The 57671-nt window shown below is 41.8% G+C and carries 60 protein-coding genes and 6 pseudogenes (2 of these 66 cut by a window edge); 4 read left to right on the forward strand and 62 right to left on the reverse strand.

Features of this window, described 5'->3' with window-relative positions; translation table 11 throughout:
- Positions 1 to 437, forward strand: partial view of an MATE family efflux transporter gene (locus DWX73_RS00250; RefSeq protein ID WP_118346128.1) — the end only. 988 nt of this gene lie to the left of the window's left edge; the window shows 437 of its 1425 coding nt (coding positions 989-1425); its start codon lies off the left edge, out of view; the stop codon is at positions 435 to 437.
- A gap of 114 nt (positions 438 to 551) precedes the next feature.
- Here the strand turns inward: DWX73_RS00250 and DWX73_RS00255 are convergent, their stop codons facing one another.
- From DWX73_RS00255 to gpr, 57 genes and pseudogenes are all read right to left on the reverse strand, one after another.
- A complete protein-coding gene (locus tag DWX73_RS00255) occupies positions 552 to 1010 on the reverse strand; it encodes a GNAT family N-acetyltransferase (protein WP_118346129.1) in 459 nt (152 codons plus the stop codon).
- Positions 1011 to 1060: 50 nt separating this feature from the next.
- A complete protein-coding gene (locus DWX73_RS00260; protein ID WP_118346131.1) occupies positions 1061 to 1585 on the reverse strand; it encodes a GNAT family N-acetyltransferase in 525 nt (174 codons plus the stop codon).
- A gap of 13 nt (positions 1586 to 1598) precedes the next feature.
- Positions 1599 to 2387, reverse strand: a complete 789-nt coding sequence (locus DWX73_RS00265) for a class I SAM-dependent methyltransferase (protein ID WP_118346132.1) — start codon at positions 2385 to 2387, stop codon at positions 1599 to 1601.
- Between the two features lie 27 nt (positions 2388 to 2414).
- Positions 2415 to 2915 (reverse strand): GNAT family N-acetyltransferase, encoded by a 501-nt coding sequence (locus DWX73_RS00270; RefSeq protein WP_118346134.1) that lies wholly within the window; start codon positions 2913 to 2915, stop codon positions 2415 to 2417.
- A 90-nt stretch (positions 2916 to 3005) separates the two neighbouring features.
- Entirely contained in the window at positions 3006 to 3917 is a 912-nt protein-coding gene (locus DWX73_RS00275; protein WP_118346136.1) for a hypothetical protein, read from the reverse strand.
- Positions 3918 to 3979: 62 nt separating this feature from the next.
- Positions 3980 to 4498, reverse strand: a complete 519-nt coding sequence (locus DWX73_RS00280) for a GNAT family N-acetyltransferase (protein ID WP_158556801.1) — start codon at positions 4496 to 4498, stop codon at positions 3980 to 3982.
- A gap of 147 nt (positions 4499 to 4645) precedes the next feature.
- Positions 4646 to 4984 carry a MazG nucleotide pyrophosphohydrolase domain-containing protein gene (locus tag DWX73_RS00285; RefSeq protein ID WP_118346215.1) on the reverse strand — a complete coding sequence of 113 codons (339 nt, stop codon included), beginning with the start codon at positions 4982 to 4984 and terminating at the stop codon, positions 4646 to 4648.
- A gap of 85 nt (positions 4985 to 5069) precedes the next feature.
- Positions 5070 to 5546 (reverse strand): GNAT family N-acetyltransferase, encoded by a 477-nt coding sequence (locus tag DWX73_RS00290; RefSeq protein WP_118346140.1) that lies wholly within the window; start codon positions 5544 to 5546, stop codon positions 5070 to 5072.
- A gap of 36 nt (positions 5547 to 5582) precedes the next feature.
- Positions 5583 to 6035: a GNAT family N-acetyltransferase gene (locus tag DWX73_RS00295; RefSeq protein WP_118346142.1), complete on the reverse strand. Its 453-nt coding sequence runs from the start codon at positions 6033 to 6035 to the stop codon at positions 5583 to 5585.
- A gap of 95 nt (positions 6036 to 6130) precedes the next feature.
- Complete coding sequence (locus DWX73_RS00300) at positions 6131 to 6592, reverse strand: GNAT family N-acetyltransferase (RefSeq protein WP_118346144.1); 462 nt, start codon at positions 6590 to 6592, stop codon at positions 6131 to 6133.
- A gap of 104 nt (positions 6593 to 6696) precedes the next feature.
- Positions 6697 to 7170 (reverse strand): hypothetical protein, encoded by a 474-nt coding sequence (locus tag DWX73_RS00305; protein ID WP_118346146.1) that lies wholly within the window; start codon positions 7168 to 7170, stop codon positions 6697 to 6699.
- 29 nt (positions 7171 to 7199) lie between these two features.
- Positions 7200 to 8297: a hypothetical protein gene (locus DWX73_RS00310; RefSeq protein WP_118346148.1), complete on the reverse strand. Its 1098-nt coding sequence runs from the start codon at positions 8295 to 8297 to the stop codon at positions 7200 to 7202.
- Between the two features lie 67 nt (positions 8298 to 8364).
- Positions 8365 to 8934, reverse strand: a complete 570-nt coding sequence (locus tag DWX73_RS00315) for a type II toxin-antitoxin system death-on-curing family toxin (protein ID WP_242996494.1) — start codon at positions 8932 to 8934, stop codon at positions 8365 to 8367.
- 170 nt (positions 8935 to 9104) lie between these two features.
- On the reverse strand, positions 9105 to 9656 hold the full coding sequence (locus DWX73_RS00320; protein WP_242996496.1) for a nucleotidyltransferase domain-containing protein: 552 nt from the start codon (positions 9654 to 9656) through the stop codon (positions 9105 to 9107).
- A 189-nt stretch (positions 9657 to 9845) separates the two neighbouring features.
- Entirely contained in the window at positions 9846 to 10124 is a 279-nt protein-coding gene (locus DWX73_RS00325; RefSeq protein WP_118346150.1) for a DUF4160 domain-containing protein, read from the reverse strand.
- 3 nt (positions 10125 to 10127) lie between these two features.
- Entirely contained in the window at positions 10128 to 10349 is a 222-nt protein-coding gene (locus tag DWX73_RS00330; RefSeq protein ID WP_118346152.1) for a DUF7723 family protein, read from the reverse strand.
- Positions 10342 to 10611: a DUF7724 family protein gene (locus DWX73_RS00335; RefSeq protein WP_118346217.1), complete on the reverse strand. Its 270-nt coding sequence runs from the start codon at positions 10609 to 10611 to the stop codon at positions 10342 to 10344. The genes DWX73_RS00330 and DWX73_RS00335 overlap by 8 nt, the downstream gene beginning before the upstream one ends.
- Positions 10612 to 10956: 345 nt before the next feature.
- Positions 10957 to 12383 (reverse strand): annotated as a pseudogene (locus DWX73_RS00340) (ISLre2 family transposase).
- Positions 12384 to 12613: 230 nt separating this feature from the next.
- Positions 12614 to 13672 (reverse strand): SpoIVB peptidase, encoded by a 1059-nt coding sequence (spoIVB, locus tag DWX73_RS00345; RefSeq protein WP_118346218.1) that lies wholly within the window; start codon positions 13670 to 13672, stop codon positions 12614 to 12616.
- 141 nt (positions 13673 to 13813) lie between these two features.
- A pseudogene (gene recN, locus DWX73_RS00350) lies at positions 13814 to 15486 on the reverse strand (DNA repair protein RecN).
- A 13-nt stretch (positions 15487 to 15499) separates the two neighbouring features.
- The gene (argR, locus tag DWX73_RS00355; RefSeq protein ID WP_118346154.1) at positions 15500 to 15955 is read right to left on the reverse strand and encodes an arginine repressor; all 456 of its coding nucleotides are present in this window, start codon (positions 15953 to 15955) and stop codon (positions 15500 to 15502) included.
- Between the two features lie 4 nt (positions 15956 to 15959).
- On the reverse strand, positions 15960 to 16793 hold the full coding sequence (locus DWX73_RS00360) for an NAD(+)/NADH kinase (RefSeq protein ID WP_118346156.1): 834 nt from the start codon (positions 16791 to 16793) through the stop codon (positions 15960 to 15962).
- A 14-nt stretch (positions 16794 to 16807) separates the two neighbouring features.
- Positions 16808 to 17617, reverse strand: coding sequence for a TlyA family RNA methyltransferase (locus tag DWX73_RS00365; RefSeq protein WP_118346157.1), 810 nt, complete (start codon positions 17615 to 17617; stop codon positions 16808 to 16810).
- On the reverse strand, positions 17614 to 19491 hold the full coding sequence (gene dxs / locus DWX73_RS00370; RefSeq protein ID WP_118346159.1) for a 1-deoxy-D-xylulose-5-phosphate synthase: 1878 nt from the start codon (positions 19489 to 19491) through the stop codon (positions 17614 to 17616). The genes DWX73_RS00365 and dxs overlap by 4 nt, the downstream gene beginning before the upstream one ends.
- Positions 19492 to 19503: 12 nt before the next feature.
- Positions 19504 to 20394 carry a polyprenyl synthetase family protein gene (locus DWX73_RS00375; RefSeq protein ID WP_118346161.1) on the reverse strand — a complete coding sequence of 297 codons (891 nt, stop codon included), beginning with the start codon at positions 20392 to 20394 and terminating at the stop codon, positions 19504 to 19506.
- Positions 20384 to 20614 carry an exodeoxyribonuclease VII small subunit gene (gene xseB, locus DWX73_RS00380; RefSeq protein ID WP_118346163.1) on the reverse strand — a complete coding sequence of 77 codons (231 nt, stop codon included), beginning with the start codon at positions 20612 to 20614 and terminating at the stop codon, positions 20384 to 20386. Before xseB ends, DWX73_RS00375 begins: the two co-directional genes overlap by 11 nt.
- Entirely contained in the window at positions 20604 to 21815 is a 1212-nt protein-coding gene (gene xseA / locus DWX73_RS00385) for an exodeoxyribonuclease VII large subunit (protein ID WP_118346165.1), read from the reverse strand. The genes xseB and xseA overlap by 11 nt, the downstream gene beginning before the upstream one ends.
- A 17-nt stretch (positions 21816 to 21832) precedes the next feature.
- Complete coding sequence (gene nusB, locus DWX73_RS00390) at positions 21833 to 22237, reverse strand: transcription antitermination factor NusB (protein WP_118346167.1); 405 nt, start codon at positions 22235 to 22237, stop codon at positions 21833 to 21835.
- Between the two features lie 96 nt (positions 22238 to 22333).
- Positions 22334 to 22717 carry an Asp23/Gls24 family envelope stress response protein gene (locus tag DWX73_RS00395; RefSeq protein ID WP_118346169.1) on the reverse strand — a complete coding sequence of 128 codons (384 nt, stop codon included), beginning with the start codon at positions 22715 to 22717 and terminating at the stop codon, positions 22334 to 22336.
- Positions 22718 to 22839: 122 nt separating this feature from the next.
- Positions 22840 to 24430, reverse strand: a pseudogene (locus DWX73_RS15350) (peptide chain release factor 3).
- 160 nt (positions 24431 to 24590) lie between these two features.
- Positions 24591 to 25244, reverse strand: a complete 654-nt coding sequence (locus tag DWX73_RS00405; protein ID WP_118346170.1) for a SpoIIIAH-like family protein — start codon at positions 25242 to 25244, stop codon at positions 24591 to 24593.
- 12 nt (positions 25245 to 25256) lie between these two features.
- Positions 25257 to 25736, reverse strand: a complete 480-nt coding sequence (locus tag DWX73_RS00410; RefSeq protein WP_118346172.1) for a stage III sporulation protein AG — start codon at positions 25734 to 25736, stop codon at positions 25257 to 25259.
- Positions 25733 to 26035, reverse strand: a complete 303-nt coding sequence (locus DWX73_RS00415; protein WP_118346173.1) for a stage III sporulation protein AF — start codon at positions 26033 to 26035, stop codon at positions 25733 to 25735. The genes DWX73_RS00410 and DWX73_RS00415 overlap by 4 nt, the downstream gene beginning before the upstream one ends.
- Before the next feature lies 1 nt (position 26036).
- A complete protein-coding gene (locus DWX73_RS00420) occupies positions 26037 to 27236 on the reverse strand; it encodes a stage III sporulation protein AE (protein ID WP_118346175.1) in 1200 nt (399 codons plus the stop codon).
- Positions 27237 to 27246: 10 nt separating this feature from the next.
- Positions 27247 to 27632 (reverse strand): annotated as a pseudogene (locus DWX73_RS00425) (SpoIIIAC/SpoIIIAD family protein).
- A 12-nt stretch (positions 27633 to 27644) separates the two neighbouring features.
- Positions 27645 to 27839 carry a stage III sporulation protein AC gene (gene spoIIIAC / locus DWX73_RS00430; RefSeq protein ID WP_118346176.1) on the reverse strand — a complete coding sequence of 65 codons (195 nt, stop codon included), beginning with the start codon at positions 27837 to 27839 and terminating at the stop codon, positions 27645 to 27647.
- 21 nt (positions 27840 to 27860) lie between these two features.
- A complete protein-coding gene (locus DWX73_RS00435) occupies positions 27861 to 28382 on the reverse strand; it encodes a stage III sporulation protein AB (RefSeq protein ID WP_118346178.1) in 522 nt (173 codons plus the stop codon).
- On the reverse strand, positions 28373 to 29332 hold the full coding sequence (gene spoIIIAA / locus DWX73_RS00440; RefSeq protein ID WP_118346180.1) for a stage III sporulation protein AA: 960 nt from the start codon (positions 29330 to 29332) through the stop codon (positions 28373 to 28375). Before spoIIIAA ends, DWX73_RS00435 begins: the two co-directional genes overlap by 10 nt.
- Before the next feature lie 98 nt (positions 29333 to 29430).
- Positions 29431 to 31518, reverse strand: a complete 2088-nt coding sequence (locus tag DWX73_RS00445; RefSeq protein ID WP_118346181.1) for a polyribonucleotide nucleotidyltransferase — start codon at positions 31516 to 31518, stop codon at positions 29431 to 29433.
- 250 nt (positions 31519 to 31768) lie between these two features.
- A complete protein-coding gene (gene rpsO / locus DWX73_RS00450) occupies positions 31769 to 32035 on the reverse strand; it encodes a 30S ribosomal protein S15 (protein WP_118346183.1) in 267 nt (88 codons plus the stop codon).
- A gap of 147 nt (positions 32036 to 32182) precedes the next feature.
- Positions 32183 to 33130: a bifunctional riboflavin kinase/FAD synthetase gene (locus DWX73_RS00455; RefSeq protein ID WP_118346184.1), complete on the reverse strand. Its 948-nt coding sequence runs from the start codon at positions 33128 to 33130 to the stop codon at positions 32183 to 32185.
- A 14-nt stretch (positions 33131 to 33144) separates the two neighbouring features.
- Positions 33145 to 34056, reverse strand: coding sequence for a tRNA pseudouridine(55) synthase TruB (gene truB / locus DWX73_RS00460; protein WP_118346185.1), 912 nt, complete (start codon positions 34054 to 34056; stop codon positions 33145 to 33147).
- Complete coding sequence (locus DWX73_RS00465) at positions 34056 to 35048, reverse strand: bifunctional oligoribonuclease/PAP phosphatase NrnA (protein ID WP_330413343.1); 993 nt, start codon at positions 35046 to 35048, stop codon at positions 34056 to 34058. The genes truB and DWX73_RS00465 overlap by 1 nt, the downstream gene beginning before the upstream one ends.
- Position 35049: 1 nt before the next feature.
- Positions 35050 to 35451: a 30S ribosome-binding factor RbfA gene (rbfA, locus tag DWX73_RS00470; protein ID WP_118346187.1), complete on the reverse strand. Its 402-nt coding sequence runs from the start codon at positions 35449 to 35451 to the stop codon at positions 35050 to 35052.
- A gap of 18 nt (positions 35452 to 35469) precedes the next feature.
- Entirely contained in the window at positions 35470 to 38076 is a 2607-nt protein-coding gene (gene infB / locus DWX73_RS00475) for a translation initiation factor IF-2 (RefSeq protein ID WP_118346188.1), read from the reverse strand.
- Between the two features lie 13 nt (positions 38077 to 38089).
- Positions 38090 to 38413 (reverse strand): L7Ae/L30e/S12e/Gadd45 family ribosomal protein, encoded by a 324-nt coding sequence (locus DWX73_RS00480; RefSeq protein WP_118346189.1) that lies wholly within the window; start codon positions 38411 to 38413, stop codon positions 38090 to 38092.
- Positions 38400 to 38684 carry an RNase P modulator RnpM gene (gene rnpM, locus DWX73_RS00485; protein ID WP_330413350.1) on the reverse strand — a complete coding sequence of 95 codons (285 nt, stop codon included), beginning with the start codon at positions 38682 to 38684 and terminating at the stop codon, positions 38400 to 38402. Before rnpM ends, DWX73_RS00480 begins: the two co-directional genes overlap by 14 nt.
- Entirely contained in the window at positions 38665 to 39786 is a 1122-nt protein-coding gene (gene nusA, locus DWX73_RS00490) for a transcription termination factor NusA (protein WP_118346190.1), read from the reverse strand. The genes rnpM and nusA overlap by 20 nt, the downstream gene beginning before the upstream one ends.
- Positions 39787 to 39828: 42 nt before the next feature.
- Complete coding sequence (gene rimP, locus DWX73_RS00495) at positions 39829 to 40296, reverse strand: ribosome maturation factor RimP (protein WP_118346191.1); 468 nt, start codon at positions 40294 to 40296, stop codon at positions 39829 to 39831.
- Between the two features lie 182 nt (positions 40297 to 40478).
- Positions 40479 to 41666 (reverse strand): CoA-transferase, encoded by a 1188-nt coding sequence (locus tag DWX73_RS00500; protein ID WP_278321057.1) that lies wholly within the window; start codon positions 41664 to 41666, stop codon positions 40479 to 40481.
- Positions 41599 to 41988 carry a CoA-transferase gene (locus DWX73_RS14240; protein WP_278321058.1) on the reverse strand — a complete coding sequence of 130 codons (390 nt, stop codon included), beginning with the start codon at positions 41986 to 41988 and terminating at the stop codon, positions 41599 to 41601. Before DWX73_RS14240 ends, DWX73_RS00500 begins: the two co-directional genes overlap by 68 nt.
- 25 nt (positions 41989 to 42013) lie before the next feature.
- Positions 42014 to 42517 (reverse strand): LytR/AlgR family response regulator transcription factor, encoded by a 504-nt coding sequence (locus DWX73_RS00505; protein WP_118346192.1) that lies wholly within the window; start codon positions 42515 to 42517, stop codon positions 42014 to 42016.
- Positions 42518 to 42671: 154 nt separating this feature from the next.
- Positions 42672 to 44912, reverse strand: a complete 2241-nt coding sequence (locus tag DWX73_RS00510; protein WP_118346193.1) for a DNA gyrase/topoisomerase IV subunit A — start codon at positions 44910 to 44912, stop codon at positions 42672 to 42674.
- A 40-nt stretch (positions 44913 to 44952) separates the two neighbouring features.
- Positions 44953 to 46874: pseudogene (locus DWX73_RS00515) on the reverse strand (DNA gyrase/topoisomerase IV subunit B).
- 194 nt (positions 46875 to 47068) lie between these two features.
- Positions 47069 to 48169, reverse strand: coding sequence for a stage II sporulation protein P (spoIIP, locus tag DWX73_RS00520; protein ID WP_242996508.1), 1101 nt, complete (start codon positions 48167 to 48169; stop codon positions 47069 to 47071).
- A 173-nt stretch (positions 48170 to 48342) separates the two neighbouring features.
- On the reverse strand, positions 48343 to 49362 hold the full coding sequence (locus DWX73_RS00525; RefSeq protein ID WP_118346221.1) for an aldo/keto reductase: 1020 nt from the start codon (positions 49360 to 49362) through the stop codon (positions 48343 to 48345).
- A 110-nt stretch (positions 49363 to 49472) separates the two neighbouring features.
- Entirely contained in the window at positions 49473 to 50459 is a 987-nt protein-coding gene (gene gpr, locus DWX73_RS00530; protein WP_118346222.1) for a GPR endopeptidase, read from the reverse strand.
- 194 nt (positions 50460 to 50653) lie between these two features.
- Between gpr and rpsT the strand changes: the two genes are divergently transcribed.
- Both rpsT and DWX73_RS00540 read left to right on the forward strand, forming a co-directional pair.
- Entirely contained in the window at positions 50654 to 50917 is a 264-nt protein-coding gene (gene rpsT, locus DWX73_RS00535; protein ID WP_118346194.1) for a 30S ribosomal protein S20, read from the forward strand.
- Between the two features lie 70 nt (positions 50918 to 50987).
- A complete protein-coding gene (locus tag DWX73_RS00540) occupies positions 50988 to 51488 on the forward strand; it encodes a DNA-deoxyinosine glycosylase (RefSeq protein WP_118346195.1) in 501 nt (166 codons plus the stop codon).
- A gap of 79 nt (positions 51489 to 51567) precedes the next feature.
- Here DWX73_RS00540 and DWX73_RS00545 read toward each other — a convergent pair whose 3' ends face one another.
- The 5 genes and pseudogenes from DWX73_RS00545 to DWX73_RS00565 form a co-directional block, all read right to left on the reverse strand.
- A complete protein-coding gene (locus DWX73_RS00545) occupies positions 51568 to 51990 on the reverse strand; it encodes a bacteriohemerythrin (RefSeq protein WP_118346196.1) in 423 nt (140 codons plus the stop codon).
- Between the two features lie 46 nt (positions 51991 to 52036).
- Positions 52037 to 53053 carry a M42 family metallopeptidase gene (locus DWX73_RS00550; RefSeq protein ID WP_118346197.1) on the reverse strand — a complete coding sequence of 339 codons (1017 nt, stop codon included), beginning with the start codon at positions 53051 to 53053 and terminating at the stop codon, positions 52037 to 52039.
- A gap of 174 nt (positions 53054 to 53227) precedes the next feature.
- Positions 53228 to 54244: a ketol-acid reductoisomerase gene (ilvC, locus tag DWX73_RS00555; RefSeq protein ID WP_118346198.1), complete on the reverse strand. Its 1017-nt coding sequence runs from the start codon at positions 54242 to 54244 to the stop codon at positions 53228 to 53230.
- A 52-nt stretch (positions 54245 to 54296) separates the two neighbouring features.
- Positions 54297 to 54796 (reverse strand): annotated as a pseudogene (ilvN, locus tag DWX73_RS00560) (acetolactate synthase small subunit).
- Positions 54797 to 54897: 101 nt separating this feature from the next.
- On the reverse strand, positions 54898 to 56712 hold the full coding sequence (locus DWX73_RS00565) for an ABC-F family ATP-binding cassette domain-containing protein (RefSeq protein WP_118346199.1): 1815 nt from the start codon (positions 56710 to 56712) through the stop codon (positions 54898 to 54900).
- A gap of 170 nt (positions 56713 to 56882) precedes the next feature.
- Between DWX73_RS00565 and DWX73_RS00570 the strand changes: the two genes are divergently transcribed.
- Positions 56883 to 57671: the 5' end (the start) of an ABC-ATPase domain-containing protein gene (locus DWX73_RS00570; RefSeq protein WP_118346200.1), read on the forward strand. It continues 942 nt past the right edge of the window; only the first 789 of its 1731 coding nucleotides appear in the window; it begins with the start codon at positions 56883 to 56885; the stop codon falls past the right edge of the window.

The following is a 57671-nucleotide window of genomic DNA, read 5'->3' on the forward strand; positions in this document are numbered from 1 at the left end:
TTACTTTTATCATTGTACTGACATGCCTTCTCTTAAACAGACCTCTGCTCGGACTATTCGGACTTGGCGCAGAAGCTATGTTCTACGGAAAATATATGCTCTTAATCTACCTTGCCGCCGGAACAATCCGGACATGTAATTATATTATGAATTCCTGCTTCCGCGCCGGAGGAGAGTCTGTCTTTGGTACAGTACTTGAAATCAGTTGTCTTTTCCTCATCAGTGTTCCAGCAACATGGATCGCCGGAATGGTACTGCACCTCCCATTTCTCGTGGTCTTCTCCTTCGTTTACACAGATGAGATCATCCGGCTCATTTTTGAACTGTGGTACACGCGAACCGGAAAATGGATCAAACCTGTGACCGAGGAAGGCCGGCGTACCGTTGAGGCATTCCGCCAGGAACTCCACGCGAAACAGCATAAGGCGATTTCATAATACAGGAGAAATCACACCTAAGAAACTGAAAGCATTAAAAAAATACCAGCATAATAGCTGCCATACATTTTGACCTGATGTCATCATGCACGGACAGCTGTCATGCTGGTACTTTTATAATCCCATCACATACACCTGACACGGATTCCACTCATCCCACAGCGTCGGAAATACTTCAAATTCCCGGAATCCAAGCGACAGATAAAATCTATTTGTAGCGTCATATTCTTCATATCTTCCCATCTGCACAGTCTTTACCTGAATAAATGAATAGCCGTGTTCTTTTGCTACCTCTCTGGCCTGTTTAAAAAGAGCGCTTCCAACTCCCTTTCGGTGATAATCTTTCAAAACGCCCATCACATACAGCTCGACAGTATCCTTCCCCGTCTCTTTCAGATACAAAAATCCAACCGGCTTTTCTCCGTCAAATGCTGCCCAGAATAAATTTTCTGCGCTCGACTTAATATATTCCTCTCGCGCCCGCTCGATTCCAAACCACTCCGGAAGCGCTTCCAGAATTGCTCTCGTAATTTCTTTTTTCCTGTTTTTATCTTCCATCTGCAATACCTGCATATTGTCTACTCTCCTTTTTCATTTGGAATAATCTTATCATATTTAAAAAACTATTTACAGCCGCTCTTCCCTATGATTCGTTCATACGTTTCTTCACCCGTCTTCTGAAATCCTAGAGACTGGAACATCTTCTGACTTTGCGTATTGAATGAATAAATATTTGCCTTTACTTTATCTATTCCCTTTTCCTTTGCCAGGGCGACCATATTTTCAATACATTTGCGACCGATATGTCTGTTCTGATATTCCTTACAGACAACAATCGACAGTTCTGCATTCTCCTGAAGCGTCACATCCCCCACAAGGACTCCCTCATACTGAATGTAATAACAGTCTCCGTGTGTATCCAGATAATTGTACATCGCTCTTAACCGTTCAAGCGAATACACATGATCAATATTATCTACCTGTCTGCAAAGTTCCAGATTCTGATACCACGCAAGCGCCGTCTCCTCGTTCGGATAATACGGTATCAGAAATAATTTATCATCCACCTTGCGGACTTTCTTTTCTTCCTCTTTGACTGCTTGAGGAAAACATTCGTCCTGATATTCATTTATCCTTTCAATTTCCATTTAGGTTTCTCCTTTATTCTTTTCTGAAGATGTCCAGTGTATGGTGTGAATACCCAATCATATCCTGCCTCTCGCAAGTTGCAAGATGATATTTTAAATAAAGTTCATACATCCGGTCATCCATCTGATCTACGGTTTCTCTCATATGATTTGCGTATCCGTCTGCTGCGATAAAATGCAGCGATGTCACATGGAATTTTGAGCGGAGCTTATCAATATCTTCTTTTCGATACAGCTCAAATATATCCCATGGCTTTGAAAACGCAGCAAATGTTTCCGTGTTGATGTTACATTTCTCGATAATATTGTAAATCTCCCCACGGATAAATCCATAGGATAAAATGCTCGCATCCCCCATACAGTATGCAGCAAAAATAATCCCGCCTTTCTTTGTTACCCTGATCGCTTCTGATAATGCTTTTAACTGATCTTCTGTTGTAAATAAGTGGTACATCGGACCAAGCAGAAGCGTAATATCGTACGTATCACTTGCAAAAGCAGACAAATCCATCGCGTTGCCCTGTGTGATCGTGACCGGTTCCTCTTCGATTGTATTCTTCTTAAAAATCTCAATATTATGTTCTACTAATTCGACCGCATCCACCTGATAACCTTTTTGCGCCAAAGCATGACTATAACGCCCGGTTGCTGCCCCAATCTCCAGGATACGCATCCCCGGTTCAAGATATTTCTCAATATATTTCATCGTCGTGATATACTCTACCATTCCATGCTTTGATACGAGACGGCCTTCCTCATCATATCCTTCATAATAATTTGTTAAACAGTCCATTTGATTCATACTGCATTACCTCCCGAAAAGTTCAAATCATAATTCCCGCTCTGCCACCACCACAGTATAGTGATCCGTATCGTATGTAACCCCTGTTGCGGTAAATCCATTCTTGCGCCAGAAATGCTCTGCCTGTGGATTGCCTTTCACCCAGCCAAGCCGAACATGCTCAAACCCGATTTCCGTTAAATAAGAACATAATTCATCAATAATTGCGCTTCCGATTCCGGTATTCTGAACAGATACGTCTGTCATAAAGAAACCTATAAAAGCCGTGTTTTCATTCGGATATGCCCTAATCAAATCCATTACAGCAATCAATTTTTCTGCATCATAGTACCCCAGATAATACTTATCAGACAGCTCCTTGTTCGGAGGAAGCGCTTTCATGTCATCCGCAATACTTTCTTCCGTAACAAACGGCGGACAGTACTGATAAAACAAATGATTTTTGCTGCACAATGTAAAGATATCCACGATATCTGCCTCCTTCATACGACGCACTGCATAGCATTTAGAAAACTGTGAAATATCCATTTGATTTTCTCCATCTCTCTGTAAATTTAATATAAATGCTTTTCTTCTATCCTAAAAAAAAATTCCATACTAGGCCTGTGTAAATAATACTTAAAACAAATCCAACATATTATCCAGATAGATTTTTTCTCTGACATGTAGCTGATATTCTGGCTTTGTCATATAATAGAGCAAAAATTCCAGAAGCAACGCACTTCCCAGACCACGACCTTCAATCTTAAAATTAGAAAATCCCATCGGTAAGTAACTGTTTTGAATATCATTCACACTGATAAACCCGGGATTTTCCATTGCTTTTGAAAACCGGTAACCTTCCCCTGCATCAGGGGCAGCACAGCGGTGTTCGCAATCATTTTCTCCAAGATTTCTCCGGCTAACAGCTTCATAGCACTGCTTCCTGTCCTTGCAGCAAAACCAACAACACTCATTACACAGAAACTCTACTTTGTCCTTCTGTTTCGCAGACAACACACGCAACTGTTCCCAAATTTTATTCAGCCGAAAGTCCGGTACAATATAAAGAAACTCATCTCGGTTCACTTCATCTACAAATTGCCGGAACTCTGTCAGAACCTTCGTAGTAGATGAAACAAAATAGAGTTTCGGGTAATTTATTTTCAGATAGTCTAACAGCAGATCTGAATGAACAATGACACCATTTCGTTTTTCTCCACTTTCTTCAAGCAAGGCGCAGAGCAGATTACATTTCTTATCTGAAAGGTGCTCTTCCCGGAGCAGAGAATTGCTGAATGTCAGCCGGGCAGAAATCCCGTATTCCTGCATCAGCCCCAGGACCTTGTCCGGATCGCAATCTCCACCTCCAACACGGCCTCCGCCCCAAATACAATCTGCCGGAGCTCCATATATGGAACCTATCTCACACCAATCATAAAAATATTCTCTGTGTTCACGAAACAATGGCAAAAAAATACAATAGAATTCATAGAATTCAAATAAACCGGGAAGATGGTAATATGCTATGTTCTTTCTTAATTCATTCATATCTACCTTGTCACCTCATTTATCAGTAGTTTTATATTATCTGTTGTTTGCTGCATGATATCTTAAAAAGTCAGTACAAAAATTCCACCGTCAAACACAATATCATTTCCTGCAGAATCTTTATAAAAGGATACCTTTTCTGTTCCGATTTGCTGGAATCCTAAAGATTTCAATAATAATACTGACGGTACATTGTTTATTGCTGTACCTGCAGTAAATCTCGTTATTCCACACCCGCGCAAATATTCAAAAAGTTTCAAATGACTTTCTCTGGCATATCCTTTTCCGTGGAAATCCGAATGAAAACAATATCCGATTTCATATCCATTTTTTCTCATGTTAAAAGCAATATACCCAATAACTATATTGTTCAGGCAAACAGCAAAAAACATATGTTCCAACCCTTGATTAGCTTTTGCCCATTGGAATATCCTTTCCCGAACCGCTTCATCATCTGTATTATGAGGTCTATCATACTTGGCAAATTCAGAAGCATTAAAATCCTCCCAAATTTTCTGAATGCTTTTCCAATCATTCTCTGTTATATGTCTTATAACAAGTCTTTCTGTTTTCAATGACATGGCAATTTTTCTCTCCATAAATTTTAAATTATTACTGTATTCCCTAAACACATGAATGAAAAAGTCTGCTATGACTCATATCATTGAACATGCCTTCATTAATTCTATAAGGGGCAACAGACTCCAATACCGCAAATGGTTCTGGTGTCATCTCTGTACTCTCTTGTCCAGGATAAACTGCTCCAGATTAATCTTATGGTGATATTTTACAGAAGCAACTTTGTCTTTTTTCAAGATGATCTCATTCATATCCAGACCATTCAGTGCAGCAATGGCTATGGCATAATGAATTAGATCCGCCAATTCATTGCCCAATTGTGCCTGTAGATCTTCGTCACCGGAAGCTTTTCTACCGGCTTTTTTGTTTAGAACCTCGGCTACTTCTCCAATCTCTTCCACAAGCTTCATAAAGAGACTTTGATCAATGCCGTCATTGCTGTAATGATTCAGTAAATAAGCTTCCAGTTCCTCTATAGTTATTTTCATTCTCTGCACCTCCAACACGACCTCCACCCCAAATACAATCTGCCGGAGCTCCATATTTAGTTATCTTTCTCTACAATAAAGCTTTCTAAAAATAATATTGATAATATTTTAACTCTCTTTCATCTTCCACAAATTTTTCAAGTAATAAGAATCCTACTTTTTCTAACACTTTAATTGAAGCAACATTATCAGAAAAAGTAAATGCACCTATCGTATTTATTTTGTAACGTTCAAATACTTCTTTTAGAAATAATTGAACCGCTTCCGTTGTAATTCCCTTATTCCAATATGCTGTATCAAATATGCAATAACTCAACATCGCATTAGGAACTTCTTCCTTGTTAATACAATAACACCATATATCACCTATATATTTCCCATTTTTCTTAATTATTCGCCCATAACTCGTAGAAAATGGCAAAAGAGTTTTTTTGTAATCTAAAATTGCCTCTTCAATGCTTTGAGCCTTCTGCGGCAACATCTCCTTTATAATTGGCTGCTTAGACTTTTCATAATATATCTTAACAGTTTCTATTGATCTTTCATCCAAAGTAATCATCATTTTTCTCCATAAAACACTCTATAATTCAAACACAACTTACCGATGAATATACATTCTCGTCAAATCAGTTTCTCCATCCCCCTGCACCATACAGAAAAACTCCCAGCCATATCTTTCATAAAAATCTGTATGATCCGTAATCAAATAAATGGGTGTAATTCCTTTCGATTTCATATCCTCGACAACCATATTAAGTAAATGACCTGCAATTCCTTGACACCGGCAATCTTTTTCAGTATATACTGCACATATATTCGGGCTAAGATCTTTTCTATTGTGAAAATCATTCTCAATGACTCCCATACCACCTACAATCCGCTCTCCATCCATGCACAAATACCAACCATACTCTGTTTCTTTATTAAGATACGCTTCCATACATTCCAAATAAGCTTCCTTTGGCACGTTCCATTTATTATGAAACCATAAAGCTGCCCGTTCCTTTAGTTGCGGTCTTTCTCTTAAAGTAATATATGTATACTCTCTCATATTTTGATCCTCTCCTATTTCATACAACTATTTGCTGACTGTTTTTTTCTGCAAAATAAAACATATTTTTTCTTTTCTATAAATTTCGCGTTTATTTACTTTAAAGTCTCCACCATATAATAAAATTCTCCCTTCCCAATCGGAGTAGTTCGCACTATCGGCGGGCCAGAAATAGTAAAGCCGGCTTTTTCATAACATTTGATCGCTCTTATATTCCAACTTCTAACTTCTATAGCTACCTTTTTCGCCGGGTACTGTTTATGCGAAAGCTCACAGGCCATTTTAACAATTTGCTGTCCATAGCCTTTACCACAGTACTGTGGATGCACCCCAACTCCCAGAAAAATATTTGATTCAGTTTCTTTTAAATTAATATAACCAACCAGCTTTTCTCCGTCATAATACGAATAATAATTGTTCTGTCGATTAGCAAACCCTCGATGATTTTTCATCTGTTCCATGTAAGGGATATTGCTATAAATGGAATATGGTTCCTCATATTTCCATTCGCTTATCATGTATTTTTCTTTTTCTGTCGTTCGATGATACTGAAGCATTTGCACTTTCCTTGTCAATAAGCTTTATCATATGCAGCTTTTAAATCCATTGTATAAAAGACCGTTTTTTGATAAAATTTCTTCCGCATCCTTAAATTTTAGTTTTATATTTCTTTTCTTCCAAAAGGAATAAATAATAGCGGACCAAAAGACGAAAGAATCTCTGAAATCATAATATTGTCCGTCAGTTTCATCAAAAATTGCGAAATCATTCCTTTCCAATTTTGAATGTATGCAAGAGTAACACTTAACTCAAGCGGGAAGTTTGGAAACAAACTCTGTGCCAATATGATTAGAAGGTAGATAGAAGACATAATTCCGGCAGAGACCGCAATCTCTTTTTTGGTCATAGAGCGAAAGGCCCATAAACCTCCAATTAACACTATAATTAGAAATATCACTGTGTGGAAAATTGCTGAGCGTACAGGATCCGTAGAAACTATCGTAACGCCATCAGCATCTACCGTCTTTACACCAAAAAAGAAACCTCCAAGATAGGCGGTAATAGAAAAACTAATCCAACTAGCAACCATGCAAAAAACCGGAACTTTCCACAATGTCTGAATCCGCACTTTCATAAGTATCTCTCCTTTTTCTATATTTAATTTCATATGAGTGTGAATACTGCATCTGAAAACTGCTTCACAATATATGAAATATACCATTCTACGTTATCCTTCACCGATTCGAAATGCAAAGAAGAACAAACGCTATGAATCTTTTCCTCTGCATCATTTTCTAGTATCATTGCTGTTGGTCCACTGTTACCTCCAATGATACTTACACAACAAACTCCTTGAGTTGATCCCAGATTGGATTTATCGTTCCACTCAGGATTCTCCATCGGTTGATCACTTTCAGCGCAATCATGAATCATAATTTCTTTTCCCCACTCAGGACTGACCGTATAATTCATAGAAATAAAATAAGTAGGATACCTCCACCGTTTAGGTAACAAACTACTCTCTGGCAATATCTGTTGTTCTATACTTTGTACCGTCAGTTCAAATGCCTTACCACTGATGGGGTGGATAAAAGTAACTTTATCACCGGGAGCCTGTACTACAAAATGTTCTCCGGAAACTCTGTCTGGCTGCTGCTCCATTATAAGTGAAAGAGACTTAATTTCTGAGCGGTGTTTACTTGCCCATGGAAAAGCATTTCTGCAAATAACCCAACCATATGATTTATCCAAATGATAATGCTCTACTACCCTTTTTGTTTCTAAATCATAACCATTTTTGTCTGCTAAATACGGATTAAAACATATAGAACAACCACGCGAAACCGTCATTTCTTTATTATTTAACTTTAACATCGGGTGAAAATGAAAACATAACGGATTCTCTATTTCCATCTGCATTTGCTGTTCATTGGTAAAACCATCATAAAAATCACTTTTACAGCTTAGCTTCCACTTTTCCATAAAATTCTGTATTCTCCTGGCATCCACACGCATACAAAAATCTATGACAAGACCTTTTCCGCAGGAATATGCCACCGGAATAAACCAGTGATATCCTGCCCAGTCAAAATGCTGATTCACCGGAATTTCTTTTCCGGCATGATCTCTTCCATGGTGTCCCCAGAAATTTCCTTCATAATAAACTTTCCATTCAGGAAATTTCGATTCTGCAGACGGCTTCATATCAGCAGCACAATAATCCTCTTCTTCTTGTAAAAATTTCTTGAATGTGTTTTCCATAAATCATCCTCATCTTTCGATCATCCTAATTGTGTTATAAAACTCGCTTGGATTCAATACTTGTTAATTATAACATGCAATTCATAATAACGCTGATCATCATTTCCTTTTCTTCCGGTCTTGATTCTGCAATCATAATAGTCAATGCAACTAAAGTAGCATCTGCTATTTTCTTCTCTCCATCCACAAATAGCGCCTCATTTTTATCAAGAAAATAAAGAAACATTGTTGCAGCGATTCTTTTATTTCCATCAAGAAAGCTATGGTTCTTCGTTACAAAGTATAACAGGTTTGCCGCTTTTTCTTCCAAAGATTCATAAAGCTCTGTTCCTGCAAATGACTGATAAATATTTCCGATACTCCCTTTAAAAGAATCATCTTTTTCTTTTCCAAACAAATCCGATTCGTCTCCAAATCGCATACTTTGAATGATATCTATACATTCCTCATAGGAAAGTATATATGTTGCGCGATTTCCATTAGGTCTTGTCATATTCTGGTGATCATAACAATCCAATAAATCTAATGCCCTGCTGTATTTTTCTATTACAGAACGAACCTGTCTGCTGTCCAACTCATTTTCCGTCCGCCTCATGTTATCTTCTTTTTCCGATATTACAACTTCATTTTTGTTCATACTCTTTCTCCAGCTCTATCCCTTTTTCGCGCAATATCTGCTGCACCTTCATCTAATATGTGATTAATCATTTTCAGCAATCCATTTCTTCGACCAAATCAACAATGTTTCGGACATCAAATCGAACTCAATCATCCCGCCTTTTTTCAAATTTAAAAAGTTGGAAACAATCACCCGTTCATCGGCAGATACAACTTGAAGCAATTCCTTTTGGTGTCTGATATAGTTCCTGTCTGCTTAAAAGCAATTGCCTGTACAATGAAAGAAGCAGATTTATACAATCCTCGCAAGATATCTTCACTCTTTTCATACAACATATTATGAACACAGCCGTGAAATATGTTGCAGGCACCGATTTTGATTGCTCTGTTCACACTACTATCATCAATAACTGCCAGTAATTCATCAAGACTCCCTTTCATCGGTGTGGTGTCATAATAGAACTGAAACAAGTCAGACGGTTCCCAATTCATAATATCGTCTTTCCCAGAAAGGAAACCACAAATCATTTCCCTATTTGGAAGGGTATCTAACATTGCATTATAGGTTTGAATATCCATAGCAGACAATTCATCCAGAATTACAGCAATATCAATATCGCTTGTCTCCATCGCTTCTCCACGTCCATAACTGCCCTGTAAACCGACAAACCATACACGGCTTCCGAAAGTCTCATCTAATGTCTGTAGGAAGTTTTTCATCCAAACAGTAATATCTAACATCTTGATTACCTCGTTAAATTCAAAATTTTCTAATCACATTATAGCATACACACTTTTGAAATCCCATACCCTCTCGTCGGATCATTGACCAAAACATGACTGCAATTAATTTTTAGCTTTTTTATACCGCTCCAGTTATGCGTAAAAGTTCCTCTTCTGTTCCACAAATCCAGAATCAGCAATGATATTTTATTCTCCATAAAATCCGTTGTCACTTTTTTGTGCCCATTTCATATACATTTCCTTGTAGTTATCTTTTATAAATTCACGAATCATTCTGATTTCTCTATCAGTCAGTTGACCTTCATTCTCTATTGTTGTTTCACCATCTTTTTTCACAAAAAACTTTGCCGATCCTGCTTCTGTAAGCTTTCTATCGCTTGCATGTACATGCATAGCTTCAATTACACAATGCGAGGTATAATACAAATAATACCCACATACTTTATATTCATAATATTTAGGCATATATTATTCCTCCATGTATTTACGATTTTTATGATAATATTCCAATACAATTTCCAACTCTATATCATCCATGCTTGTTTCCAATATGTCTCCACTTCTACTTAAATACGCTGCTTTATGTGGATTATTCAAATTAAGCACTCTTACATTTTCACCATCTTTTGTAAATGCATATCCATTTATAATCATTTCCGCTGCATCTGCTACTTCTTTAATATTACACATATTCAATCCTCACTTTCTGAATCGGCTTCAAAAATTCTTCTGCATTAATATATAAATTATCAAGAATGGGAATTAAATCAATATATTCTTCTTCTTCATCGCATCCTTCATATTTCGCCATAACAACGATATATCCATGATCCCACTCAACCACTTTCGTATATCGCTCCAATCTCGGAGATGTTTTAAAACGTATATTATATCCATTAAATATAAAAGAAGTAAATTCTTTATCATTGCTTAATACTGCTTCGTTTATCACGTTCTCTATCTCCTCTCCAATAAATTTTGTACCACTATTACTATTTCTATTTCTTCCATACATATCTTACAAATTTCTCTCGCTGACCTCATATTTTTTTCTCTGGTAACATTAACACATTCTTTCTACTTCTAAATCACTCATCCAACATATATTCCATTTTACTTATAAGCATCAATTATTCTCCAAACTCAATGTTATTTAATTTTATTATAACACAGACACTTTTATTTTTACAGACAGCAAAAAGTCTAAGAAGCAGGAAGTTACTGTCAAGTAATCATTGGCAACTTTCTTTTTGATTTATCTTTTTGTTGAAATAGCATGTTTTTGTTTTGTCCCAGTTTAATATCCAGCCATGTACAACAGTCGTTTTCTCTCCCCCTGTATCTTTCCATTTAATCCAACCACATGCCCAATCGCCGGATATTCATATCCTTTTCCGTCTTTCTTTGGCGCTTTCGCTGACATCAGAATCGCTCCATACAATTCTTCTACTTTTTCTTCTTCAAATACCGGCCGATGCAGACGTTCGGTCACTTCATGCAGTTTTCCACTGCACTTTTTTGCCAGGATCTTCGCCAGATGATTTCCTCCCCGTTTACTCCAGCTTCTATGTCCATGCTTCATTCGCTTTGCGATCACGCTCCATACATGGTTTTCCATCGTTCCCATATTCCGATATGCCAACCCTTCCGGTGGCTCTGGAAGATTGAGATTTTGAGACTGGTAAGCACGAGTCCTTCCCGGTTGTTCTCATAATAACGAATCAGGTCTTCTACATCTTCAATCTCGGCCTCATCACTTAAGCTGTTTCGATAGATTTCCAGATACCGGAATACTTCTTCAATCTCTTCGGCTCTTATCAGCTCTAAAACAGCATCCCTCGCAGCCTGTTCATGGATTTTCTCTTTCACAGCCTTATTCCGGTGGAACGGGTCTAACTGAAAACAGGTGCTTTTATCTTTCACTTTCTTGATCCAGGATGCTCCGTCTGCGTTTAAGATTCTTTGATCTACTTCATCCAGGTTAAACTCCTGCGCGATTGCTGCTTCCCGATATTCCTGAAACTCCTTTGCTTTGGAAAATCCGGCAACGACTACTTTATTTTCCAGCGCATAACGATCCGAACCGGTTTTTCGCCATCCTTCATAAGCGATCCCGATCTTAATCTCTGATTTATCCTGTTTTTCCTCTTTCCGGTCTTTTCCCTGCAGCCTGATATAAACTCCATCCGCTTCTTCAAACAGAACGGGAACCTCTCTTTTTCCTTTCACATGCCCTTTCTTATATTCTTCTGTCAGCTCAGCTTCATCCTCACAGACTTTTTCCCCTAACGCCTGAATGACGTTCCATACGCCCATCGCACTGATGGTCTGTCCAGTCATCTCACTGACCTGACGGGCACATTCTCTGTAAGATAGTTCTGTAATCCCTTTTACCAACAGTTCCGCCATATTCGTTGAGATCAAACCCACGTGCTCCAGATCCAGTGTTTCGTCTAGCAGATATACAAAACGCTTTCTTCCGTCCTCCTCAGTCACTTCATAAACATTTCTCTGATAGGTCACCTCACCATATACGGTCTTTACGGTTGTCTGTCTGCCTCCTTTATTCCGGTACTTCTTTTTGTCTCTGTCCTCCAACAGCATCCGGTCATACCGTTCCAGGAACTCTTTTGTGAACTCCCTGCCGATCTGACAGACCCACGCATAAATATTTTTCTCCAACTGCTTGAATGTTACGCCGTTTTCCTTTATCATTGAATTCATCATACAGACTCCTTATGTTTTTTCTCGGCAATTAAACAATAAGATAAATCTGTATGATTGGGAAGAGGTTTCGATCTCTTCCCTTTATTTTTGCCAATGATAATTATACTCTAAGAAGCAGGAAATACTATGAAACACTCATTGCATTTCCTGCTCCTGCTTGTTCTACTCATTGTCCTAAATATGCGTTACCGTACCAACAATTTCTCCTTCTGCAAAATCTACCTCTATCATTCCGCCGCTTCCAGCATATTTTCAATAAAAATCCCATACCCTCGTGTCGGATCATTAACCAAAACGTGCGTTACCGCACCAACAATTTTTCCATTCTGCAAAATCGGGCTGCCGCTCATTCCCTGAATGATACCTCCTGTAACAGAAAGTAATTTTTCATCTGTTATCTGTATCATAAACCCTTTATTCACTTCTCTGGAATTCAAATTCACTTCTGTGACAGCTATTTCGTATTCCTGAATCTCATCCTCAACCATACACCGGATTACAGCCGGTCCTGTTCTAACTTCTTCTTTTGCCGCTGCCGGCATCGGTGTCAGATTTTTAAATAGTTCATCTGCATTACTCAGCGTCCCATAAATCCCCTCTTCAGTATTTTTTTCAATAGTTCCGAGATGGTTATATTTATTATAAACAATTACCCCTTCTATCCATCCCGGTTCTCCATGTTCGCCCTTTTTTATTTTACGGATGGATGTACCATACAGTGTTCCTTTTGATATATGAAATAGTCCATTGGTATCGGAATCGTGAATTCCATGACCAAGCGCCCCAAATTTCCCATCTCCGGTAAGAAATGTAATGGTTCCCAATCCCTGTGTATTATCTCGTACCCAGATTCCCAGTTTATATTCTTTCGGTGCTGAACATACCGGCTTCATTTTTACATCAATTTTTTCTCCATTTCTTGTTAGATGCAATATTACTTCTTCTCCGGTCATATCTTTTACACAGTCAAGCAGTTCCCGCTTATTTTTGATTTCTCTGTCATCCACACCGGTAATATAATCTCCTGATTTTACGATATTGGCAGCCGGCTCCTTTTCTTCTCCGTCTGCAGAAGCAACTTTATCAGTTCCAAGTACAAGTACTCCTTCTGTCTCCATATAAAGTCCCACCGGCATTCCTCCCGGGATAATCGTATTCTGAGAGATTGCCTGGGCGCTTACTTCCTGTCGTATACGGTTTTCTTCCGCTTCTGACAAATATACGCTTCCAAAACACAATCCTGCAGCGATAAGCAACCCTAAAAATATCTTTCTGCTCCTTCGCATCTTTTCCCACACCCTTTCTGCACTTGTCAATTACAGAATATTTTCTTTTGCTCCTTCAACTCTTTATGAGGCAAAAAGAAAAACAGGCATCTTCTGATACCTGTCTTAGTATGTGGAGATTTCTCGCATTCCACTCCTGTATTATTTTGTACGATTTGCCAATTCTTTCATTTCACGGGCATTTTCAAGTACTGCCGCCGTAATTTCTGCTCCTCCAAGAATTCTGGCAAGTTCTTCCACTGACTGCTCTTCATTCAGTAATTGAATATCAGTTGTCGTTGTCTGATCTTCTACTGTTTTTTCAATCAGAAAATGCGCGTCTGCCATCGCCGCTATCTGTGCCAGATGTGTAATACAGATTACCTGGTGCTTTTTCCCGATATATGACATCTTCTCAGACACCTTCTGCGCTGTTCTTCCACTGATTCCCACATCAATTTCATCAAAAATCAATGTTTCATCTCATCCTTATCTGCCATAACCGTCTTAATGGCAAGCATAATTCTGGACAATTCTCCACCGGAAGCAATTTCTGCCAGCGGGCGAACCGGAAGTCCCGGATTCATGGAAATCATAAATTCTACATCATCAATACCACTTGGAGTAAACTCTGAAAACTTCTGGAAAACCATTTCAAATTTTACTTCAAGGAAATTTAAATCTAACAGATGAGATGAAATCTTCGCAGTCAATTCTTTTGCTGCTTTTTTTCGAAGCGTTGTTAATCGTTCTGCTGCCTGCTGTAATGTTTCTTCTGCATCTCTTAGCTCTTTTTTCAATCGTTCCAGATAAAGATCGTAATCGCTTAAAATATCCAGACGGGCTTTTTTTTCTTCCAGTGCGCGATTGACGTCTTCCAATGTCTTTCCGTAGCGATTTTTTATATGGTTCAGTACATTTAGTCGTTCTTCTGTTTCCGCAAATTCTTCTTCCGAAAACTCCCATGACGACATGTATTCAGCAATTTCTCTTCCCAGATCGCTCAAAAGGCTGTCAATTTCTGCAATCTGATCATACAGATCATCCGCCCTTTTTTCAAATCCTACAAGTGACTGCAACGTTTTTGCACTTCTTGACAAAAGTTCCCCGGCGCTTCCATCTTGTCCAAAACAGCATTGATATGCTTCCTGAAGATGCTCCATTACTTTTTGACTGCGACACATTTTCTGATACTGTTCTTCCAAAAGCTCATCTTCGCCTTCTTTAATATGCGCTGCTTCAATCTCATTCATCTCATAAGCAAGAAAATCTGCCTCTTTACGGCGTGTTTCTTCATCTACAGAAGCTTTTTCCAGTTCTTTTTGTTTCTCTTTAAACAGTTGATAGCAAGTTTCATATTGTTTCTTTATGCTGCCCAATTCCTCTTTTGCAAATTCATCCAGAATTTGTAAATGATTTTTTTTATAAAGAAGAGACTGATGTTCATGCTGTCCATGAATATCAATCAACACAGATGCAATTTCTTTTAATTTCGCTGCCGGAACCGTTTCCCCATTGATGCGGCTTGTGCTGCGCCCTTCCATCAGTTTGCGGCTCAGAATTACTGCACCATCTTCCGGATAGACATCTAACTTCTGAAGCGCTCGTTCCTGAGCTTCTGATTTAATCGTAAAAACAAGTTCAACCAGCCCATAGGACGCTCCCTTCCGCAAAATATCTGCAGAATATCTGCCCCCAAGTGCCAGATTTACAGAACCTAATATAATTGATTTTCCTGCACCGGTCTCCCCGGTCAGAATATTCAGTCCCCGCTCAAAATCGACTTCCGCCTCATCAATCAGTGCAAGATTTTTTACATGCAGATTTTGTAACATCCCAACTCCTGTTCTAATTCTTCTCTACGACTCTTCGAATCTTTTCCATCAGTTCCAGTGCATTGTCCATATCTCTTGTGACAATCATAATCGTATTATCACCTGCAATACAGCCGACAACCTCTTTCCATTTCATCTCGTCAATCGCTGCCGCCACTGCCATAGCCATACCGGATACCGTCTTGACTACAATCAGATTTTGAGCAATGTCCATGGAAAGATATCCGTCTTTCAGCACACGCATATACTTCTCAGTCAATTCCATCGTTGTCACATGCATCATAGAATATTTCTGCCGTCCCTCCTGTGTAGGAACTTTCATCAGCTTCATATCTCTGATATCTCTGGAAACCGTTGCCTGCGTTACCTGAAATCCTTCCGCATTCAACCGATCCGCCAGTTCTTCCTGCGTCTCGATATCATATTTCCCGATCAGCTCTGCGATTTTCACATGTCGATCTACCTTCATCCCGCTAATTTCCTTTCATTTTCTCTCGTAATGTTTCCAAAAAGCTCTCTTTGCTTAACTTCATTAATTTTGCTGTTACATCTGCCTGACGAATCACAATTCGCTCTCCGGTTCTCAAGTATGCAATGTCCGCTCCATCGAAAGCAACTTCCGCCAGTTCTTCTCCGTAGCCTCGTCCTTCCCCAATCTCTATCTCAATCCGGTCGCTGGCTGACAGCACAATACTTCTCGTATTCAGAGCATGAGAACAGATTGGCGTAATGACAAAGAGCGCTGCTGTCGGTTCCACGATCGGTCCTCCCGCAGACAGATTATATGCGGTAGAACCGGTAGGTGTTGATACGATCATTCCGTCTGCCTGAAAGGAATTTAAAAATTCTCCGTTCACATAAACTCTGTAATGAATAATCTTAACAGATCCATGCCGCGTAACAACAATGTCATTCAACGCCACATCTTCCTGCCGGTCGGGCAGTTTCCCGCAAATCATCATTCGTTCTTCTGTTGTAAACTCGTTTCGCGATACCTGGGCAATTGCCTCTTCCAGATTCTTTACATCTACTTCCGTAAGATACCCTAAGGTTCCGCGATTAATGCCAAGAATCGGTACATTTGTTCCGATCAGACTTCTCGCCGCCTGAATCAATGTGCCATCTCCACCGATCGTAAATACACAGCGCACTTCCGGATCAATCTCTCCAATGCTGACTTTACCGGATTCTGTCGTGTAATAAATATGTTCTACAACGCCAAACTGTTCAATACACTGTTTCGTCTGCTCCGTGATTACGAAATCACGGTCCTTTTTTTCATTTGCGATAATGATATATTTATCCATGTTGTTTTCCTGTATTATTTGGCCAATGCTTCAAATGCCTGCTCCACAATATCTTCCGTCTTTTCTAAAACATTTTCCGCAATGCTTCCCTTTCCATCCTTCTTCAAATGAATCAAATATTCAATATTTCCCTCTGGTCCTTTGATCGGAGAATACTCAATATCAAGCACCGAAAGCCCGATCGACTCTGCGTAGGAAACAATCATGCGGATGACTTCGTGATGTGTACTCTTCTCCCGCACAACACCTTTCTTGCCAACCTTTTCCCGTCCCGCTTCAAACTGAGGCTTGATCAAAGCTACAATCTCTCCGTTTTCTTTCAGATAATTCCGAATCGGTTCTAATACCTTTGTCAACGAAATAAAAGAGACATCAATCGATGAAAAGTCAATTGCTTCTCCCAGGTCTTCCGGTGTCACATAACGGATATTCGTCTTTTCCATACACACGACACGCTCATCCTGTCTAAGCTTCCATGCAAGCTGTCCTCGTCCTACATCAATGGCAAACACTTTTTTTGCTCCGTTCTGCAGCATACAATCTGTAAAACCACCTGTAGATGCTCCAACATCTGTGCAGACTTTATCCTGCATCGTTACATCAAACTGTTTCATTGCTTTTTCCAGTTTCAGACCGCCCCGGCTGACATATGGAAGTGCATGCCCCTTTACTTCAATTGTCACTGTCTCCGGAAATGTTGTTCCGGCTTTATCTTCCCGCTGACCATCCACAAATACATTCCCGGACATGATGACTGCTTTTGCTTTCTCTCTGGATTCTGCCAGACCTTTTTTTACAAGTAATACATCTAATCTTTCTTTCATGATCTTTCTCTCTGCTTTCTGTCTGCCTCAACAATCTGCTCTACAATCGTATCCGCACATAAACCAACTTCTTTTCTTAATACCGAAACATTTCCATGCTCCACATATTCATCCGGAATAGCAAATCCGTGTACTTCTGTTTCCAGATTTTCCTCTTTAAAAAAGCTTTGTACTTGTTCACCAAAACCACCGATCCGAACATTTTCTTCAATGACAGCAATAAGGTGGTGGGTTTTTGCCAACTTTCTCAGCATCTCCGTATCCATTGGCTTCACAAATCTGGCATTTACAAGAGTACAGTCATAGCGAAGTCCTTTTAACTGCTTTCGCACTTCTGCTGCCACTTCAAACATATGTCCAACTGCAATCACCGCAATTCCTTTTTCTTCTGTAATCATTTCACTTTTGCCATATGCAATCGGCTCATGATATTCCGCATATCCTCCATATGCTGTGCCGCGTGGATAACGCACCGCCATTGGTCCCGGATAATTGACTGCATATCGGATCATTTCTGTAAGTTCTGATCCGTTTTTCGGCGCCATCACAGTCATATTCGGAATGTGGGAGAGATAAGACAGATCAAATACTCCCTGATGCGTCTCTCCATCACTTCCGACAAGACCTGCACGATCTATCGCGAAAGTTACCGGAAGATTCTGCAGACATACGTCATGGATCATCTGATCATATCCGCGCTGCAAAAAAGAAGAATATACTGCAAACACGGGATGAATTCCTCCCGCCGCAAGTCCTGCTGCAAATGTTACTGCGTGCTGTTCTGCAATTCCCACATCAAAAAACCGATCCGGAAACGCCTTCTGAAATGCCGACAGACCTGTTCCATCTGCCATAGCAGCTGTAATCACTGCCAGATCTTTCTTTTCCCGTCCCAGTTCACAGATTGTTCTGGAAAAAATATCTGTATAGCTTTCTTCTTTTTTATCACCCAATGCTTTTCCTGTTACAATTTCAAACGGACCTGTCCCGTGGAATTTTTCCGGATGTTCTTCTGCCGGAAGATATCCCATTCCTTTCTTCGTAATAACATGTACAAGTACGGCATGATTGATCTTCTTTGCCTCATAGAATACTCTGTAAAGTTCTTTTACATTATGTCCATCCACCGGTCCGAGATAGGTAATTCCCATATCCTCAAAAAACATTCCCGGCACAAACAACTGTTTGATGCTGCTCTTCGTCTTTCTCAACTGGTTCATTACCCGGTCTCCTGCTCCCGGAAATTTATGAAGCGCTTGTTCAATCTGGCGTTTCAATTCCGTATAAGCGCCGGCTGTTCTAAGACTGTTCAGATACCGTGACATTCCTCCTACATTTTCAGAAATGGACATACGGTTATCATTGAGTACAATGATAAAATTGCTCTTTAACTGCGAGGCATTATTCAATGCCTCATATGCCATTCCACCAGTCAGGGAACCATCTCCGATAATCGAAATTACCGAATGCTTCTGTCCTAACAGTTCCCGCGCTTTCACATAACCGATTCCCGCAGAAATTGAAGTTGAGCTGTGCCCCGTATCAAATGCATCGCAAGAGCTTTCTTTTCGTTTTGGAAAGCCGCTCATTCCTCCATAAGTACGCAATTCGTCAAATCCTGCTTTGCGCCCCGTCAGAATCTTATGTGTATAAGACTGATGTCCCACATCCCATATCATTTTATCGTTTGGAAGTCGAAAAGCCAGATGAAGCGCCATCGTCAGCTCCACAACCCCAAGATTCGAAGCAAGATGACCACCTGTCCGGCTGATCTTCTCAATCAAAAATTCTCTTATTTCATCTGCCAGAAGATCCAGATCTTCCGGATCGATTCGTTTAATATCATTCGCTTTCTGAATACGTTCCAGTACCATAAAAGCACCTCACTATTTTTCTCTGTGGATCAATTCCCGGATCAGAGTATCCAGATAATCCTTTTCTCCCGGAAGTTCAAACAGAAGCGCCAACGCCTCATCTGACAGCCGCTTCACTTCTTTTTGAGCTCCTTCTAATCCCAGAATGGTCACATAAGTTGTCTTTTCATTTTTTTCATCGCTTAAAATCGGCTTGCCCAGTATCTCTGCAGTACTTGTCACATCCAGCACATCATCTTGTATCTGAAATGCCATACCGACTCTCTTCGCAATTTTCTCCACCTTGCTGACTTCTTCATCTGAAGCTCCTGCAAGAACTGCCCCAATCATCATAGAGCTTTCGATCAGTGCGCCTGTTTTCAATTCATAAATAAAATCAAGCACCTCTCTTGAAATCACTTTCCCGCTCGACTGCACATCTACGACCTGTCCTCCGATCATTCCGTAAATACCGGCTTTTTCGGAAAGAATCTTAAGTGCACAGCCAATTGCTCCACTTTGCTGCGGTGCAATTTCAAACGCTTTGACAGCTGTCTCAAATGCGTAATTTAAAAGTGCATCTCCTGCAAGAATTCCCATATCTTCTCCGTACACAATATGAGTTGTTTTTCTCCCGCGGCGATACTCATCATTATCCATCGCCGGAAGATCATCGTGTACAAGCGAATATGTGTGAATCATTTCCTGTGCTGCCATGAACGGCTGGACTGTTTCTCCCTCTCCGCCAAATATGCGGTAAGTCTCAAGCATCAGCATCGGACGCAGCCTTTTTCCCCCAGCCATCAGGCTATACTCCATAGCTTCCATGATCCTGCTCTGCAAGCCTGTTGCTTCCGGAAGATATTTTGTTAATATTCCTTCGATTTCCTTTACTTTTTCTGAACAGATTTCTTTAAAATTCATGTATTTCACCTTCTTCATCTAACAGAAGCATCTTCTTCTCAACCGCATCAATCTTCTGATTGCATTCCTGCAGAAGCTTTACCCCTTGATGATACAGTGCAAAAGACTCTTCCAGTGAAACATCCTCTTTTGACATCTCGGACATTACCTGTTCCAGCGCCTGAAAGCTTTCCTCAAGTGTTCTTGTCTCCTGTTCCTTTGCTGTTTCTCTATCTGTCATAGCCTTCCTCCTTCACGGATATCACTTCTGCCTCAATCATTCCATCCTTAAGGTAAATCTGCATCCGGTCTTTTTCCTGCACATCGCTGATTTTTCTGACAGGTTTCCCATCTGACTTACTGACAAAAGCATATCCTCCACTGAGCCGCTCTAGCGGAGACAGACGTCTCATCTGCTCCGTGCAGAGCAAAATACGATTGCGTTCCTCCGTAATCTTATGCTCCATCAAATATCTGATCCGATCCTCTGTCTCTGTCAGCTGCTGCTTTTTCGTTCGCAGCTGGTTCCCCGGATGACTCAGATGAAGTTTCAGAAGATACCGCTCACTCTCATGTCTCGCTTTCTGAATTTGTTCCATCAGACACTTTCGCATTGTAAAGCGGATTTCTTCCATGGCAGTCTTTGTCTGACCATATTCATACACAGCCAGTTCTGCTGCGGCAGAAGGCGTAGGTGCTCTCAAGTCTGCAACAAAATCCGCAATTGTTATATCTGTTTCATGTCCTACTGCCGAAATAACAGGTGTATGGCAATCAAAAATTGCCCTCGCCACACATTCTTCATTAAAAGCCCAAAGATCCTCAATGGACCCTCCGCCTCTTCCTGCAATAATCACATCGACACCATAAGCATCCAACGCCTGGATTCCCCGGACAATACTCTTTGCAGCTCCCTCTCCCTGGACAAGCGCCGGGTATAAGATCAGCTGCACATAGGGGTTGCGCCTAGATGCAATATTCATAATATCTCTTACCGCTGCACCGGTCGGCGCCGTTACAATCCCTACCTTGCGAACATATTTGGGAATCGGCTGTTTATATTCCGCAGCAAACATCCCCATTTCGTCAAGTTCCTGCCGAAGCGCCTGAAACCGCTCGTATAAAACACCTTCTCCGTCCAGCCTGATCTCTCTTGCATAGAGCTGGTATCTTCCGTCCCGCTCATAAGTGCTTACACTTCCCATTACGATGACCTGCTGCCCTTCTGTCATCCGAAACGCCAGACCGCCTCTGTTGCCCGCAAACATTACGCAGGCAATGACTCCTGACGCATCTTTTAATGAAAAATATATGTGTCCGGATGAATGATATTTACAATTGGACACTTCTCCTTTCACTGCAATCCGGTTCAGCATAAAGTCCTGTGTAAACATATTTTTAATATAAGCATTGACTTGTTTTACCGTATATACATGCTGCATTGCATTCTGTCTCCAGATTATTCTGTCTTTGATAATTTTCCTAAAATTCCATTAATAAATGCCGGGCCTTCTTCACTGCTGTATTTCTTTGCCAGCTCTACCGCCTCATTAATCGCAACTCCCACCGGAATATCTTCATCATAAAGCATCTCGTATACTGCAAGTCGGAGGATCGCAAGGTCCGCTCTGTTCATTCTTGAAGTCTTCCATCCGGACGCAGCTTCATTGATCTTACCATCAATCTCATCCTGCATCCCGAAAATCTTTTCGTACTTCTCTTTAATATATGTCTTGTCTTTGTCTTTTATCTGCTCTAACTGCTCGAAATACAGTTCTATCTGTTCCTCCAGCTCCTTCACATCGTGAAATTCTATCTGAAACAGTATTCTGAAAATGTGTTCCCGTAACTCTGATCTTCCCATAAGTTTTCCTTTCCTCTTCTGTCAGCCGCCTCTTTTAGCGGCTTATATTCTCTTTCTGAAACCTTTTCCGTTTCAAGAACAAATAAGAGGCATATGCTATGCCTCTTCCATGTCTACACTGACAATCCGGATATTCACATCCGCTACGGAAAGTCCTGTCATATTTTCGATTGCAGTCTTTACTTTGTCCTGTACTTTCTTACATACTTCCATAATGCTGTAGCCATACTTCAGATTCAGTGCCAATGCCACCGTCACAACACCGTCAAGCACGTCCACTCTGACACCTTTTGATAATGTCCGCATCCCAAGCTTACTGATCAGTTCTCTCGTTGCATTGCCTGCCATAGAGGAGACTCCTTCTACATCCATTGCCGCCAGTCCTGCAATGATCGCAACAACTTCATCTGCAATCTTTACTTCTCCAATATTCTCATCTGCCTGTATCGTATAAATATTACGTTCTTCTGTCTTTCCCATATTCCAGAAACCTCCTGTCTAGTCCAGAGCGTGTCCGAAAAGGTCTCTTTTTCTTCTCATCTACGCTTTCACATTTCTTTTGTTATTATAACAAATTTTATATCGTTTGCAAAGAGAAAATACTATGAGCGTCCGAATTCAGAAAGAATCAAACCTCATTTCTTTCTTCTACCATCCGGATACTCCAGCTATTTACAAACAGCAGCAGCGGACGGTCTTTTAAGTCTTTGATCTTCTTCATATCAGAAGTTCCTTTGATCTTGTCCATATCAATCTCTTCATTTTCAATCCAGCGGATATATTCATACGGAAGCGTATCAAGTCGGATCTCCACATTATATTCATTCTCCAGCCTGTATTTTAAAACATCAAACTGAAGGACACCGACTACACCGACAATAATCTCTTCCATTCCGGTGTTATATTCCTGGAAAATCTGAATCGCACCTTCCTGCGCAATCTGATTAATTCCTTTTACAAACTGTTTTCGTTTCATTGTATCCACCTGGCGTACTCTTGCGAAATGTTCCGGCGCAAATGTCGGAATTCCTTCATAGGCAAATTTCTTTGGAGACAATGTTACCGTATCGCCAATGGAGAAAATACCCGGATCAAAAATTCCAATGATGTCTCCGCCATAGGCTTTATCAATCATCTTTCGTTCACTTGCCATCATCTGCTGCGGCTGTGAAAGACGCACTTTTTTATTTCCCTGGATATGCCATACATCCATACCGGCGTCAAACTCTCCGGAGCAAATACGCATAAATGCAATTCTGTCACGATGCGCTTTATTCATATTTGCCTGAATTTTAAAAACAAAAGCGGAAAAATCAGGCTCTGTCATCGGATCAATTGCTCCCTGGTCAGACATACGCGGAAGCGGGGATGATGTCATGCGCAGGAAATGCTGTAAAAATGTTTCCACACCGAAGTTTGTTAACGCAGAACCAAAGAACACCGGAGACAGCTGCCCTTTATCTACAAGTTCCTGATCAAACTCCGCACTTGCACCGTCTAACAGTTCAATCTCTTCCTCCAGTGTCTCCCTCTGTCCCGGTACAAGAAGCTCCTCCAGAGACGGATCATCCAGTGATACTTTCTTTACCTCACCCATAGAGGTTCCTTTCCTTGTATCAAAGAACAGTTCAATTTCCTTATGCTCACGGTCAAAAACACCTTTAAATTCTTTTCCGGAACCGATCGGCCAATTGACCGGGCAGGTAGCGATCCCAAGCTCTTTTTCAATATCATCCAAAAGCTCAAATGTATCGCGGGCCTCCCGGTCCATTTATTAATAAAAGTAAAAATCGGAATGTGGCGCATCACGCAGACTTTGAATAGTTTTCTCGTCTGAGCCTCCACACCTTTACTGGCATCAATCACCATTACCGCAGAATCAGCCGCCATCAGTGTACGATACGTATCCTCTGAGAAATCCTGATGCCCAGGCGTATCCAAAATGTTAATACAATATCCGCCGTACTCGAACTGAAGAACAGATGACGTAACGGAAATACCTCTTTCTTTCTCAATTTCCATCCAGTCAGAAACTGCATGCTTTGCTGTTGCTTTTCCCTTTACACTTCCCGCCTGATTGATCGCTCCTCCATATAACAGAAATTTTTCTGTCAAGGTAGTCTTTCCTGCATCCGGATGGGAAATGATTGCAAACGTTCTTCTCTTTTTTATTTCATTTGTAATATTTGACATGATATACTCCTAAAAACCCATTCTCTTTATCAGTTTCTGCCGTTCCTATGTAATTTTATTCATATTCCGGCACATTTTATTAGTGTAACATATATAAACCACTGTCTGCAATGGATTTTCCCAAGAATACATCTGAAATCTTCTTTTTTTCAAATATTTTCTATTCCGCCGTCCCCTCTTCTAATGTTTCTTCCGCCTTCTCCTCTCCTTCTGCGTTTTTTGTTTCCCGCACAGGATTAATAACAATATGCTCCGGTGCAATTTCTGCTTTGCGGCTTACAATATCGAGAATCTGCGCCCGGTTTGCCTCCGTCAGCTCTGTCTGGGCAACTACCACATCTGCTGAATTCTCAGTCAGACTGACGACCGCATCTTGAAATCCTTTTGATGCCAGTAATGTTTCTGCTGCCACTTCTTTCTCTGCGATTCCAGTCATTTTTACAAGCTGCCCGATCGCTTCTTGTTTTTCCGCTTCACTGATATTGGCATTATCAATAATTGCAGACAGCGTCTCTTTATTCTGAGCGCGCACCTGTTCTCTTGCAATCTTTGCTTCCGCCACGATACCGCTTGTCAAAACAGCTTCTCCCGGTGTTCCCTCCGGCTCCCCATCCTGACTTACAATCTCAGCCGTTTCCAAAGCTGCATCTTCATCCGAGAGATCCAGTAATTCCTTGTTTGCAAGATCACTGCTCACTTCCGTATCTGTTTTTTCCGGGAACAATTTCCCAGAATAATTCAAATATCCCGCAGCAGCAATCATCAATGCCAGACCAGTAACAATAATTTGGTTCTTCCTTGCTAATTTTTTCAATTTGAAATCCTCCTAGCTTGATTTTCTCATTTTCATTATTTTTATCTTATGTGCCTCAACTCCAAATAATGCCTGTACTGCTTCCCTTATATTCTGCACTGTAACCGCATTTTTTCCTCCTTCCGCAATCACAAGAATCCCTGAAGGTCTTGCAAATACTTCCTGCACAATATAAGGCATCTCACCACCTGTCTGCGGACGCTCATAAACAGTATTGTTCTCGTCTTTCTCCACAATTTTTTCTGAAGATTCCTGAAAGGTCAGCATGACTCTGACCTGCCCCACCCCTTCCATCTCCGTTAGTACTTGTTCTAATTTATTTTCAAGCTGCTTTGCATATGCATCTTCTTTTATTTCTGACAAGCATTGTTCCGAATCTATTTCCTCCTTTTTTTCTTCCACCGGAAGAGAGATCACAAGCAGCAGCAGTCCAACTAAAAATATCATAAGCAGCTGCCTCGGCCGTTCTTTCATCTGTTTGATAAATGTCATCTTCTCTCTTCCTCCTTCGCTTCTTCCAAAGAACTCTGCCCAAAACCACTTTCATATCTTTCCATCAGCTGCTCCATTTTCCGCATTTGAAGCGCTTCCTCCCGGCGATACATTTGCCAGACTTCTCCTTTCATTCCAAACAGATCAAGAATCGGTGTGATAAGCATCAGTACCATAATAAGCCCGGAGAAAAAACGAATATAATTTCGATAAGACTCACCCGGAAGGATATGCTGTACTGCTGTCATCAGTATCAGACAATATGCCAGATTTTCCACCCATTGATACAAATATTTCATTTTATATGCCTCCCGCTCCTGTAGTTGCCGCAACAATCGCAATTGTAATCAAAAATAAAATGCCTGACATCAGAAGCAGTTTCAGCAGCATCTGAAAACCATCTCCGATTCCGCTCAGACAGTCTGTAATTCTGCGGTCAGAAATTGGTTGGATGACCGCAGCCGCCCCCTTGTACAGTATTACAAGCACCGCTGTCTGTATCACAGGTACAAGGCAGATCATAACACAAATAATTGCCGCTCCTACGCCAATTCCATTTTTAATAAGCGCTGCTGCTCCTGCCGCAATCTGCCCGATTCCTCCCACGATATCTCCAACTCCCGGAAGCATTTCAATCCCTTTGAAAATAGTTCTGCGCCCCACTGCATCCAGTGCCGGTCCCAGAAGCCCCTGAACAAGATTCAGACCAATCACCCCTGAGAACATAAGCTTCATCGTCCATTTAATTCCAAGCTCCAAAAGCTCTCCAAACTTTGACAGATAATCTTCTTCGCTTAGATTATTTAGTACTCCTACTAACACCTGTACATGGATAACCGGAAGCAGAAGTTGGACAGCTACAAGTTCAATCAAATAGATCAATACAAGAAGCATGTAATAAAACATAGCTGACGTTGTAAGTCCGCATGTCAGTCCCACCGCAAAAACATACACTGGAGCCAGTACTTTTAAAAACTCTGTCAGCAAATGCAGATGCTCCTTTGCCGATTCAAGAACTGCAGCAAATGAGCCGACACTCAGCGTAATAACCATCAAGTATATAAGATAGAACCCAATATCAGAAATATGCCGGTTCCTCACAAGTCCGGAAAAATTTGTCAGGATTGCTGCCAGAATCGCCAACAGCAGAAGTTGTTTGAGCGTATTTCTTCCTGTGCGGATTTCATAAAACAATCTGTCCTTGAACCAAATTCCGAGCAGTTTTCCCGCCTGTGTAAGATCACCTTCTAAAATCGTCCCTAAAAGCTGCCGGAAAGTCATCTGCTGTTCCGGAAATATTTTTCTCAGCAGTTCTTCTAATTCCGTAAATTCAAACTGCTGCAGCACTTTCTCCAGAACAGCATCTACAGGCACGGGCGTCTCCTCCTCCGATCCTGCAATCTCTTCTGTCTGTGCTGCGCGAACAGTCATTACATTTTGCGGCAACAGTACCGCGACTGTCAGACTGATTACCAGCCATATCCATTTTCTTGTCCGCATATTTCCTCCGTCATGCCAGAAATGTCCGGATTGTTTTCAAAAGTGCCAGAAGTATCGGCATACTGAGCGCCAGAATCGTTATTTTGCAAAAATCTCTATCTGAGCTGCCACGGTCTGATACCCTGCATCTCTGCAAATTCCTGCTGAAAATTCTGCGACATAGGTAATGCCAAGCATCTTTATTAGAACTTCCACATAAATGCCATTTTCTCCCAGAATCTCCTTCATCAGCCCGGTAATCTCCAGAATCAGACTTAAATTGTCTGCAATTCCCGCAAAAATACAAAGCCCTACAGCAAGTGTAATATAAATTCCGTATTCTTCCCGCCCGGTTTTCATCTGCAGCGCAAGCAGGACACCAGCCACACTTAAAATTCCTATCTGTATGATATTCATACATTTCCCCTTTTACAGCGAAAACAGCTTTCGGATTGTCTCAAACAGTTCCTGTACATAAGGAAGAATCCAGAACAATACAAGCAACAGTCCGGCAAAACTTGTAAGAAATGCCTGTTCCTCTCTTCCACTGTGCCTAAGTACCTGCGTCAACACAGATACAAGAATTCCGACTGCTGCAATTTTGAAAATCAGGTTAATATTCATCGATGTCTCCTTTCTATCTTCCTACAGAAACATCACAACACAGAAAATACCCGCGCTGATTCCAAGCAGTCTGCTGACTCTCTGCTTCTGTGAGAGCGTACGTTCTAATTCCCCAATATCATAATCCAGCCGCCTAATTGCCTGACAGAGCAATCCTTCCTGCATTTTTGTATCAAGAAATCCCAACTGATTTCCCAATTCCATGATCTGATCAAGATCTGAAGCTTTCAAGGCAGTATGTTCCAGATATTTTCTGACACCATCCTCCCAAATTCGGCAAAATGATTTCCCCTCGTATTGTTCCAGTTCTTCTGAAAGCCAAAGCATCCATGGACCACAATCTTTTCCACTGCGTTTTCCGACACGGGCAAATACTTCTGCAAGAGGAACCTGACAGTATCTTACCTCTCCTTCAATAAAACAAAGCGTTTTCCGCCACTGACGGAGCATAGCAACTCTCTGATAGTATCGATCTCCCAGCCAGAATCCAGTCCAGGCAGATGCTCCAAGCACCATCAGACTCCCCAGCATTTTTATGTACATAACAATTCTCCATCTATGACTGTTGCGCCATTTTCATCAAGAATTTCTCTGATACGTCCCGCATGCTCCTGGTGTTCCAGAATGACATATCGGTCAAATCGCTTTTGCTTAATCAGCTCCGACAGAAATGGACGTTTTCTTACTTCCTCCAATGACTCTCCATGTACGCTGGCAATCAGGCGACAGCCACAGTGCATCGCATACTCCAAAGCGCTGACTTCATTTTGGGAACCAATCTCATCTACTGCCAGTACCTCCGGTCCCATTGAACGAATCAGCATCAACATCCCTTCTTCTTTCGGGCAGCAGTCAAGAATATCTGTCCGGATTCCCAATTCATTTTGAGCGATTCCCATATAACAGCCTCCGATTTCTGAGCGCTCATCCACAACCCCTACCGCCGATCCTTTTACTTTCTCTGAACCATTCGATACAATTCTGATCAGATCTCTTAAAATAGTTGTCTTTCCACATCTTGGGGGCGCAATGATTAACGTATGACTGATCCGTTTCTCTTTCACAAGGTACGGAATCAACGGCTCTGCACACCCTTTTACTTCGTGGGCAATCCGGATATTCATGGAAGAAATATAAGTCATCGTCTTAATCCTTCCCTGCTCCATTACAATCTTTCCCGTCAGACCAACCCGGTGTCCGCCCTCAATTGTCAGAAATCCCTGACGCATTTCCTGCTCAAAAGCATAAAAAGAATAGCGGCTCACATACTCCAGCGCTTCTGCAAGTTCCTGTCCCGTTACGATATGCGGATCTCTCCTGTCAGGAAGCATCTGTTCCCCACTCCCCGCAACACAGATCAGCGGATTGCCTGTCCTTAATCTTATTTCCTCTAATTCTTCAAAAGGAATCTTCGATTCCCGAATCAGACGCCCAATTACAGCCGGAAGAATTTTCAAAATCTGTTTTTCTTTTTGCCTGTTTTCTATTTTCATATTTGTCACCTCTTTACACCATGTATATGAGACATGCTGTATAGATTAGAACAAAAAAAGGACAGAAATTTCTTCTGTCCTTCCTTTACAATATAATATTATTCTGCAACATCTTTCATACTGAAGCTGATTCTTCCAAGCTTGTCTTTGCCAAGACATACCACTTTCACATGATCTCCCAGTGTCAGAACATCTTCTACATGATTGATTCTCTCTTTTGAAATCTTAGAAATGTGTACCATTCCTTCTTTACCCGGTGCAAATTCCACAAATGCACCGAATTCTTTGATGCTGACAACGGTTCCTTCGAACACCTGACCTGCTTCAAAATCTGTCACAATAATAGCGATCATGCGCATCGCTCTATCCATTGCTTCTGCATCTACACCACAGACAGAAACGAAGCCATCATCTGTGATGTCAATCTTAACACCAGTCTGCTCGATGATTGCATTGATCGTCTTTCCTCTCTGTCCTACGACATCGCCAATCTTTGCCGGATCAATCTTCATCTGACGGATCTTTGGTGCAAACTCTCCGACTTCCGGGCGTGCCTCAGCGATTACCGGATTCATTACTTCATCAAGAATATGGAATCTCGCTGTTCTTGTACGTGCAATTGCTTCTTCAATGATCTGTCTTGTCAGACCGTGGATCTTAATATCCATCTGAATTGCTGTAATACCGTCTTTTGTACCTGCTACTTTAAAGTCCATATCTCCAAAGAAGTCTTCCAGTCCCTGGATATCTGTCAAAATGATATAGTCATCGTCAGAATCTCCTGTCACAAGACCACAGGAAATACCTGCAACCGGCTTCTTAATCGGAACACCCGCTGCCATCAGTGAAAGGCTGGATGCACACACACTGGCCTGAGAAGTAGAACCATTCGATTCAAACGTCTCAGAAACAGTACGGATTGCATATGGGAACTCCTCTTCTGTCGGAAGTACCGGTACAAGCGCACGCTCTGCAAGCGCTCCATGACCAATCTCACGGCGTCCCGGTCCTCTGGATGGTTTTGTCTCCCCAACAGAATATGACGGGAAGTTGTAATGATGCATATATCTCTTAGATGTCTCTGTTTCATCCAGACCATCCAGTCTCTGCGCTTCAGAAAGCGGAGCCAATGTACAAATATTGCAGATCTGAGTCTGTCCTCTTGTAAACATAGCCGAACCGTGTACGCGCGGAATGATATCAACTTCTGCTGCCAGTGGACGGATCTGTTCAATTGCTCTTCCATCCGGACGTTTGTGATCTTTCAAAATCATCTTGCGCACAGTCTTCTTCTGATACTGATAAAGTGCTTCTCCAATCAGAGGCAGCCATTCTTCATTTTCTGCAAATGCTTCTTCAAGTTTCTCTGTGATGACACGGATATTTTCTTCACGGATCTGTTTCTCATCTGTAAATACTGCTGCTTCCATTTCCTCCGGAGATACGATCTCACGGATTGCTGCAAACAGCTCTTCCGGAATTGCACAGCTTTCATAAGCATGTTTTTCTTTTCCTACTTCTGCAACGATAGTCTCAATAAAAGCAATGATTTCCTGATTTACTTCATGTGCTTTAAAAATTGCTTCAATCATCTTTGCTTCCGGAATCTCATTGGCTCCGGCTTCAATCATGATTACTTTTTCTTTTGTAGATGCAACTGTCAGTTGAAGATCTGATACGTCTTTTTGTGCCAATGTCGGGTTAATAATCAGTTCTCCGTCAATCATACCGACCTGTGTTGCCGCACACGGACCATCAAACGGAATATCTGATATACAAGTTGCGATTGAAGAACCAAGCATTGCAACAACTTCCGGATTGCACTGCGGATCTACAGACATTACCATATTGTTTAATGTAACATCATTGCGGTAATCCTTCGGGAACAGCGGGCGCATCGGACGGTCAATCACGCGGGAAGTCAGAATCGCATGCTCGCTTGCTTTTCCTTCTCTTTTATTGAATCCTCCCGGAATTTTACCAACTGCATATAATTTTTCTTCATATTCTACACTTAACGGGAAGAAATCAATTCCTTCTCTTGGTTTATCTGATGCTGTTGCTGTAGACAATACCACTGTATCGCCATAGTGCATAAAAGCTGCGCCATTTGCCTGAGCAGCTACACGTCCGATATCTACGCGCAGTGTTCTGCCAGCTAATTCCATTTCAAATTTTTTAAACATATATTCTCTCCTTAAATTCTCTTTCTTGTGGACAGTCATAACCGAAACTACTGAAAAATACATTTTCTAAATGTGCTTTTCAGTGGTCTCGGGTGTTCTGTCTGTTCACAATCTTATTTAGTATATCACACTTAATAAAAACATGCAATTTACAATATGAATTTCTTGGTAAAACCGAATCCTCTTTATGCCGGAATTCTATTAGAAAAAGCGCCGGCATCCGCCAGCGCTTTCCTTATCATCTCTATGATTACTTTCTTAATCCAAGACGTTCGATCAGAGAACGATATCTTTCGATATCTACTTCTTTTAAGTATGCAAGAAGACCTCTTCTCTGTCCAACCATCTTTAAAAGACCTCTTCTTGAATGATGATCCTTCGGGTTAGCTTTGAAGTGATCTGTCAGTTCGTTGATTCTTGCTGTAAGAATAGCAACCTGAACTTCCGGTGAACCTGTATCACCTTCACATCTTCCATATTCTTTGATAATAGCCTGTTTCTTTTCTTTTGCGATCATTGTCACAAGTCCTCCTTTTATCTAATTCACACCTGGCATTAAGCAGCGGTCGGAGTGATCCGTCTACTGAACACCGGCTTACTCATACCTGCACATCTTAACATGCCGCACATTTATTTGTCAAGCCTTATTTTTCTTACTTTCACATCACTCACTGTCTTCCGTCTGTTTCCCTGCAGTACAAAAATAACGCTTTCCATATGCAATATCCTTCTGCATACAGCTTTTCAATGCTTCAATAGAATCGAATTTCTTCTCTGATCTGCGGAAATCATACAGATCAATTTCAATTCTGCTGCCATAGGCATCTCCGGAGAAATCAAATAAATGGATTTCTGCCAGCACAGCTCCATTTTGCTCTACAGTAGGCTTCCTTCCAATGTTGGCAATTCCACTGTACCAGATACCGTTCATATGAGCCTGTGCTGCATATACTCCATTCGGCGGAAGCAGTTTCTCTTCGCTGATTGGTACATTCATCGTCGGGATACCGAGTTTTCTTCCTAATTTCCTTCCGTGTTCCACTGTTCCGAGTATCCGGTAAGGATGTCCGAGCATCTTTGCCACAGCATTCATTCTCCCTGCTGACACTTCTTCTCTTAGATAGGTACTGCTGATTTCCCGGTCAATATACCAGAGTTTTTCCACTACTTCGACCTGATAGCCATATTTATCCTGACACTGTTCCAGAAGTCTGTAGTTTCCCTGTTTTTGATAGCCGAAAAAATAATCCGTTCCAACTACGATCCGTTTTGCATGGAATTTCCCCACAAGAATGTCTCGAATAAATACTTCTGCATCCATCGTACGAATCTCATCTGTAAACGGACACTCCACCAGACAATCAATTCGTCCTTCCAGCTGTTCCCTGCGTTCTTCCTTCGTCATCAGCACTTGATATTCTTTTTTCATTTTCTGATAAAATACCGACATATCAAAAACAAATGCCACACTCTTTAGTGCCTCTGCTTCAGCATATGCTCTTACTTTTCGAAGCAGAATCTGATGTCCCCGATGCAGTCCATCAAATTTTCCCAATGTGATTGCAGTGCCGCACGTTTCCTGATAGTCTTCCAAATCTACTATACACTGCATCTGTTTTTCCTCTTTTATCCATTCTCATTTCTGTCCCAGAACATTTTGAGCAGTTTTAGCTGCTGTCCTTTTTCGTCATGCTGATAAAGACCGATAAATGTTCCCTGTCGATCATAGATCCGATAGATTTCTCCTGAAGTGCTGATCTGTCCAGCCGTTTTTTCCGGCAGCGCATTTCCATTATACAGAAGTTTTTCATACCGTTCTGAAACAGTCAGTTTCCTATACTGAGAAAACATTTCATCAATCGGAATCAGTACTTGATCCAGTTCTCCTGAAAGCACCAATTCTCTGACTTCTTCCAGATGAATACTGTCTTTCAGCTGAAATCTCTCTACCTTTGTGCGAAGCAGTTTTTCCATACAGCCGCCAGTTCCAAGCTTTTCACCGATATCATGACAGAGCGTCCGGATATACGTTCCCTTTGAACAACTGACTTCCATATACACTCTCGGCAACTCAATCTTCTGGATTACAATCTTGTGGATTGTTACCTGCCTTGCTTTGCGCTCCACAGTAATTCCTTCCCGTGCCAGCTCATAAAGTTTTTTTCCGCCCACTTTCAGTGCAGAATACATTGGCGGAATCTGATCGTACACGCCAACGAAGGAGAAAATCGCTTCCTGCACCCTCTCTTCTGTCAATCCTGATGCATCTTTTTCTTCTAAAACTGTTCCGGTAATATCCTGCGTATCTGTCTTTTTTCCTAACAGCAGTACCGTTTCATATACTTTATCTTTTTCTGTCAAAAGATCACATAATTTTGTCGCTTTCCCAAGACAAACCGGAAGCACGCCTTCCGCATCCGGATCAAGCGTGCCTGTATGTCCGATTTTTTTCTGTTTAAGGATCCCCCGCAGTTTTGCAACGACATCATGGGATGTAAATCCTTTTTCTTTATAAATATTAATGACTCCGTGATACATTATGCTTCCTCCGCTGTGCCAGATTCCGGTAGCGTTTCTTCATCCGAATCCGCAAGCTGTATCTGTGCTTCCTCTGTCACAAGACGGATGATCTCTTCCGGCGACTCTTTCATATTAAACCCAGACGCCTTCTTATGTCCGCCTCCGCCAAACTTTCCTGCAAGCAGGCTTACATCAATCTTATCAGAAGATCTAAGACTTGCTTTGTATTCGCCCGGCGCTACTTCATACAAAAAGACTGCCAGTTCTACGCCCTTTGTATTACGCAGCTGACTGACAACACCATCCACATCTTTCGGTGTCACATGGAATTTCTCCATTTCTTCGATAGATAATGATACGGCAATACAGCGTTCCTCCATATATAATCTGCTGTCAAACAACATTTTCCCAAGTATCCGGTTCTGTTCATATGTTTTCTGAAAAAAGGTTTCTTCAATAATCCGCGGCGCGTCAATTCCTGTTCTCATTAGCGCCGCCGCTGCCTCCATTGTCTCAGGAGCTGTACAGGAATACTGGAACACGCCCGTATCATGTACAATGCCCATATACAACGCTTCTGCTGCTTCCTTAGAGATTCCTACACCTTCCGTCAGCCGATACACAAGTTCACTTGTCGAACTGGCATCCGGAACAATATAGTTCTTCTCAGCAAATGCCTGATTGCTGATGTGATGATCCACACATAACGTATGTCGTGCCTCATCAAATAATTTTGCCGAGAATCCGAGCCGATCTTTGTCTCCACAGTCAAGCGCGATAAAAAGATCGTATACCGGAGCTTCCTTTACATCGTGATGAACTTCGTTTGCACCACTCAGAAACTGGAAGACCGGTCTGAATTCTTCCAGATAAACGTCCGTCTGAATCTGTGGATATTCATCTTTCAGATAGCGGCAAAGCCCCAGACAGGAACCGATACAGTCCCCGTCCGGACGGATATGACCGCTGATTGCAACTGTTTTTACATTGCACAGCATTTCTTTTAACATGTTACTCATCTCCGTTTTCTGAACCACTCTCTGATACTTCGTCCCGTTTCAGATGCTTTGTTACATCATCAATTTTCTTCGACATAGTTACGCCATATTCTATAGACTGATCCAATACAAACTTAATCTCCGGTGTGTTTCGCATATTCAACGTATGCGCCAGCTCACGGCGGATAAACCCTTCCGCACTCTGAAGTCCCTTCAGCGTATCTTCCTGGGCTTTTTCATCTCCCAATACACTGATATAGGCTTTACACGTTTTCAGATCCGGTGCTACTTCTACTGCTACAACCGATGTCATTGGGGCTACTCTCGGATCTTTGATCCCATCTCTTAAAATACTGCAAAGCTCGCGATGTACTTCCGCATTTACCCTTGTATTCTTAACGCTGTTTTTTCTCATTCAGATTTCCCCTTTTCACTATCGCGGAATTTCAACCATTTTGTAAGATTCTACCTGGTCTCCTTCTTTGATATCATTATATTTTTCAAATACAAATCCACATTCAAAACCTGCTTTTACTTCTTTTACATCATCTTTGAAACGTTTCAAAGATGCAAGCTTACCGTCGAAAATTACAATACCGTCACGGATCACTCTCGCACTGCAGTCACGCTCAAAAATACCGTCAAGCACATAAGAGCCTGCAATCGTTCCAACACCGGATGCTTTGAATGTCTGGCGTACTTCCGCATGTCCAAGCACCTTCTCTTCAAATATCGGATCAAGCATACCTTTCATAGCAGCTTCCACATCATCAATAATATTGTAAATGACACGGTACAGACGAAGATCTACACCTTCGCGCTCTGCAGTATCTTTTGCAGCCGCATCCGGACGTACGTTAAATCCGATTACAATCGCATTCGACGCAGATGCCAGAATTACGTCAGATTCATTGATCGCACCTACTCCGCCATGGATCACTTTAATTACGACTTCTTCATTTGATAATTTAATCAGACTCTGTTTAATTGCCTCTACAGATCCCTGTACGTCTGCCTTGATAACAACACCAAGCTCTTTGACATTTCCTGCCTGAATCTGATTAAACAGATCATCCAGAGACATTTTGGCTTTCGTCTCATCAAGCAGTTTTGCTTTATTCTGTGCAATAAATGTTTCAGCAAAGCTTCTTGCTTCTTTTTCATTTTTACATCCTACAAATACCTCTCCGGCATTTGGCACATCATCAAGTCCAAGGATTTCAACCGGAACAGAAGGTCCTGCCTCTTTCACCCGGCGTCCCTTATCGTCCATCATTGCTCTTACTTTACCATGTGCAGATCCTGCTGCGATACAATCGCCGATACGCAGCGTACCCTTTTGTACAAGCACTGTGGCAACCGGTCCTTTTCCTTTGTCAAGCTCGCCTTCAATCACAAGACCTCTTGCACGGCGGTTTGGATTTGCTTTTAATTCCAGCATTTCTGCTGTCAGAAGGAGCATTTCCATTAATTCCGGAATTCCTTCGCCAGTATGTGCAGAAACCGGTACAAAGATTGTACTTCCGCCCCAATCTTCCGGAATCAATTCATATTCTGTCAGTTCCTGTTTTACACGATCGATATTTGCGCTTGGCTTATCAATCTTATTAATCGCAACTACAATCTCAATTCCTGCTGCTTTTGCATGGTTGATCGCCTCTACTGTCTGCGGCATGACACCATCATCTGCTGCTACAACAAGAATTGCAATATCTGTAGAAGATGCACCACGCATACGCATTGCTGTAAATGCTTCGTGTCCAGGTGTATCCAGGAATGTAATTTTCTCATCGTTTACTGTTACAACAGATGCACCGATATGCTGAGTAATACCGCCAGCCTCACGGTCTGTCACATTTGTATCACGAAGGGCATCCAGAAGAGATGTCTTACCATGGTCAACGTGTCCCATAACGCAGACAACCGGCGGACGTTTTTTCATTTTCTTTTCGTCCTCTTCTTCTTCCTTCAGAAGTTCCTCGATCACGTCTACGACTTCTTCCTTCTCTACAAGACATTCAAATTCCATTGCAATCTCTTCGGCAGTATCAAAATCTACTTCCTGATTTACTGTCACAATCTTGCCCTGCATAAACAGCTTCTTCACGATTGCCGACGGCTGCAGTTTCATTTTTTCTGCCAGTTCCTGAATCGTAATTGTTTCCGGAATGGTAATTACTTTTACCTGTTCTTCCTGTTTCTCTTCTTTTGGCTGCGGTTTCTGTGGAGCACTCTGCTTCTTGCCCGGTTTGCTTAGTTTGGACATCCGTTCTTCCTGCTCCTCATTATTATTGCGGTAATCTTTCTCTTTTTTGGATTTATAATTATCTTTTGCTTTCTGACGCTGTGGTTTCTGTTCTGCCACTGCCGGTGCCGGAATTGCCGGCATGCTGTCACGGCGGTTACTGTCACGGCGTCCTCCGTCTCTTCTGCCGTCTCCGCCACGTCCGCCGTCACGTCCTTCATTTCCTCGGAAATTATCTCTGCGGTCATTATCTCTTCTGTTATCTCCGCGGAATCCATCGCGTTTCTCGCCACGGTTTTCATTTCCCCGGAAATTGTCTCTTCTCTCGCCGCGGTTCTCTCCCTGGCGATTGTCACGGCGGCTGTCGTCACGTCTTCCCTGACCGGTCGGACGTCCCGCACGGTTATCTCCCTGACGGTTGTCGCGGCGGCTGTCGTCACGTCCCTGTGCATTATCCGGACGGCCTTTCTTCTGGAATTTCTGTTCTCCATCATTTCTTCTTCCGGTATTGCCATTGTTATTGTTCTGATTCTGGCGCTGGCGTCCTCCCTGACGACCTCCGCCGCTCTGTGTATTTTGCGGACGGAACACCTGAACAATATTCTTTTTCTTTGGAGCATCTGATTTATCTTCTTTTGCTCCTCCGATAGATTTCTTCACTAGATCGATTTCTTCTTCTGAAAGTGTACTCATATGGCTCTTTACATCCACCTGTTTTTCTTTCAGAACATCCATTACTTCTTTATTTGTTTTATCAAGCTCTTTCGCTAATTCATGTACACGTAGTTTTGTCATACGTCTGCCTCCTCTATGCAATTGTTTCATTCATCCTGTTCAGCTTCTCTATTATGCCTTTCGCAAAGCTCTCATCGACAACGGCCAGCGATGCGCGGAATTCTTTGCCCATTGCATGCCCCAATGTATCTTTATCTGCATAAAAACAAATCGGTACTTCATAAAATTCGCACATATTCCGAAACTTTTTTTTCGTATTCTCTGAAGCATCTCCTGCTACAAATACCAGATGAGCTCTTCCCTCTTTTACTGCCTTTTCTGTAGAAAATTCGCCGCTTGCAAGTTTACCGGCTTTTGCAGCAAGGCTCAAAAATGATAACACTCTATCTTGACTCAAGCACACTCATCTCCTTACACAATTCGTCATATACTTCCTTTGGAATCGCCTGTTTAAATGACCGTTCCAATCCCCTGTTTTTGATTGCTTTTTCAAGACATTCCGACGACGGGCAGATATAGGCTCCCCGTCCGTTCTTTCTTCCGGTTGCATCCAGCAAGAAGTCCTGTTCCTCTGTCCTTACGATACGGATCATTTCTTTCTTTGCTTTCATCTCCTGGCAGCCGACACATTTTCGCATAGGTATCTTCTTACTGCTCGTCAAATTCATCACCTGTCATTTCTTCCTGATATTCTTCCATTCCCATATCCATGTAGTTTTCTGGAAGTTCTCCGGATTCGATTGCCTGGCTCTCGCTCTTAATATCGATCTTATATCCTGTCAGTCTTGCTGCAAGGCGGGCATTCTGTCCCTCTTTACCAATTGCAAGTGACAGCTGATAATCCGGAACGATCACGCTTGCTGTTTTTTCATCCGGATCTGCCATAACAGAAATTACTTTTGCCGGGCTTAATGCGTTTTCAATTAAGATTGCCGGGTTATCGCTCCAATTAATGATATCAATTTTTTCACCGCGAAGTTCTGATACAACTGCACCGACTCTGGAACCGTTCATTCCAACGCATGCCCCTACCGGATCTACATTCGGGTCATTAGACCATACGGCAATCTTTGTACGGGAACCTGCCTCACGGGCAATGCTCTTAATCTCCACAATGCCTTCTTTTACCTCAGCTACTTCTGCTTCAAAAAGACGTTTCACAAGTTCCGGATGTGTTCTTGACACAAGAATCTTCGGTCCTTTTGTTGTATTCTTCACTTCCACTACATATAGCTTAATGCGTTCTGTTGGCTTGAACACTTCCCCTTTTACCTGCTCATTCTCTGTCAGCATTGCATCTGCTTTTCCGAGATCAATACTGATATTCTTGCCTACATAGCGCTGAACGATACCTGTTACAATATCCTTTTCCTTCTCAAAATACTGATCATAGACAACTTTTCTTTCTTCTTCCCGAATCTTCTGAAGGATCAGATTCTTCGCATTCTGCGTTGCAATACGTCCGAATGATTTTGATTCAATCGGAATCTGTACAATGTCTCCAAGTTCAAACTTAGAATCGATCATTTTTGCATTGGCAAGACTGATTTCAAGCAGATCGTCTTCCACTTCCTCCACAACTGTTTTCTCAGCAAATAAAGAATATTCACATGTCTCCCGATTCATGATGACTTTAATATTATCTGTGCGTCCGAAATGGTTTTTGCATGCATTGATAAGTGAATTTTCAATGGCATCCAGTAATGTCTCTTTGCTGATATCTTTTTCCTGTTCAAGAATAGTAAGCGCTTCTAATAACTCTGTATTCATTAATGATTCCTCCTTGTTTCCCTGTTCTTTATAACTTATATCCTAAAAATCAAATGCTAAATGGATCAGCGCAATATCACTTTTTAAAAAGGTCTGTTCTGTCTCATCTTCATATTCGATCGTTACACTTTCTTTATCGTATCCTTTCAAAACTCCAACGAATTCTTTCTGGCGGTTAATTGCCCGGTAAGTCCTAATCTCTACTTCCTCTCCAAGACTTCTCTGGAAATCCTTCTCCTTCTTTAACGGTCTTCCAAGCCCCGGTGAACTTACTTCCAAAATATAGCTGTCTTCAATAAAATCATTCTGATCCAGGAGTTCTGACAGCGCCCGGCTTACTACCTCACAGTCATCCACCGTGATACCTCCCGGTTTATCAATATACGCCCGCAGATACCAGTTGCTTCCTTCTTTCACATATTCCACATCCACCAACTCAAACTGGTTCTTCTCAATAATCGGCAGCAACAGTTCTTCTGTTTTCTGTTCGTAGATTTCTCTTTTCGCCAATTTCAAATCTCCTTTCCCATTTCACAAAAGAAGAGTGAACTCACGTCCACTCTTCTGCCAAATTCTTATGTAACTATTAATAGTCTAGCACACTCATGCACAAAAAGCAAGTATATTCCGGAAATTCCACTGCAAGAACCTGCTAAGACTGCTAAGCTTTCGCTTAATCCTGTCTTCGGTTCTTACACTTCTATTTCAAACGGAATCCGCTCAATAATCTCTTTCTGCACATCTACGCCTGGATATGCTTCGATCAGCTTTAGTCCCTTCGGTGTCAACCGAAAGACACAGCGCTCTGTCACATATAATACCTTCTGGCCATTTGCAATTGCCCGCTTCGCCGAGAAGCTGACACTTTTCACTCGCTCCATAAACTTCGGCACACTTCCCTCGCGCTGGATACTTACAACTCCTTTTTTCTGTGTAACTTCTAAGCCCTTTGTATTAAATGTCATACAGAACACTACCGTAGGTGTTTTTGCTGTAATATTGGCAAATCCGCCTATTCCGGCAAATGCTCCGTCACTTCGATGTGCATTCACATTTCCCTCTTTATCTACTTCCAATGCTCCCATGAAGCAGATATCCAGCCCGCCATTATTATATAGATCAAACTGATTTGCCATATCATAAACAGAGGCTGCTCCGATCATAGCTCCAAACGCCTCTCCCGAAACAGGAAATCCGCCAATCCCTCCGGATTCCACGGTAAGCGTTACCATATCCAGCATACCATTTTTCTTCGCATGTCTGGACACCATCTCCGGAATTCCAATACCGATATTGACAATATCATCTACTCTAAGCTCTTTTGCAGCTCTTCTGCCAATAATATTTCCTGCAGCGCTGTTTTTCAGCGGCTTTTCTGATGCCGTATCAATTTTCTCATTCCATGCATCCCATTCTTCATATGGAATCTCAAAACTTCCTGTCAATGCAGTATAAGCCTCATTGCGCTCTTCCGGTTCTGTTACCACAATCGCGTCCACTAAACACCCCGGAATAATTGCATTTCTCGGACGAGATGGCGTATCTACAAGCTGATCTACCTGTACGATCACTTTCCCGTGATTTGCTTTCACCGCCTGACAGATTGACAGCGCATCTCCTGACATAAACATATTGTCAAAAGAAATATTTCCCTTCCTGTCCGCTGTTGTACCTTTGATCAGCGCCACCGTAATCTTCGGAAGCTTATAATACAGAAACTCTTCTCCGTCCACTTCCACATATTTCACAAGAGAGGTATCGATTGAAAGCCTGTTGATCCCCGGCCCCTCTCTTCTCGGATCTACAAAAATATCAAGTCCTACTTTCGAAAGCGCTCCCGGCAGCCTCCTGCCTGGGCGCGGATCGCGTGTGAAATACATCCAAGCGGAAGATATATGCTTCAAATCTATCTTCCAGTACAAGTTTTTTTGTACTCAGCATCGCACCAAAATGTCCGCAGATCAATCGGTCTACCGCTCCCTCTCGAATGTATCCTTCCGCATTGCGCTCCTCATCCCAGACGCCAAATCCCGCGCTGGAAACGACTGTCAAATGTCTTGGCGACTGCATTCGCTGATAACGCCTGTAAAGAGCCTCATGGAGTTCCACCGGGCTTTCAATCCCCACAAAGGAGTTCACACAAATACAGTCACCATCCCGAATCAGACGTATTGCCTCGTCAGCACTCATAATTTCATACATACGTTTCTCCCCCTCTAATGTATTCTCAAAAACGGCACTGACTTTCCCAAATGAGAAACTTCTCTTTTACTTCCTTCTGATGACTTCTGCTAATGGGAATTTCTGCTCCGTTCTTCATCAGAAAATTGGTTTTAGAATACTGTGATATATAATTCAGATTCACAATAAAGCTATTATGACATCGCACAAAAGTCTCTCCACAGATCCATCGATCCACGTCATCTAATTTATCTGATACTTTTAATGGTTCAGCAGCGCCTCCCAAATAAATGTAGGTATCACGCTTGTCTCTTTCAATGTATACAATCTGCCACTTTGGGATTACATAACTGTTCTTGTTGCGATGTACGGTTACCGCATTGTCCAGCCCCTGCTTTCCGTATAATTTCCGAAACGTATACTGTAACGCATTTTCAAGAATTTCTCTCTGAAAAACTACATTCTCTTCTTTTGTCAGATACTCTGCCATTCCTTCTGCCAGTTGTTCAAGATACTGTTTATTTCTTTCGTTGAAAGTTATATTGTACATTTTATCTTCCCCCTCATTGAAAGTATATCCTATATATTATAGAATACTTTGTCAGTATTCGCAAACTAACTTCGCATTTTTCTATTGATTTTTTGTACAAATAGCACAGTATTATTTATTTTTCTGATAATACAACTTTATTCTTATTCTTTTTTCAACTTCGCATTTTCGTTCCGGTTCCGTCACGCTTCGCCATCTTTAAACGGTTCAGAAGAACTTCCCGCTCTTTAAATGGTATTTTTGTTTCCACACCATCTTCAAACAGATATACGTCTGCCAGTGTATCCTGTTTTTGAAGTCGGATTCCCCTGACTCCGACGGCGCCCTTTTTCTTCTCAGGCACTTCCGACACCGGAAACTTCAAAAACATATCTCCTTCTGTACGAAGCACGATGTTTTGCGTTTCACTCACTGCCTGTACGCTGATCAGTTCATCATCCTCCCCTAATTTTGTCGCCTGAATTGTTCGCTTTGCAACCAGGAATTCCTTTCCATCCACCTGCTTCATCATCCCTTTTTTCGTTACAAACAACAGTTTTCCTGAATGGAACTGTTCTTCCTCACATAAAAATACGATGCGCTCTTCGCTGCTCTGATAATTACTGATATTATCGATTGGCTGTCCTTTATCCCGGAATCTTCCATGTGGAATATCAGGCACCTTAATCTGATGCATTTTTCCGTCATGCGTAAACAGACATAGTTTTCCTGTATTCATACAATGAATCACATACCGGTTTTCAGAATCTGCCGCTTCTTTATTTCGCTCATATACGGATGTTTCCACTGTCTTTCCGTATCCAAAACGATCCATCAGGAACACTACTTCCTGCTCCTCAATTTTGTTTTCCTCAAAAACTGCTTCCTCTGCATTCTCTACAACGGTACGGCGCTTTCTTCCATATGTTTTTTTCAAATGCTCCAGATCTTCTATAATCACTTCTGCCATAGAATCATAATGATTTAAAATCTCTTCATAGCGCCCAATATTTCGCAGTGTTTCCTCATGCTCTTTCTGAAGCGCCTCAATTTCAAGACCGATGAGCTTATAAAGACGCATTTCTAAGATCGCTGTCGCCTGTCTCTCTGTAAATCTCAGCATAGCAGCCATTTTTTTTGACACGTTACTCCGGAACCTGATTGGTTCTGTAACACCGTTCACAAGACATTCTTTCGCATCTTTAATAGAACTGCTGCCCCGGAGGATTTCGATGATCAAATCAATCACATCGCACGCTTTTATTAAGCCTTCCTGGATTTCTTTTTTATCCAGTTCCTTTGCAAGCAGCGTTTTATATTTGCGCGTAGCAAGTTCAAATTGAAAATCTACATGATGTTCAATAATTGATTTCAGTCCCATTGTCTCCGGACGTCCATCGCATACAGCAAGCATATTAACACCAAAAGTATCTTCCAGTCTCGTTTTCTTATAGAGCATGTTTTTAAGATTCTCTACATCCGCATCTTTCCGAAGATCCAGTACAATACGGATTCCTTCTTTGGAAGACTGGTTAGAAATATCAATAATATCATTGGTCTTCTTCGCCTCTACAAGCGCACAGACATCATTCAAAAATTTTCCGATTCCGCTTCCGATCATCGTATATGGGATTTCTGAAATCACAAGCCGTTTTTTGCCGCCTTTTAATTCTTCCACATCCACTTTACCGCGGATCTTAATCTTCCCTGTTCCTGTCTCATAGATATTCAGCAGATCATCTTTATTTACGACAATGCCTCCTGTTGGAAAATCCGGTCCTTTGACATATTTCATCAGCTGTTTTGTTGTAATATCGCTGTTTTTCATATAAGCTTTGACTGCATCAATTACCTCGCCCATATTATGCGTCGGAATACTTGTCGCCATACCTACGGCAATTCCCTCTGCTCCGTTGACAAGAAGGTTCGGAACTCTCGCCGGAAGCACTTCCGGTTCTTTTTCTGTTTCGTCAAAGTTCGGAACAAAATCCACGATATTTTTATCCAGATCTGCCAGATATGCCTCCTGCGTAAATTTTGTAAGCCTTGCTTCCGTATAACGCATAGCCGCAGCGCCATCGCCCTCGATAGAACCAAAGTTACCATGTCCGTCCACAAGGATCTGTCCCTTTTTAAATTCCTGCGCCATCACAACAAGGGCTTCATAAATTGAACTGTCCCCATGAGGATGATATTTACCCATCGTATCGCCAACAATACGCGCACATTTTCGGTAAGGTTTATCATACCGGATTCCGAGTTCATGCATATCATAGAGCGTCCGTCTCTGCACCGGTTTCAAGCCATCCCTCACGTCCGGAAGGGCTCTTGATACAATGACACTCATAGCATAATCTATATAAGACTTCCGCATCACATCCGAATATTCCGTTCTTATAATTTGAGATTCCTGCATCTTTATTCGCTTCTCCTTCTATATTTATCACTCTATCCAGTTAAACATCTAATTCTGCTTCGCGGGCATTTTCATAAATAAACGCTTTCCGCGGCGGCACCTCGCTTCCCATCAGCATCTCTGTTACACTGGAAGCCATTCTTGCATCTTCAATTTCTACAAGTTTCAGCATACGAGTTTCCGGATTCAGCGTTGTCTCCCAGAGCTGCTCTGCATCCATCTCTCCAAGCCCTTTGTAGCGCTGCAGTGTAAATGGCCCTTCGTGTGTTCTGCGATACCGCTCCAATGCTTTGTCATCGTAGAGATACTCCTCTTCTCCCTTCTTTGGCATCGCCTTATAAAGGGGCGGCATAGCAATATATACATGTCCTCGTAGATCAATTCCGGCATAAACCGATAAAATAACGTAAGCAGCAACGTTGAAATATGCGCTCCGTCCACATCCGCATCGGCCATAATAATGATTTTATCGTAACGAAGTTTACTGATATCAAAATCATTTCCGTACCCTTCTGAAAATCCACATCCAAATGCATTAATCATCGTTTTGATTTCTGCATTGGCAAGAATCTTATCTATACTCGCCTTTTCCACGTTTAAAATCTTACCGCGGATTGGCAGGATTGCCTGATACATTCTATTTCTCGCTGTTTTTGCGGAACCGCCGGCAGAATCTCCCTCCACAATAAAAATCTCACAATTTTTCGCATCTCTGCTCTCACAATTGGCAAGCTTTCCATTACTGTCAAAAGAATATTTCTGCTTTGTTAATAGATTCGTCTTCGCCTTCTCTTCTGTCTTGCGGATCTTTGCCGCTTTTTCTGCACAAGCAAGCACTTTTTTTAATACTTCTAAATTCCGGTCAAAATAAAGTACGATTTCATCTCCTGTGATTTTTCCTGCTGCTCTGGCCGCATCCGGATTATCCAGTTTTGTTTTTGTCTGTCCCTCAAACCTCGGATCAGGATGTTTGATCGATACAATGGCTGTCATTCCATTACGCACATCTGTTCCTGTAAAATTGGCATCTTTTTCCTTCAGCACGCCAATTTCTCTTGCATATTGATTCATTACACTTGTGAAAGTCGTCTTAAATCCTGTCAGATGTGTTCCTCCCTCTGCATTATAAATATTATTGCAGAAGCCCAGCACGTTCTCATGGAACTCATTCACATACTGGAATGCCACTTCCACTTCAATCCCCTCAGTTTCTCCTTTAAAATATACCGGAGGATGTACCGTCTCTTTCTTTCTATTTAAGTCCTGAATGAAACCAATAATGCCTTCCGGTTCATGATATACAACATGCTCCGGTGTTTCCTGACGTTCATCATCGAATACAATTGTCAGCGTTGGATTCAGATAGGCTGTCTCATGGAGGCGGCTTTTCACTTCTTCTTCCCGGAATCTCGTCTTTTCAAAAATCTCCGGATCAGGAAGAAAATTAACCTTTGTACCTGTCTTTTTGCTCTTACCGATAACCGGAAGCAGCCCTTCCTGCAGCTCCACTACCGGAACTCCGCGCTCATATTCATCATGGTAAATATATCCCTCCCGGCTGATTTCCACATCCATATGGGCAGACAGGGCATTGACAACCGACGAACCAACACCGTGCAGCCCACCGCTTGTCTTATAAGCTGAATCATCGAATTTTCCTCCCGCATGCAGTGTGGTATATACAATACGAGCTGCGGATACACCTTTCTGATGCATTCCTACCGGAACACCACGGCCATTATCCTCCACTGTTGCGGAACCGTCTTTGTGAAGTGTTACATGAATCGTATCACAGTAACCTGCCAGATGCTCATCTACTGCATTATCCACAATTTCATAAATCAGATGATTCAGACCTTTCGTTGATACACTTCCTATATACATCCCCGGTCGTTTCCGAACGGCTTCCAAGCCTTCCAGAATCGAAATACTATCTGCGTCATATGTATTTTTTTTTGCCATGCTCTCTACCCTTTCCCAAAACTCATCTGCAATCTCTCCCGGTTATGCACCTGGCATAACCTCATATAACAAAATATTCTAACATATTCAGAAACTCTTTTCAAATTATTTCTTTCTGTAAATCTCTGCGCACATAAATACCGCTGACAGGTATCTCTGTCAGCGGCTGACTCGTTTTTCTTATTTCATTTTTTCTAAGGCGCCAGTACTTTATGAAGCATAGATGCCAGTACCTCCATTGCATTTCTCATTTCTTCTACGGTATTTGTCTGTGCTCCTGCTTCTATTAAGAGAGATTTCGGCATCATGTGGAGACTGTATCGATAAGACTTCAAATAAATCTTCCTTGTAAATCCAGGGTACATCTGCTCCCCCGCTAACTGCATCTGCAAAGAGAACGCCAGATTATCCTGTATATATGGATTCGGCAGATAAGTAATATCTCCCTTTTCTCTCGTCCGGCTCAAACCATTAAAAAACATAATCTGAGCAGTCTGTTTCCCATTAATATCTGTTACAAGATGTGTTGTTTCGCGCACTCCGTCTCTGTGAAGGTCAATCACAACTTCAATCGTAGGATATTGCGCTAATATGCTCCGTACCCCTTCTTCTGCAAATTCATAAGCGCTGCTTCGGTCTAGTTTCCCATTGATCAGATCATATATCCCATCATGGTGTATTGCCGAAATCCCTTTGGCATTGAGAAGTTCTGTCAAATATTGTCCGACTCCCACAATACTCGTACCCGGATCACCCGGAATAGAATCTACGAATGTTTCCTGGGAATGTGTGTGAAAAATCAACACTTTAGGACCTTCTCCCGTTCCGGTCAGTTTCATATTGCGTCCGAGCAGATCATCCGCATTCAATTGTTCCGGTCCAATCATTGTTGTGCGGTCCACTGTATAAAAATTCCCCAGAAGATAATCAAAATTTCTCAGCGCCTCTATCGAAGTGTCAAGGGATGAACCTCCGGTTTCCGGCACATCAGGCAAAATTGTATTTTCATGCTCCACAAGTTTCCCCTGCTCATCTACTTCATTTTCGTCTTTCGCCTGTTGTTCCAGAATCTTTTGATAAGTCTCTTCATCCTCTACCTCAGTCTCATAAACTGCTGCGCCTCCCACAAAACTCCCCAGAGGCATCATTTGTGCCGTACTCTGCTGCACAAATTCTTTCATACTCCACTTTTGTTTTCCCAAATAAGTGAGGCCGGGCAAGAACAGATCCTGAGCACCTGAACCAATGCTTTTCCTTACCTGCTTTTGCCATTCCTCCGGAATCGTAATTCCTATGGCATTGACCGCCCATCCGATCAGCAGCGTACTGACAATTACGATTCCGGCTTTACTTATACTGATACGTCTATGCACATCTCATCCACTCCACTTGCTTTTCCAGTGATATTTACCGGAAAATTAATCCGGTATCACAATAAGATATGCGTCCGACATTCAAAATATATCTGCTAGTATTCCTTTCCAGCCAGAATTTCTTTATAGTCTTCATAATTCTTTGCAAGAAGAGCCGGCGTATCCAGTCCGTATGGACAACGCTTCGCACACTGTCCACAGTGGATACAAGATTCAATCAATTTCATCTTCGCCTGCATCTCCTCTGTCAGCTGAGCAGCCGACGGAGCTCTTCGAATCATCAGCGACATTCTCGCACAGTTATTAATCTCAATCCCCATCGGACATGGCATACAATATCCGCATCCCCGGCAGAAATCTCCCTGAAGTTCTTTTTTGTCAGCTTCCATGATATGCTGTACCGTTTCCAATACCGGCTCCTCATCCTGATAGCTTAAAAATTCGTCCAGCTCCTGCTCTCGCTGAATTCCCCAGATTGGAAGTACATGATCATATTGCATCATAAATGCATAGGCTGCAGCCGAATGATTGATCAGCCCTCCTGCCAGACCTTTCATTGCAATAAATCCCATATTTGCCTCTCTGCATTTTTCCACAAGCGCAAACTCCTTCTCAGACGCAAGATAGCTGAACGGAAACTGTAATGTCTCGTAAAGTCCACTCTCGATTGCTTCTTCTGCTACTGCAAGACGATGGTTTGTAATACCGATGTGCCGGATTTTCCCCATGGCTTTTGCTTCCAGCATTGCTTCATAAAGTCCGCTTCCATCTCCCGGCTTCGGACAGAAATCCGGATTATGAAATTGATAAATATCAAGATAATCTGTTTTCAGATTTGAGAGTGTCTCTTCAAGCTGTTTCCAGAACCCTTCCACATCCACGGCCATTGTTTTGGAGGCAATATAAATCTTATCCCGCATCCCTTCAAATGCCTGCCCCAGTTTAACTTCGCTATCTGTATAACCCCTCGCAGTATCAAAAAAATCTATTCCGTGATCATATGCTTTGCGAAGCAGCTTCACAGCTTCTTCGTCTGTAATTCTCTGGATCGGCAATGCACCAAATCCATTTTTATTCACTGTAATTCCTGTACTTCCCAATGTAACTGTTCTCATTATACTTACCATTCCTTTTCTCTTTCGTTCTTTAAGCATATTGTACTTACTGCTTATCATACCATTTTTTTATGCATTTGTCTTCTTTATCTACTATATTTTAAATGCATTCAGCATGCTGAAGACAGTAACATGTTCAACGCTTCTGAAATAGTAAAACTAATGCGCCCCACGGTATCATCGATATCCTTTGGTGTCATATAAAGTCCATTCAGATGCGGTGAGATCAATTCCCGTATCAGCTCATATTTTTCTGCTGCATTATACCCCTGAAGCACAAGCCCCACACCTTTTAGCATTTCTGAAGTTTCCAGGGCCTTCAGCAGATTTTCCATTGTGTCATTCACAATCGTTACCGCATCTACCACTGTAGGCACCCCAATTGCAATTACCGGAATACCAAGTGTTTCTTCTGTCAACGCACATCTCGCATTTCCCACACCTGAGCCGGGATGTATCCCCGTATCTGCAATCTGAATCGTTCGATTCAGCCTTTTACTGCTGCGGGCTGCCAGCGCATCTACCGCAATCACGATATCCGGCTTTGTTTCTTCCACAATCCCTTTTAGAATCTCCACTGTCTCCATCCCTGTCATCCCCATGACTCCCGGAACAACCGCGCTCACAAGACAGACTTTTTCTTTTCCCATGGCATATCTTCCATATTCCTTTACAATATGTCTTGTAATCCGAAGCTGCTCTGCTACTCTTGGCCCAAGCGAATCCGGCGTCACCTGCCGATTTCCAAGACCTGCCACAAGAACGCTGAACTCTTTTTCTCTTGAAACATTTCCCTGCTTAATATATTTCCGAATCATTTTTTCAAGATATTCTGCAAGTTTTTTTGAAATTTCTCTGTGATAATCTTCATCCGGCACAGCCATATTAGGCGCTTCGACAGTAATGTATGTTCCGACCGGCTTTCCCATTGTCTTCGCCCCATTTTCCGTTGTAACTTTCACTGTAGTTACCTTCATCTCCAATTGTTCATTATATTCTTCTTTTACTTCCACACCTGCGATTTCCACATGATCTTCTTCAAACCGTTCCCGCTCTTCCAATGCCAGGTCCGTCCGAATGTTGTATCTTTCCAGCATAGAAACCTCCTCTTCCTGCAGATTCAAAGCAATCTGACATTTTATTTCTAGTTTTCCACTCTTTTTTCGAAAATATGTATTGACATTTATCATTTCTTGTCCTACAATGAATGAGTATGTTTCGGCAAGGCGTTCCGTGTCTGGCTTTGCTGTAACCACATTTGAGAATTCATATTTATTTGGAGGTGTACAAATTGGCTAACATTAAATCTGCAAAAAAAAGAATCTTAGTTACTGAGACAAGAACAGCAAGAAATAAAGCAATCAAATCCAGAGTGAAAACTTATGTAAAGAAAGTTGAAGCTGCTGTAGAAGCAAAAGATGTTGCTGCTGCAAAAGAAGCATTACCAGTTGCTATTGCTGAAATCAACAAAGCTGGAAGCAAAGGAATCTACCACAAGAATACATGTGCAAGAAAAGTTTCCCGCTTAACAAAAGCTGTTAACAGCCTTGCTTAATTATTTATAGAGAAAGATATGAGACAACCATACCGTCATGTGGTTGTCTTTTTTAATGAGGTTTATAATTATGGAACATGTTATACACGAAATTCCGCCACTATTCTCTCCTTCTTCTTCGATTCTGATTCTTGGAAGTTTTCCATCTGTCAAGTCAAGAGAATGTGGTTTCTTTTACGGTCATCCACAAAATCGATTCTGGAAAGTACTTTCCAGCCTGTTCCGGGAAGACCTGCCTGTTTCCATTCCCGAGAAACAACAGTTTTTGCTTCGTCACCACATTGCCGTCTGGGATGTCATTGCTTCCTGCGAAATCCACGGCTCCAGTGACAGCAGCATTAAAAATGCACTTCCCAACGATCTGTCCGTCATCCTCTCCCATGCCTGTATCCGCCAGATCTTCTGCAACGGTACGACTTCCTGGAAACTGTATCAGAAGTATATGAAACCGCAATATGCTGTGGATGCTGTAAAACTGCCCTCTACAAGCCCTGCTAATGCAGCTTTTTCCCTTGAACGTCTTACCGAAGAATGGAGTGTAATTCTTCCTTATCTAAAGAATCCTTCCTAATTCCAAAAATAACAATAGCTGTCCGTTTTTCCCGGACAGCTATATGTTACTCTATCTTACACTTTGGCTCTCTTAGTTTTTACAGCATTTCTCCGCTCAATCTCATATTTTTGTACTCTGCCACAGAGCGGTCAAATCCTTTGATATGGCTATAGAGCCATTTTACTACATTTTTCTCTACCTGCTGAACAAATGCTTCTGTTGGTCCTTCACTCTCTTCTAACATTTCGTGAAGTTCTTTCACTGTTTCCCGTAATTTTTCATGCTCTTTTTTATGTTCTTTGATGCCTGGGTATGCAATTTCTTCCTGAAGCTTTTCCTCTTCTCCAAAATGAAATTCCGTATATTCTGCAAGATATGCCAATGTCTGTATTGCCTTAACTTTTCCGTCCCCATTCTCACAGGCGCCGAGAAGCTGATTAATCTTTTCAATCAGTTCTTTGTGCTGTCCATCTATCATTTCATTCCCAGTAACCAGTGTATCATCAAATTCTGCGTACATATTGTTCTCCTTTCGCGTTTCCAACTTCTGTATCTTCCGAAATATTTTATTTAATTACTTCTTCTACCACAATCTCTAATTCACTTTCCGTATATGCCTTTAATAACGCAATACACGCTTCTACATCATCAAGATTTACAATGCTGTTCGGTGCATGGCAATACCGATTCGGAATAGAAATCCCTACTGCTTTTACTCCCGCATTAGAGCGGCTGATTCCGCCCGCATCAGTACCTCCTGCATAAAGTGAATCCAACTGATAAGCAATGCCATGCTCTTTTGCACAGGCAATTAATGCTTCTGTCATCTCAGGATTGCAAAGGACACTGGAATCATTTATTTTGATTGCAGCGCCTTTTCCAAGAGCGGAATTTCCATGATCGCTGCCTGGCACATCAAACGCCGGCGTTACATCAATGGCAATTCCCAGATCCGGATTCACCCGTTCCGCTGATGTAATGGCTCCTACAAGTCCGATTTCCTCCTGTACTGTAAAAACAAAATAAACATCATGGTAAGGTGTCTTCATCTGCTTCAATGCTTCTATCTGAATGTAACACGCAACACGATCATCAAAAATTTTAGACATGACATTGCGTCCTGCCAACGGAACATAATCTCCGCAGAAAACAGCACAGTCGCCAACCTGAACATATTTTTCTGCCTCTTCTTTATCTGCTGCCCCGATATCGATATACATTTTTTCAATCTCACCCGGCTGTACATTCTGAATCTTATCTGTACATCCTACTGTTCCATAAGTACCGTTCTTAAACACCACCCGGTTCATATAGGATGTATGAGGAGATACCCCACCAATCGTGCGTACTTTCAAGAAACCGTTGTCCAGAATCTTTACAACACAAAGTCCGATTTCATCCATATGAGCAGAGGACATGATTTTCTTCTTATTCTCTCCGTAACCTCTTTTTACAACGATCAGATTACCGATGGCATCTCTTACAATACTGTCCGCATAGTCTCTGACCTGCTCAATAATATAGTCAGATACTTGTTTTTCCTGTCCGCTGATGCCCCAGATTTTTGTAATTTCGCTTAGCATAAATACCCTCCTGTTATCACTTCATCATTAAATACAGTTTCTCTCAAAATCCTCTATTTGTCAATCCCAATTAAAGCACAATGAAAAAGCTGCCCTGCCGCGAACCGCTCTCCAAAAGCTAATTTATGGCTTTTGAAAGCTCGGTGCATCCTGCAGAGCAGCTTTCTTTTTTCATTAATTATTGATCAGCTTATCCTCGTCACTCCAGCTGTACAGCTTTCTCACTTCCGCTCCTACTACTTCTGACGGATGTTCTGCTGCTTTCTTTCTCATTGCCTTAAAATGTACCTGGCGGCCGGCCGGTGACATATCAAGCAAGAATTCTTTCGCAAATGTACCATCCTGAATATCGGAAAGGATCTGTTTCATTGCCTTCTTTGTATCCTCTGTAATAATCTTGGAACCGGTAACATAATCGCCATATTCTGCTGTATTGGAAATAGAATATCTCATTCCTGCAAATCCGGACTGATAGATAAGATCTACAATTAGTTTCATCTCATGGATACATTCAAAATATGCATTTCTCGGATCATATCCCGCTTCACAAAGAGTCTCAAATCCTGCCTGCATCAGCGCACAAACTCCGCCACAAAGAACTGCCTGCTCGCCGAACAAGTCTGTTTCTGTCTCTGTGCGGAATGTAGTTTCAAGCACGCCTGCTCTTGCCCCGCCGATTCCAAGCGCATATGCAAGTGCAAGATCTAATGCTTTGCCCGTAGCATCCTGCTCTACCGCAACAAGACATGGTACACCTTTCCCCGCCTGATATTCACTTCTTACCGTATGACCAGGGCCTTTTGGAGCGATCATTGTCACATCCACATCTGCCGGAGGGGTAATACATCCAAAATGAATGTTAAATCCATGAGCAAACATCAGCATATTTCCCGCTTCCAGATTCGGTTCAATATCTGCCTTATACAGATCTGCCTGTTTTTCATCATTAATCAGGATCATAATGATATCTGCCTTCTTTGCAGCTTCTGCCGCCGTATAAACATCAAAGCCCTGTTCTACTGCTTTCGCCCAGGAATTACTTCCCTCATAAAGTCCGATAATAACATTGCATCCGGATTCCTTTAAATTCAGAGCATGGGCATGGCCCTGACTTCCGTAACCGATAATGGCAATCGTCTTGCCCTCTAATAATGATAAATTACAATCCTGCTGATAATAAATTTTTGCCATAGATATTTCCTCCTAAACTAAAAAATTTATGAAAGGGCTGTACTTGGCAGCTCTAATCAAACCACTTCACATCATCAGAACCTCTCGAAAGCCCTGTAATTCCTGTTCGAGCTAATTCCAGAATCCCGTATTCATTCAGCATTTTAATCAAGCTTCGATCTTCGATTGTGTTCCGGTCAACTCAATAATCATTGACTCCGGTTCTACATCTACAATCTTTGCCCGGAAAATATCCGCAATCGTAATGACTTCTGCTCTGCGGGCTGCATCTACATTAATCTTAACCATGACTAATTCTCTGCACACAGAACTGTCATCTTTTAGTTCTTTAATATCCCTGACATCTTCCAGCTTCCGAAGCTGCTTTTCGATCTGCGATAAAATCTGCTCATCTCCGCTTGCTACAACAGTAATTCTCGTAAATCTCACATCCGTTGTTACTCCGGATGTAATACTGTCAATATTATAACCGCGCCGGCTGAACAATCCTGCAATTCTGCTTAAAACACCATAATTATTTTCAACTAATAATGAATACACCTTTCTTTTCATGTGAGTCCCTCCATTTCCAAAAACAGAGTGCGTTCTGTTTTTATATCATAGCAATTATTTTCCGATTTGTCAATATTTTTGTCTCTACTTCGCCATTGGATTTAGCTGTTTTTCTGCTGCTCGATCCGCTCTGCCAGATCATTCAAATACACCCATCTCTCCATTTTTTCTTCCAGCATTTGTTCCGTTTCTTCCTTCTTTTGCATTAGTTCTGAAAGTTTTGCGGAATTTGTAGCATTCTCCGACATTTCTTTATCAAACTGTTCGATTTTCTCTTCCAGTTCTGCGATTTCTTCATCGATCGTTTCATACTCTTTAGATTCTTTATAAGAGAATTTTAACTTCACCGGCTGATTCTGCTTCCAGCTTTTACTTCCTTTTCCTGTATTTTTTCCTGCCGCTTTTTCTTCTTCCGGTTTTCGTTCAGGTACTTTCCCTTCTGCTTCCCTTCTCATCTTTGCTTCCAGATAATCGGTGTAACCGCCCTCATATTGACGAAGCTTTCCATTTCCCTCAAATTCAAAAATACGATCTACTACATTATCAAGGAAGTATCTGTCATGGGAAACGGTAATCACAATCCCCGAAAAGCTGTTCAAATAATCTTCCAAAATAGTAAGCGTTGGAATATCCACATTATTTGACGGTTCATCCAGAACATATACATTTGCACCGCTGATCAAAACAGAGAGAAGGTAAAGTCTGCGCTTTTCCCCACCGGAAAGCTTTGACACCGGCGTATACTGCATTTCCGGTGTAAACAAAAACCGTTCTAACATCTGTGATGCGCTGATACGCCCTTCTTTTGTCTGCACATATTCTGCGATGTCTTTAATATAATCAATCACTCTTTCATTGGTATCCATATCCGGCTCCTCCTGTGCCAGATATCCAATCTTAATTGTTTCCCCAACCTCAATCTGTCCGCTGTCCGGTTTCACAAGTCCGGCGATCATTTTCAAAAGCGTTGATTTTCCGCAGCCATTCGGACCGATAATTCCAAGCCGTTGATTCTTAAGCACAATATACTCAAAATCATCGATCATCTTTTCTGCTCCATATCCTTTACTCACATGGTGAAGTTCTATTGTTTTCTTTCCCATGCGCACTTCTGACGCATCCATCTCTACCACCTGATCTGCCAGCGGAGCGCTTCCATTTTTCAATGCTTCCAGGCGCTCAAGTCTGGCGCGCTGTTTTGTACTTCTGGCTCTGCATCCCCGCTTCGCCCATTCCAGCTCCATCCGAAGCACACTTTGACGCTTCCGTTCCGAAGCCAGCTCCATCTCTTCGCGAGCTGCCTTTAATTCCAGAAATTTTGTATAGTTCGCCTGATAACTGTACATTGCCCCATGACTGATTTCTAAAATCCGATTAGATACCCGGTCAAGGAAATAACGGTCATGCGTTACCATCAAAATAACGCCTCTGTAACTTCTCAAATAGTCTTCCAGCCAGGAAATCATTTCTTCATCCAAGTGATTCGTCGGCTCATCCAGGATCAGTACATCAAATTCTCCTGCAAGCGTCTTTGCAAGGGCCGTTCTCCTTTTCTGCCCACCCGAAAGATGCTCCATCTTCTTCTCATACTCTGTAATTCCAAGCTTTGTCAGATTGCTCTGCACAATCCAGTCTGTATCGCTGTTTCCTTCAAGCGCATAGGAAGCAACCGTAGCTCCAGCCGGAAATGCCGGATTCTGTGGAAGATAAGCAATCCGAATGCCATTCTGCCTGATAATCTGCCCACTGTCCGGTTCTTCCTCCCCGGCGATCATTTTCAAAAGAGTAGATTTTCCGGTTCCATTAATCCCAATGATTCCGACTTTATCTCCCTCCTGAATTCCAAAAGATGCATCCTGAAAAATCACTTTCTCACCAAATATTTTGCTGATATGTTCTATATTTAAAATGTTCATACTTCTGCTCCTCTTTTTTACTTACATCATTTATGATAAAGGATTCTCATAATCTTGACAAGAATTATATTATCCATTGGACATTCTGTCCGAAATTTTTTATACTGTTCCATATCAGTTATTTCATAATTTTAAATTCGTTGAAATGAATAATAAATCAGGAGGTTCCTATGTATCATACAACAAACAGCACTGCGGCAGACCTGAAAGATCTCATCGCATCTATTCACCGCAAAAGTTATCCGGCCTGCAAATCTTTAACCGGAAGCTATACATTTGAAAAATTCACACTTACCATCGATCATGTCCAGGGCGATCCTTTTGCCTCGCCATCCCACATCAGCATCCGCGTACCTCATCGGTTTGCCGGATTTCCTGCTGAGTTTTTCGACACCCCGTGGCGGAAGACTGCACTGGAAGATGCACTCCTTAGAGCTTGCGCTGCTGAGCTGTCTAAATACTCTTTTCGGGCAAAAGGTTCCGGAAAAAGCGGTCTTCTCGCTACAAGTATACCGGGACAGGAAATCTTACCGCGAAGCGCCTGTCAGATTACCAGTCATGAAATCATTCTTCGTCTGGAAGCCGGTTTTCCTGCGAATGGAAGAACCATTCAGGGACAGGAGCTGGAAAAAATGCTTCTGAATTTTATTCCTTCCTGTGTGCGTGCAGCACTGCTTTACCGTCCGGAAAAATACGCACAGCTCCAAAAAGATATCCACCTTGCAGACGATCAACATGCACTCCGCCAATTCCTTACAGAACATCATCTGTCTGCCTTTGTAGCAGACGGTGCAATTCTCCCGAGAGAAAGCGGCATTTCACAAAAACCAATGAAACATGCGGTTCCCTTCTCTTCCCCGGATACACTGCGTGTTTCCTGCACCCTTCCACATCATGGAATCCTAACCGGTATGGGAATCCGGGAAGGGATTACATTAATTGTCGGAGGCGGATATCAC

The organism is Coprococcus sp. AF21-14LB, assembly GCF_003458885.1.
In the GTDB taxonomy this organism is placed as follows: domain Bacteria; phylum Bacillota; class Clostridia; order Lachnospirales; family Lachnospiraceae; genus UBA9414.

What these genes read in the sequence shown, in the direction of transcription:
- DWX73_RS00510 (WP_118346193.1), bottom strand. Translation starts at nt 44,912, where the DNA reads ATGCAGGAATCTCAAATTATAAGAACGGAATATTCGGATGTGATGCGG.
- DWX73_RS00565 (WP_118346199.1), bottom strand. Translation starts at nt 56,712, where the DNA reads ATGAACATTTTAAATATAGAACATATCAGCAAAATATTTGGTGAGAAA.
- infB (WP_118346188.1), bottom strand. Translation starts at nt 38,076, where the DNA reads ATGACAAAACTACGTGTACATGAATTAGCGAAAGAGCTTGATAAAACA.
- xseB (WP_118346163.1), bottom strand. Translation starts at nt 20,614, where the DNA reads ATGACAGATAGAGAAACAGCAAAGGAACAGGAGACAAGAACACTTGAG.
- argR (WP_118346154.1), bottom strand. Translation starts at nt 15,955, where the DNA reads ATGAAGGTAGATCGACATGTGAAAATCGCAGAGCTGATCGGGAAATAT.
- truB (WP_118346185.1), bottom strand. Translation starts at nt 34,056, where the DNA reads ATGTATCACGGAGTCATTAATATTTATAAAGAAAAAGGATTTACATCC.
- spoIVB (WP_118346218.1), bottom strand. Translation starts at nt 13,672, where the DNA reads ATGCGAAGGAGCAGAAAGATATTTTTAGGGTTGCTTATCGCTGCAGGA.
- DWX73_RS00315 (WP_242996494.1), bottom strand. Translation starts at nt 8,934, where the DNA reads ATGAACAAAAATGAAGTTGTAATATCGGAAAAAGAAGATAACATGAGG.
- DWX73_RS00320 (WP_242996496.1), bottom strand. Translation starts at nt 9,656, where the DNA reads ATGTTAGATATTACTGTTTGGATGAAAAACTTCCTACAGACATTAGAT.
- DWX73_RS00455 (WP_118346184.1), bottom strand. Translation starts at nt 33,130, where the DNA reads ATGCAGTGTATAGTAGATTTGGAAGACTATCAGGAAACGTGCGGCACT.
- DWX73_RS00435 (WP_118346178.1), bottom strand. Translation starts at nt 28,382, where the DNA reads ATGTACATAAAAATGCTGGGGAGTCTGATGGTGCTTGGAGCATCTGCC.
- DWX73_RS00270 (WP_118346134.1), bottom strand. Translation starts at nt 2,915, where the DNA reads ATGGATATTTCACAGTTTTCTAAATGCTATGCAGTGCGTCGTATGAAG.
- DWX73_RS00285 (WP_118346215.1), bottom strand. Translation starts at nt 4,984, where the DNA reads ATGAAAATAACTATAGAGGAACTGGAAGCTTATTTACTGAATCATTAC.
- spoIIIAC (WP_118346176.1), bottom strand. Translation starts at nt 27,839, where the DNA reads ATGAATATTAACCTGATTTTCAAAATTGCAGCAGTCGGAATTCTTGTA.
- nusB (WP_118346167.1), bottom strand. Translation starts at nt 22,237, where the DNA reads ATGGGAAGATCAGAGTTACGGGAACACATTTTCAGAATACTGTTTCAG.
- DWX73_RS00330 (WP_118346152.1), bottom strand. Translation starts at nt 10,349, where the DNA reads ATGTGTAATATTAAAGAAGTAGCAGATGCAGCGGAAATGATTATAAAT.
- rpsO (WP_118346183.1), bottom strand. Translation starts at nt 32,035, where the DNA reads ATGATCGCAAAAGAAAAGAAACAGGCTATTATCAAAGAATATGGAAGA.
- DWX73_RS00525 (WP_118346221.1), bottom strand. Translation starts at nt 49,362, where the DNA reads ATGAGAACAGTTACATTGGGAAGTACAGGAATTACAGTGAATAAAAAT.
- spoIIIAA (WP_118346180.1), bottom strand. Translation starts at nt 29,332, where the DNA reads ATGAAAATAGAAAACAGGCAAAAAGAAAAACAGATTTTGAAAATTCTT.
- DWX73_RS00265 (WP_118346132.1), bottom strand. Translation starts at nt 2,387, where the DNA reads ATGAATCAAATGGACTGTTTAACAAATTATTATGAAGGATATGATGAG.
- DWX73_RS00305 (WP_118346146.1), bottom strand. Translation starts at nt 7,170, where the DNA reads ATGAAAGTGCGGATTCAGACATTGTGGAAAGTTCCGGTTTTTTGCATG.
- dxs (WP_118346159.1), bottom strand. Translation starts at nt 19,491, where the DNA reads ATGGTACTGGAACGTATTCAGAAAGCGAATGATATTAAACGAATCGAT.
- DWX73_RS00550 (WP_118346197.1), bottom strand. Translation starts at nt 53,053, where the DNA reads ATGCTAAGCGAAATTACAAAAATCTGGGGCATCAGCGGACAGGAAAAA.
- xseA (WP_118346165.1), bottom strand. Translation starts at nt 21,815, where the DNA reads ATGCAGCATGTATATACGGTAAAACAAGTCAATGCTTATATTAAAAAT.
- DWX73_RS00395 (WP_118346169.1), bottom strand. Translation starts at nt 22,717, where the DNA reads ATGGGAAAGACAGAAGAACGTAATATTTATACGATACAGGCAGATGAG.
- DWX73_RS00540 (WP_118346195.1), top strand. Translation starts at nt 50,988, where the DNA reads ATGGAACATGTTATACACGAAATTCCGCCACTATTCTCTCCTTCTTCT.
- DWX73_RS00325 (WP_118346150.1), bottom strand. Translation starts at nt 10,124, where the DNA reads ATGCCTAAATATTATGAATATAAAGTATGTGGGTATTATTTGTATTAT.
- DWX73_RS00375 (WP_118346161.1), bottom strand. Translation starts at nt 20,394, where the DNA reads ATGAATTTTAAAGAAATCTGTTCAGAAAAAGTAAAGGAAATCGAAGGA.
- DWX73_RS00275 (WP_118346136.1), bottom strand. Translation starts at nt 3,917, where the DNA reads ATGAATGAATTAAGAAAGAACATAGCATATTACCATCTTCCCGGTTTA.
- nusA (WP_118346190.1), bottom strand. Translation starts at nt 39,786, where the DNA reads ATGAATACAGAGTTATTAGAAGCGCTTACTATTCTTGAACAGGAAAAA.
- DWX73_RS00420 (WP_118346175.1), bottom strand. Translation starts at nt 27,236, where the DNA reads ATGCGGACAAGAAAATGGATATGGCTGGTAATCAGTCTGACAGTCGCG.
- DWX73_RS00280 (WP_158556801.1), bottom strand. Translation starts at nt 4,498, where the DNA reads ATGTCATTGAAAACAGAAAGACTTGTTATAAGACATATAACAGAGAAT.
- ilvC (WP_118346198.1), bottom strand. Translation starts at nt 54,244, where the DNA reads ATGGCAAAAATTTATTATCAGCAGGATTGTAATTTATCATTATTAGAG.
- DWX73_RS00410 (WP_118346172.1), bottom strand. Translation starts at nt 25,736, where the DNA reads ATGACATTTATCAAACAGATGAAAGAACGGCCGAGGCAGCTGCTTATG.
- DWX73_RS00415 (WP_118346173.1), bottom strand. Translation starts at nt 26,035, where the DNA reads ATGAAATATTTGTATCAATGGGTGGAAAATCTGGCATATTGTCTGATA.
- DWX73_RS00310 (WP_118346148.1), bottom strand. Translation starts at nt 8,297, where the DNA reads ATGGAAAACACATTCAAGAAATTTTTACAAGAAGAAGAGGATTATTGT.
- gpr (WP_118346222.1), bottom strand. Translation starts at nt 50,459, where the DNA reads ATGCTGGAAAGATACAACATTCGGACGGACCTGGCATTGGAAGAGCGG.
- DWX73_RS00500 (WP_278321057.1), bottom strand. Translation starts at nt 41,666, where the DNA reads ATGTATTTCACACGCGATCCGCGCCCAGGCAGGAGGCTGCCGGGAGCG.
- DWX73_RS00465 (WP_330413343.1), bottom strand. Translation starts at nt 35,048, where the DNA reads ATGTTAAAAGAAATGCTGTGCAATGTAAAAACAGTTGCAATCAGCGGT.
- rnpM (WP_330413350.1), bottom strand. Translation starts at nt 38,684, where the DNA reads ATGAATTTGACGAGCAGTAAGAAGATACCTATGCGAAAATGTGTCGGC.
- DWX73_RS00295 (WP_118346142.1), bottom strand. Translation starts at nt 6,035, where the DNA reads ATGAGAGAGTATACATATATTACTTTAAGAGAAAGACCGCAACTAAAG.
- DWX73_RS00300 (WP_118346144.1), bottom strand. Translation starts at nt 6,592, where the DNA reads ATGCTTCAGTATCATCGAACGACAGAAAAAGAAAAATACATGATAAGC.
- DWX73_RS00545 (WP_118346196.1), bottom strand. Translation starts at nt 51,990, where the DNA reads ATGTACGCAGAATTTGATGATACACTGGTTACTGGGAATGAAATGATA.
- rbfA (WP_118346187.1), bottom strand. Translation starts at nt 35,451, where the DNA reads ATGAGAAAAAACAGCGTTAAGAATACAAGGGTAAATGCGGAAGTACAT.
- DWX73_RS00365 (WP_118346157.1), bottom strand. Translation starts at nt 17,617, where the DNA reads ATGAAAGAAAGATTAGATGTATTACTTGTAAAAAAAGGTCTGGCAGAA.
- DWX73_RS14240 (WP_278321058.1), bottom strand. Translation starts at nt 41,988, where the DNA reads ATGTATGAAATTATGAGTGCTGACGAGGCAATACGTCTGATTCGGGAT.
- DWX73_RS00290 (WP_118346140.1), bottom strand. Translation starts at nt 5,546, where the DNA reads ATGATGATTACTTTGGATGAAAGATCAATAGAAACTGTTAAGATATAT.
- DWX73_RS00255 (WP_118346129.1), bottom strand. Translation starts at nt 1,010, where the DNA reads ATGCAGGTATTGCAGATGGAAGATAAAAACAGGAAAAAAGAAATTACG.
- DWX73_RS00260 (WP_118346131.1), bottom strand. Translation starts at nt 1,585, where the DNA reads ATGGAAATTGAAAGGATAAATGAATATCAGGACGAATGTTTTCCTCAA.
- DWX73_RS00445 (WP_118346181.1), bottom strand. Translation starts at nt 31,518, where the DNA reads ATGTTTAAAAAATTTGAAATGGAATTAGCTGGCAGAACACTGCGCGTA.
- DWX73_RS00505 (WP_118346192.1), bottom strand. Translation starts at nt 42,517, where the DNA reads ATGTACAATATAACTTTCAACGAAAGAAATAAACAGTATCTTGAACAA.
- DWX73_RS00360 (WP_118346156.1), bottom strand. Translation starts at nt 16,793, where the DNA reads ATGGATAAATATATCATTATCGCAAATGAAAAAAAGGACCGTGATTTC.